The 57,671-nt window shown below is 43.0% G+C and carries 54 protein-coding genes and 2 tRNA genes (2 of these 56 cut by a window edge); 26 read left to right on the forward strand and 30 right to left on the reverse strand.

From position 1 onward, the window contains the following. Together MusilaSJ_RS14520 and MusilaSJ_RS14525 are read right to left on the reverse strand one after the other, a co-directional pair. Window positions 1-504 carry the start of a hypothetical protein gene (locus MusilaSJ_RS14520; RefSeq protein WP_274985680.1) on the reverse strand. It extends 1,338 nt beyond the left edge of the window, so the window shows 504 of its 1,842 coding nt (coding positions 1-504); it begins with the start codon at window positions 502-504; its stop codon lies off the left edge, out of view. A gap of 285 nt (window positions 505-789) precedes the next feature. Continuing rightward, window positions 790-1,731 (reverse strand): hypothetical protein, encoded by a 942-nt coding sequence (locus MusilaSJ_RS14525; protein WP_274985681.1) that lies wholly within the window; start codon window positions 1,729-1,731, stop codon window positions 790-792. A 354-nt stretch (window positions 1,732-2,085) separates the two neighbouring features. Between MusilaSJ_RS14525 and MusilaSJ_RS14530 the strand changes: the two genes are divergently transcribed. Genes MusilaSJ_RS14530 through MusilaSJ_RS14545 form a run of 4 tightly spaced genes read left to right on the forward strand, consistent with a single transcriptional unit; the run spans window position 2,086 to window position 4,771 of the window. Then, window positions 2,086-2,574 carry a hypothetical protein gene (locus MusilaSJ_RS14530; protein WP_274985682.1) on the forward strand — a complete coding sequence of 163 codons (489 nt, stop codon included), beginning with the start codon at window positions 2,086-2,088 and terminating at the stop codon, window positions 2,572-2,574. A gap of 19 nt (window positions 2,575-2,593) precedes the next feature. After that, complete coding sequence (locus MusilaSJ_RS14535; protein ID WP_274985683.1) at window positions 2,594-3,241, forward strand: hypothetical protein; 648 nt, start codon at window positions 2,594-2,596, stop codon at window positions 3,239-3,241. A gap of 15 nt (window positions 3,242-3,256) precedes the next feature. Next, window positions 3,257-4,063, forward strand: coding sequence for a sensor histidine kinase (locus tag MusilaSJ_RS14540; RefSeq protein WP_274985684.1), 807 nt, complete (start codon window positions 3,257-3,259; stop codon window positions 4,061-4,063). A gap of 51 nt (window positions 4,064-4,114) precedes the next feature. After that, the gene (locus MusilaSJ_RS14545; RefSeq protein ID WP_090533679.1) at window positions 4,115-4,771 is read left to right on the forward strand and encodes a response regulator transcription factor; all 657 of its coding nucleotides are present in this window, start codon (window positions 4,115-4,117) and stop codon (window positions 4,769-4,771) included. A 98-nt stretch (window positions 4,772-4,869) separates the two neighbouring features. Here MusilaSJ_RS14545 and MusilaSJ_RS14550 read toward each other — a convergent pair whose 3' ends face one another. After that, a complete protein-coding gene (locus tag MusilaSJ_RS14550; protein ID WP_274985685.1) occupies window positions 4,870-5,763 on the reverse strand; it encodes an AraC family transcriptional regulator in 894 nt (297 codons plus the stop codon). A gap of 124 nt (window positions 5,764-5,887) precedes the next feature. On the opposite strand from MusilaSJ_RS14550, the gene MusilaSJ_RS14555 reads away from it, so the two are divergent. Then, complete coding sequence (locus tag MusilaSJ_RS14555; RefSeq protein ID WP_274985686.1) at window positions 5,888-6,709, forward strand: phytanoyl-CoA dioxygenase family protein; 822 nt, start codon at window positions 5,888-5,890, stop codon at window positions 6,707-6,709. A gap of 92 nt (window positions 6,710-6,801) precedes the next feature. On the opposite strand, the gene MusilaSJ_RS14560 is transcribed toward MusilaSJ_RS14555, so the two are convergent. The 6 genes from MusilaSJ_RS14560 to MusilaSJ_RS14585 are packed head-to-tail and all read right to left on the reverse strand — an operon-like array spanning window position 6,802 to window position 13,183. After that, on the reverse strand, window positions 6,802-7,791 hold the full coding sequence (locus MusilaSJ_RS14560; protein ID WP_274985687.1) for an L-histidine N(alpha)-methyltransferase: 990 nt from the start codon (window positions 7,789-7,791) through the stop codon (window positions 6,802-6,804). Between the two features lie 25 nt (window positions 7,792-7,816). Then, the gene (gene egtB, locus MusilaSJ_RS14565; RefSeq protein ID WP_274985688.1) at window positions 7,817-8,968 is read right to left on the reverse strand and encodes an ergothioneine biosynthesis protein EgtB; all 1,152 of its coding nucleotides are present in this window, start codon (window positions 8,966-8,968) and stop codon (window positions 7,817-7,819) included. Between the two features lie 5 nt (window positions 8,969-8,973). Continuing rightward, window positions 8,974-10,545, reverse strand: a complete 1,572-nt coding sequence (locus MusilaSJ_RS14570; RefSeq protein ID WP_274985689.1) for an ABC transporter permease/substrate-binding protein — start codon at window positions 10,543-10,545, stop codon at window positions 8,974-8,976. Then, the gene (locus MusilaSJ_RS14575) at window positions 10,538-11,500 is read right to left on the reverse strand and encodes an ABC transporter ATP-binding protein (protein ID WP_274985690.1); all 963 of its coding nucleotides are present in this window, start codon (window positions 11,498-11,500) and stop codon (window positions 10,538-10,540) included. Before MusilaSJ_RS14575 ends, MusilaSJ_RS14570 begins: the two co-directional genes overlap by 8 nt. 11 nt (window positions 11,501-11,511) lie before the next feature. Next, entirely contained in the window at window positions 11,512-12,897 is a 1,386-nt protein-coding gene (locus MusilaSJ_RS14580) for a mercuric reductase (protein ID WP_274985691.1), read from the reverse strand. A gap of 4 nt (window positions 12,898-12,901) precedes the next feature. Beyond that, entirely contained in the window at window positions 12,902-13,183 is a 282-nt protein-coding gene (locus MusilaSJ_RS14585) for a DUF427 domain-containing protein (RefSeq protein WP_274985692.1), read from the reverse strand. 195 nt (window positions 13,184-13,378) lie between these two features. Here MusilaSJ_RS14585 and MusilaSJ_RS14590 point away from each other — a divergent pair. The 4 genes from MusilaSJ_RS14590 (at window position 13,379) to MusilaSJ_RS14605 (ending at window position 16,767) form a co-directional block, all read left to right on the forward strand. Beyond that, window positions 13,379-13,453 (forward strand) — tRNA-Glu (locus MusilaSJ_RS14590). A 106-nt stretch (window positions 13,454-13,559) separates the two neighbouring features. Then, window positions 13,560-13,631: transfer RNA gene (locus MusilaSJ_RS14595), tRNA-Glu, on the forward strand. Between the two features lie 634 nt (window positions 13,632-14,265). After that, window positions 14,266-14,805, forward strand: a complete 540-nt coding sequence (locus MusilaSJ_RS14600) for a Panacea domain-containing protein (RefSeq protein WP_274985693.1) — start codon at window positions 14,266-14,268, stop codon at window positions 14,803-14,805. Between the two features lie 9 nt (window positions 14,806-14,814). Further along, window positions 14,815-16,767: a hypothetical protein gene (locus MusilaSJ_RS14605; protein ID WP_274985694.1), complete on the forward strand. Its 1,953-nt coding sequence runs from the start codon at window positions 14,815-14,817 to the stop codon at window positions 16,765-16,767. Window positions 16,768-17,168: 401 nt separating this feature from the next. Here the strand turns inward: MusilaSJ_RS14605 and MusilaSJ_RS14610 are convergent, their stop codons facing one another. From MusilaSJ_RS14610 to MusilaSJ_RS14625, 4 genes are all read right to left on the reverse strand, one after another. Further along, on the reverse strand, window positions 17,169-17,603 hold the full coding sequence (locus MusilaSJ_RS14610) for a VOC family protein (RefSeq protein ID WP_274985695.1): 435 nt from the start codon (window positions 17,601-17,603) through the stop codon (window positions 17,169-17,171). A gap of 65 nt (window positions 17,604-17,668) precedes the next feature. Then, window positions 17,669-18,169 carry an SRPBCC family protein gene (locus MusilaSJ_RS14615; protein ID WP_274985696.1) on the reverse strand — a complete coding sequence of 167 codons (501 nt, stop codon included), beginning with the start codon at window positions 18,167-18,169 and terminating at the stop codon, window positions 17,669-17,671. After that, complete coding sequence (locus MusilaSJ_RS14620; RefSeq protein WP_274985697.1) at window positions 18,166-18,486, reverse strand: ArsR/SmtB family transcription factor; 321 nt, start codon at window positions 18,484-18,486, stop codon at window positions 18,166-18,168. Before MusilaSJ_RS14620 ends, MusilaSJ_RS14615 begins: the two co-directional genes overlap by 4 nt. 351 nt (window positions 18,487-18,837) lie before the next feature. After that, on the reverse strand, window positions 18,838-19,086 hold the full coding sequence (locus MusilaSJ_RS14625; protein ID WP_274985698.1) for a hypothetical protein: 249 nt from the start codon (window positions 19,084-19,086) through the stop codon (window positions 18,838-18,840). Window positions 19,087-19,482: 396 nt separating this feature from the next. Between MusilaSJ_RS14625 and MusilaSJ_RS14630 the strand changes: the two genes are divergently transcribed. The 5 genes from MusilaSJ_RS14630 to MusilaSJ_RS14650 all read left to right on the forward strand — a co-directional run bounded on the left by MusilaSJ_RS14630 (window position 19,483) and on the right by MusilaSJ_RS14650 (window position 26,343). Continuing rightward, window positions 19,483-20,358 (forward strand): alpha/beta fold hydrolase, encoded by an 876-nt coding sequence (locus MusilaSJ_RS14630; protein WP_274985699.1) that lies wholly within the window; start codon window positions 19,483-19,485, stop codon window positions 20,356-20,358. A gap of 78 nt (window positions 20,359-20,436) precedes the next feature. Beyond that, complete coding sequence (locus MusilaSJ_RS14635) at window positions 20,437-21,006, forward strand: dihydrofolate reductase family protein (protein WP_274985700.1); 570 nt, start codon at window positions 20,437-20,439, stop codon at window positions 21,004-21,006. Window positions 21,007-21,179: 173 nt separating this feature from the next. Further along, on the forward strand, window positions 21,180-21,944 hold the full coding sequence (gene map, locus MusilaSJ_RS14640) for a type I methionyl aminopeptidase (RefSeq protein ID WP_274985701.1): 765 nt from the start codon (window positions 21,180-21,182) through the stop codon (window positions 21,942-21,944). A 288-nt stretch (window positions 21,945-22,232) separates the two neighbouring features. Next, window positions 22,233-25,904, forward strand: a complete 3,672-nt coding sequence (locus MusilaSJ_RS14645) for an FtsX-like permease family protein (RefSeq protein ID WP_274985702.1) — start codon at window positions 22,233-22,235, stop codon at window positions 25,902-25,904. Window positions 25,905-25,944: 40 nt separating this feature from the next. After that, the gene (locus tag MusilaSJ_RS14650; RefSeq protein ID WP_274985703.1) at window positions 25,945-26,343 is read left to right on the forward strand and encodes a (R)-mandelonitrile lyase; all 399 of its coding nucleotides are present in this window, start codon (window positions 25,945-25,947) and stop codon (window positions 26,341-26,343) included. A 15-nt stretch (window positions 26,344-26,358) separates the two neighbouring features. Here MusilaSJ_RS14650 and MusilaSJ_RS14655 read toward each other — a convergent pair whose 3' ends face one another. Together MusilaSJ_RS14655 and MusilaSJ_RS14660 are read right to left on the reverse strand one after the other, a co-directional pair. Next, a complete protein-coding gene (locus MusilaSJ_RS14655; RefSeq protein ID WP_274985704.1) occupies window positions 26,359-27,051 on the reverse strand; it encodes a LytR/AlgR family response regulator transcription factor in 693 nt (230 codons plus the stop codon). Next, window positions 27,048-28,196 carry a sensor histidine kinase gene (locus MusilaSJ_RS14660; protein ID WP_274985705.1) on the reverse strand — a complete coding sequence of 383 codons (1,149 nt, stop codon included), beginning with the start codon at window positions 28,194-28,196 and terminating at the stop codon, window positions 27,048-27,050. The genes MusilaSJ_RS14655 and MusilaSJ_RS14660 overlap by 4 nt, the downstream gene beginning before the upstream one ends. A gap of 232 nt (window positions 28,197-28,428) precedes the next feature. Between MusilaSJ_RS14660 and MusilaSJ_RS14665 the strand changes: the two genes are divergently transcribed. Together MusilaSJ_RS14665 and MusilaSJ_RS14670 are read left to right on the forward strand one after the other, a co-directional pair. Further along, entirely contained in the window at window positions 28,429-29,355 is a 927-nt protein-coding gene (locus MusilaSJ_RS14665) for a GLPGLI family protein (protein WP_274985706.1), read from the forward strand. Further along, window positions 29,352-32,027, forward strand: coding sequence for a TonB-dependent receptor (locus MusilaSJ_RS14670; protein ID WP_274985707.1), 2,676 nt, complete (start codon window positions 29,352-29,354; stop codon window positions 32,025-32,027). The genes MusilaSJ_RS14665 and MusilaSJ_RS14670 overlap by 4 nt, the downstream gene beginning before the upstream one ends. A gap of 25 nt (window positions 32,028-32,052) precedes the next feature. Here MusilaSJ_RS14670 and MusilaSJ_RS14675 read toward each other — a convergent pair whose 3' ends face one another. Next, entirely contained in the window at window positions 32,053-32,754 is a 702-nt protein-coding gene (locus MusilaSJ_RS14675) for a Crp/Fnr family transcriptional regulator (protein WP_274985708.1), read from the reverse strand. Between the two features lie 49 nt (window positions 32,755-32,803). After that, window positions 32,804-33,037, reverse strand: coding sequence for a hypothetical protein (locus MusilaSJ_RS14680; protein WP_274985709.1), 234 nt, complete (start codon window positions 33,035-33,037; stop codon window positions 32,804-32,806). Between the two features lie 169 nt (window positions 33,038-33,206). Between MusilaSJ_RS14680 and MusilaSJ_RS14685 the strand changes: the two genes are divergently transcribed. Together MusilaSJ_RS14685 and MusilaSJ_RS14690 are read left to right on the forward strand one after the other, a co-directional pair. Then, the gene (locus tag MusilaSJ_RS14685) at window positions 33,207-35,063 is read left to right on the forward strand and encodes a chloride channel protein (RefSeq protein WP_274985710.1); all 1,857 of its coding nucleotides are present in this window, start codon (window positions 33,207-33,209) and stop codon (window positions 35,061-35,063) included. Window positions 35,064-35,318: 255 nt separating this feature from the next. Then, window positions 35,319-35,600: a DUF4242 domain-containing protein gene (locus tag MusilaSJ_RS14690; RefSeq protein ID WP_274985711.1), complete on the forward strand. Its 282-nt coding sequence runs from the start codon at window positions 35,319-35,321 to the stop codon at window positions 35,598-35,600. Window positions 35,601-35,673: 73 nt separating this feature from the next. Here the strand turns inward: MusilaSJ_RS14690 and MusilaSJ_RS14695 are convergent, their stop codons facing one another. From MusilaSJ_RS14695 to MusilaSJ_RS14710, 4 genes are all read right to left on the reverse strand, one after another. Further along, on the reverse strand, window positions 35,674-36,768 hold the full coding sequence (locus tag MusilaSJ_RS14695; protein WP_274985712.1) for a phosphatidylinositol-specific phospholipase C1-like protein: 1,095 nt from the start codon (window positions 36,766-36,768) through the stop codon (window positions 35,674-35,676). Window positions 36,769-36,844: 76 nt separating this feature from the next. Continuing rightward, complete coding sequence (locus MusilaSJ_RS14700; protein WP_274985713.1) at window positions 36,845-38,461, reverse strand: RagB/SusD family nutrient uptake outer membrane protein; 1,617 nt, start codon at window positions 38,459-38,461, stop codon at window positions 36,845-36,847. A 21-nt stretch (window positions 38,462-38,482) separates the two neighbouring features. Further along, window positions 38,483-41,476, reverse strand: a complete 2,994-nt coding sequence (locus tag MusilaSJ_RS14705) for a SusC/RagA family TonB-linked outer membrane protein (RefSeq protein ID WP_274985714.1) — start codon at window positions 41,474-41,476, stop codon at window positions 38,483-38,485. Window positions 41,477-41,808: 332 nt separating this feature from the next. Continuing rightward, on the reverse strand, window positions 41,809-42,576 hold the full coding sequence (locus MusilaSJ_RS14710; RefSeq protein WP_274985715.1) for a hypothetical protein: 768 nt from the start codon (window positions 42,574-42,576) through the stop codon (window positions 41,809-41,811). A 56-nt stretch (window positions 42,577-42,632) separates the two neighbouring features. On the opposite strand from MusilaSJ_RS14710, the gene MusilaSJ_RS14715 reads away from it, so the two are divergent. After that, entirely contained in the window at window positions 42,633-43,805 is a 1,173-nt protein-coding gene (locus MusilaSJ_RS14715; RefSeq protein WP_274985716.1) for an MFS transporter, read from the forward strand. 64 nt (window positions 43,806-43,869) lie between these two features. On the opposite strand, the gene MusilaSJ_RS14720 is transcribed toward MusilaSJ_RS14715, so the two are convergent. Beyond that, on the reverse strand, window positions 43,870-44,910 hold the full coding sequence (locus MusilaSJ_RS14720) for a DUF4097 family beta strand repeat-containing protein (RefSeq protein WP_274985717.1): 1,041 nt from the start codon (window positions 44,908-44,910) through the stop codon (window positions 43,870-43,872). A 162-nt stretch (window positions 44,911-45,072) separates the two neighbouring features. Next, on the reverse strand, window positions 45,073-45,558 hold the full coding sequence (locus MusilaSJ_RS14725) for a peptide deformylase (protein ID WP_274985718.1): 486 nt from the start codon (window positions 45,556-45,558) through the stop codon (window positions 45,073-45,075). Window positions 45,559-45,715: 157 nt separating this feature from the next. Here MusilaSJ_RS14725 and MusilaSJ_RS14730 point away from each other — a divergent pair, with 157 nt between their 5' ends. The 7 genes from MusilaSJ_RS14730 to MusilaSJ_RS14760 all read left to right on the forward strand — a co-directional run bounded on the left by MusilaSJ_RS14730 (window position 45,716) and on the right by MusilaSJ_RS14760 (window position 50,309). After that, window positions 45,716-46,288, forward strand: a complete 573-nt coding sequence (locus tag MusilaSJ_RS14730; RefSeq protein WP_274985719.1) for a Crp/Fnr family transcriptional regulator — start codon at window positions 45,716-45,718, stop codon at window positions 46,286-46,288. Window positions 46,289-46,397: 109 nt separating this feature from the next. Next, the gene (locus tag MusilaSJ_RS14735; protein ID WP_274985720.1) at window positions 46,398-46,931 is read left to right on the forward strand and encodes a YceI family protein; all 534 of its coding nucleotides are present in this window, start codon (window positions 46,398-46,400) and stop codon (window positions 46,929-46,931) included. A 26-nt stretch (window positions 46,932-46,957) separates the two neighbouring features. Next, window positions 46,958-47,176, forward strand: a complete 219-nt coding sequence (locus MusilaSJ_RS14740) for a tautomerase family protein (RefSeq protein WP_091173280.1) — start codon at window positions 46,958-46,960, stop codon at window positions 47,174-47,176. Window positions 47,177-47,180: 4 nt separating this feature from the next. Beyond that, complete coding sequence (locus MusilaSJ_RS14745) at window positions 47,181-47,915, forward strand: SDR family NAD(P)-dependent oxidoreductase (RefSeq protein ID WP_274985721.1); 735 nt, start codon at window positions 47,181-47,183, stop codon at window positions 47,913-47,915. Between the two features lie 72 nt (window positions 47,916-47,987). Beyond that, window positions 47,988-48,365: a nuclear transport factor 2 family protein gene (locus MusilaSJ_RS14750; protein ID WP_274985722.1), complete on the forward strand. Its 378-nt coding sequence runs from the start codon at window positions 47,988-47,990 to the stop codon at window positions 48,363-48,365. A gap of 121 nt (window positions 48,366-48,486) precedes the next feature. Continuing rightward, a complete protein-coding gene (locus MusilaSJ_RS14755; RefSeq protein ID WP_274985723.1) occupies window positions 48,487-49,563 on the forward strand; it encodes an NAD(P)H-dependent flavin oxidoreductase in 1,077 nt (358 codons plus the stop codon). Next, on the forward strand, window positions 49,560-50,309 hold the full coding sequence (locus MusilaSJ_RS14760) for an MBL fold metallo-hydrolase (protein WP_274985724.1): 750 nt from the start codon (window positions 49,560-49,562) through the stop codon (window positions 50,307-50,309). The genes MusilaSJ_RS14755 and MusilaSJ_RS14760 overlap by 4 nt, the downstream gene beginning before the upstream one ends. Before the next feature lie 69 nt (window positions 50,310-50,378). On the opposite strand, the gene MusilaSJ_RS14765 is transcribed toward MusilaSJ_RS14760, so the two are convergent. The 7 genes in view from MusilaSJ_RS14765 to MusilaSJ_RS14795 are tightly spaced (at most 24 nt apart) and all read right to left on the reverse strand, a layout consistent with a single transcriptional unit that may run on beyond the window. Beyond that, window positions 50,379-50,960 (reverse strand): HPP family protein, encoded by a 582-nt coding sequence (locus tag MusilaSJ_RS14765; protein WP_274985725.1) that lies wholly within the window; start codon window positions 50,958-50,960, stop codon window positions 50,379-50,381. 4 nt (window positions 50,961-50,964) lie between these two features. Next, the gene (locus tag MusilaSJ_RS14770) at window positions 50,965-52,224 is read right to left on the reverse strand and encodes a cation:proton antiporter (protein ID WP_274985726.1); all 1,260 of its coding nucleotides are present in this window, start codon (window positions 52,222-52,224) and stop codon (window positions 50,965-50,967) included. Between the two features lie 24 nt (window positions 52,225-52,248). Beyond that, on the reverse strand, window positions 52,249-53,550 hold the full coding sequence (locus tag MusilaSJ_RS14775) for a flexirubin biosynthesis putative acyl-CoA ligase FlxY (protein ID WP_274985727.1): 1,302 nt from the start codon (window positions 53,548-53,550) through the stop codon (window positions 52,249-52,251). Beyond that, window positions 53,547-53,924, reverse strand: coding sequence for a holo-ACP synthase (gene acpS / locus MusilaSJ_RS14780; protein ID WP_274985728.1), 378 nt, complete (start codon window positions 53,922-53,924; stop codon window positions 53,547-53,549). Before acpS ends, MusilaSJ_RS14775 begins: the two co-directional genes overlap by 4 nt. Beyond that, window positions 53,921-55,603 (reverse strand): C45 family autoproteolytic acyltransferase/hydrolase, encoded by a 1,683-nt coding sequence (locus MusilaSJ_RS14785; RefSeq protein WP_274985729.1) that lies wholly within the window; start codon window positions 55,601-55,603, stop codon window positions 53,921-53,923. The genes acpS and MusilaSJ_RS14785 overlap by 4 nt, the downstream gene beginning before the upstream one ends. Next, a complete protein-coding gene (locus MusilaSJ_RS14790) occupies window positions 55,596-57,110 on the reverse strand; it encodes a phytoene desaturase family protein (protein WP_274985730.1) in 1,515 nt (504 codons plus the stop codon). The genes MusilaSJ_RS14785 and MusilaSJ_RS14790 overlap by 8 nt, the downstream gene beginning before the upstream one ends. Beyond that, on the reverse strand, window positions 57,111-57,671 hold the final stretch of the coding sequence (locus tag MusilaSJ_RS14795) for a trifunctional MMPL family transporter/lysophospholipid acyltransferase/class I SAM-dependent methyltransferase (protein ID WP_274985731.1). 3,294 nt of this gene lie beyond the right edge of the window; 561 of the gene's 3,855 nt are visible here — the last part of the coding sequence; the start codon falls outside the window, past its right edge; its stop codon occupies window positions 57,111-57,113.

The raw sequence follows: 57,671 nt of genomic DNA on the forward strand, positions 1-57,671 counted from the left end.
TTGAGTTTCACAATCGTTTACATAACCGCAAACTACCCAAATGTCCAACAAGGTAAGGATGCGGCAAAACCATTTGGAATCTATTTTATAATCAAATCTTGCGTATTGGACATTTTCCGGGCTCCTTTTATACAGGGGTTGCAGTGTAGTAATGTGGAACTGTAATAACGGTTCATTTTTAGGCAGCGGGATTTTGAATGGTACATTGCCGCAATACCAGTCCACATCAATGCTCCCGCCTTCATAGCCGGATTTAGCGCCGTCAATTTCGATGGTAAAATCACCATTTTCCTGCACATCGGCCTGGGTGATGAACAGCCGTTCCTTGGCTTTCAGCTCTTCGCCGGTTACCTGGTGAAAGGTTTGTTTGGGATCGGCTACAGCAAGCCGGGTTTCGTTTTGCAGATCGGACGGGCGATAAACTTTTACCGATGTACCCGCAACGGGCAGTTCGCAGTCTGAACATAATAAACCGCGAAGGTTCCCTTTAATAATGTAGTTCATAAGTTTTTGATTAGTATTTGTACCGGCTTACTCTTTAAACTGGATTTTCAGCATACTCCACCGCAAGCAGGCTGATATCCAGCTCATTTGCTGTGTCAAAGTTTGAGTAAAACGGCTGCGCAATCAACGTTGCCAGTACGCTATTATAGCCTGTGCTTGTACGTGATATAAAAGCGTATCATCAACATGAACCAAACGTAGAATTACGCTTAAAGGGAAATTCTGTTTAAAAAAGAAAGCGCCTTTCCGGGCGGGAAAGACGCATTGCAATCACATTTTAGGTTGTTATTGATACAGATACGTTTCAGTAAGGTGCTGCATGGCTTCCTGAAACACGAGGAATGCAGTTTCCTCATCATTTTGGTTTATTGCGTTAAGCGAAGTAGCAATATATTTATCGTACAGGCCTTTAAATATCGCCTCTTGGTTTGGTGTCTTGTCAATAGCTTCCAGCAGCGATGCAGAAATGGTGTAATATTTCTCAACTTCCACACCACTCAACTTATCGGTTAGTATTTTATCGCGGAACGCGCGCAGTGTATTTAACTGACCTTCGGCTTCTGTGCCTAACATGGTAGTTGTAATACGGGTAAGTGCGCATGGATCATTTGAAGTCGTAACAGCGGGACAACCAGCAGTGCCCGGGCAGGGCATAGCTTGCTCCACATACATTCTCATACCATCTGATGGCTGAATAATAAGCTTATAAGGTAGATTTTCTTCCATCAGGTGCCCAAAATGATAAATAAAATCATCACAAGCAGTATTCTTTAAAAATTCGGACAATCGTACCCTACCCATGAATGATCCGCGGTTAATTTGGGTATAACCCATAACCGGATCCAGCTTTTTAAAATTAAGCACATGATTAAACAACACCTGCCAAGTTCTTTCGAGCGAAATAGTTTCGCCAGTATTGGTCATAAAACCATGCTGGTTGATAATAGAGTTGGGCAAACTGGCAGTTACGGTGTAATTACAAGGGATCAGTACCAACATTCTTGATGACGGATCATTGGCATCTTCAAGGCCGTTCATAAACTTGATACCGGATATGTTTTCACCATTCAATACAGTTTCAACAGCTGTGCGGCTAAGCATTACCGATTTAACTTCTGTAGGGAATTTTTGCTGAAAATTTTCGGTTAACTCTTGATAAAAGCTTTCGCTGATGAACTCGCCTACCTGATCAGGGCTGATCTGTGTAATTAGCATTTCTTGTTTCATAAAATTTGGTTTTAGGTTTTTGTAATATTATTATCAAAAGCAATTTAATAAACAATATCCGTATTTAGATATTATATTAAAAACTTTTTTTCATCCTGAAAAACAGGATTATTTAAGCACAAAAGACCTATATAACCAGCAATTTCATGCCACGTAAGATTACAGTTTCTGATACGTAAAAATACGTATAATACGCGGGTAATAAAACGCATCTAATTTGTAATTAACTAACAACCAACAATATAAAACCAAATCAAAAACCTATCATAACCTATATGGCCGGGGCATCTCATTGAAAGAGATACTTATTAGTATTAGTTTTATACAAAAAAATCCCTACACGCTATTATTTTTATGGAAACACAAGAAAAAAGACCATCATCACCCATTACAGGAAGAGAAGGCGCACCGATTGATATCAATCTGGCCGCCGAATGGACAAAGAATCACAGGCACCGTAATCCAAAAGATATCATATCACAATTTTTCGGACAGGAAATATTAAACACCATATTAAAGCAGGATGGCTGTATGGGCATCCGTATTTATTATGCCAACGATCAAAAGCTTAATAACTGGCAAAAGTTTTGGGTTTCTGTAAGCAATTTCCTTTTATCTGTTATCGCCAATGTTAGCGGGCAGCAGCATTTTATAATCACTGGGGTAACGGCTGATGGAGAGGATCAACTTCCAGGCAATAAATCAGCAGCGGCTAAAGAGTCTGCCAAAGGTGTTCAAACCTTCGCACTTATGACAGCCGAAAATGACAATATTGTTGGTGAACAGGCCGTGCCATGTCCTGGTACTGCTGGCTGTCCGCAAAATATTTTGACTAAAGACTAATATTAATTATTCTAATCACATGCTTGTAAGCGTTTTATTAATGAATATATCGGTCATGTCCGGTCTATTCCCGTTGCTGGCAGCGGCGCATAACTACAAGCATCTTGACAGCTTAATGAAATTGTTAGCTTTGTTTTTATTGATATCAGCCTTATTTGACTGGTCGATGTGGTTGTCATATCAATTCAAGCCACATACCGGACATCCCTTAAACACTAATCCATTACTCCACGTATATGTTATCCTAACAATAGGATTCTTTGGCTTGATGTATTATAAACTGCTTTCAAAGTCTTTTCTAAAGAAGATAGTTGTATTACTCGCAGCTATAACAGTGGCAGTAGTATTATATAACGCCAAAAATTTGTTTGATTATCCATCGGTTTCAAATACAGCATCAAGTCTTTTACTAATAGTATTATCGCTTATATACTTCTATCAACTTTTAAATCCACAAACCTTTATTCATATTGAAAAACAAGGTTTATTTTGGTTTAATTCAGGCGTGCTATTTTACTCAGCAGTAAATATCTTTTTATTTATGCTTTTTAGCAAGATACCTGATAAGGATAAAGCAGATTATTATGTTATCTTTAGCATAACTAATATTATTACGAATCTAATATACTCCGTTGCATTACTTTGCAAGCCACAAAAAAAGGCATAAGCAGGTTTGCACATTATGATCATGTATAACAGCCCTATTTTAGAGATAACCCAAAATGGCCTAATCCCGGTACTCATCATCGGGACACTCGTGGTTGTTATATTGATCGGCTTTTTATTTTTCTTCGTGATTATTTACCAGCGGAGGATGCTAAAAAACCAGGCAGAGCTACGCGCCATGCATGATGCAAGGCAAACCGACCTCATGAACGCCGTTTTTGAAACTCAGGAAAGTGAACGCAGGCGCCTGGCCGAAGACCTGCATGATAGTGTTGGCCAGGTGCTTTCGGCAATCAAGCTTAACCTACACCGGCTTGATAAGAACTGCGTGAGCGAGGTAAGCCAACCCCTGCTGATAGATACCCGCAAACTGGCCGATGAGTGCATCCAGGAGATCCGGAACATTATACAAAATGTGCTGCCCCCTATACTTACCGACTATGGACTGCTGATTGCTGTTGAGGCGCTGTGCACCAAGGTGGAAAACAATACCCATATCAAAGTTAATTTCACTAAAAATTTTGCCGATAAGCGCTTCTCTAATGAAATTGAACTGGCACTGTACCGCATAGCCCAGGAGTTGTTTGGTAATGCTATCAAACACTCGGAAGCTACGGTGATAAACCTTAATATGGCCTTACAAGCCGGTTACCTCATTATGGAGTTTAAGGATAACGGCAAAGGCTTTAATATGGGCGATGTTAAGCAGGGTTTCGGTCTTAAAAATTTACAAAGCCGCGTGCAACTCATTAATGGCGAAATAAATACGTACAGCAAACCGCTTAGCGGGGCAATCAGTATCATTAAATTAAAAGTAGCATAGTTAAAATCAATAGTTTATATTTATTGATAATTTCAATCTTGTTAACAACCTATGGGGCCAATTAAATTAGGTATAGTAGACGACCATAAAATTTTCAGAAATGGTTTAAAAGCTACCCTTGAAGATTGCGGAGGTTTTGAGCTGGTACTCGAAGCTTCGAACGGCAAAGAGCTGATAGGCTTATTGACCGACAAAACCCCCGATGTTATATTGATGGATATTAAAATGCCCGAGATGGACGGCATTCAAACCGCTACCTATGTTCATCAGCACTTTAAGGACATTAAGATCCTGGCATTATCTATGTTTAATGAAGATAAATACATTGTGGATATGATGAAGGCCGGCGCATCGGGCTACCTGCTTAAAAACGCCGAACCGGAAGAGATCATCGAGGCTGTATCAACCGTTTATAACAAAGGTTTTTATTTTAATGAACATCTTTCTATAACGCTCATCAAACAGCTGGTAGGCAACGACCACGCCGATAATATCCCCAATAACAAAACCGACCTTAACGAGCGCGAAATTGAAGTGCTTAAATTGGTTTGCCAGGAATGCTCCAACCAGGAGATAGCGGATAAAATTTTCCTGAGTGTGCGCACTGTTGAAGGTTACCGCGCAAGGCTGTTTGAAAAAACCGGATCGAAAAATTTAGTAGGATTGGTTATTTACGCTATTAAGCGTGGTATTATTAGTGTAAATTAGTCGTCAGTCCTAAGTTGTAAGTCTTAAGTCATTAATTATAAGTAAGAAGTATAAGGCCTGACCGACTTCTGACTAAAGACTTCCGACTTAATACTTAATTACGCTGATAGCTTTTTATCGCCGGCCAGGTTGCGCATAAACCTTTTGCGGTAATTAAGCGGGCTCAGGTTCATTTTGGCTTTAAACATTTTATAAAAATGCGATACGTCGCCAAAGCCACTCTCATAGGAGATCTCTGAAATAGGCTTATCTGTTTGCACCAGTTGTTGTATGGCATAATTAAGGCGATACTCAATTATAGTTTCCATGAATGTTTTGCGGGTAACTTTTTTAAAGTATTTGCAAAAAGCATTCGGGGTCATATTGGCAATACCGGCCGCTTTATCTAATGATACGTGTTTTCTGAAATTTTCAACCAGGTAAGCAAATACCGGGTTAATGCGCTCACGTTCGGTATTTGAGCGCTCGCCTATGATCCGGTGCTGATCGAGCAGCACGTACTCTTCTGATGAAGCCATACGGTGCAGGATCTCAAGCAAACCTATCAGCATCCTGAAATTGCTTTTCTCTTCAACCAGGCTAAGCAGCAGTTTGTTAACCTCGGTACGCGTTTCGCCATAAAATGACACCCCGCACCCGCTTTGCTGAAAAAGTTTTTTGATGAGCTGAAGCTCAAATTTGTTAAAAAATTCCTCGCCCAAAAAAGCATCATTAAACTGGATCACCACGGCGCTTGCCTCGCGAAGCACTGTTTCATTTGGCTCAAGTTTCCAGCAATGCGGCAGGTTGGAACCAAGCAATACCAGATCGCCGGACGCAAAATCTTCCATGTGGCTGCCAACATAGCGTTTGCCGGTGCCGCTGATAATACATGTCAATTCATATTCCTCGTGAAAATGATAGGGGGCATCAAATGCCAGCTTATCAAATTTCCGTACAAGAAATGATTGTGTATTTGTAGGCTGAAGAACTTCGTACGACGCTTTTATCATTGCATATTTTAACGTAAATAAAATTCTAATTCAAATTACGGATAAAATCATCCATAAATGTACCATTCATTTCATTTTTTTTCAACTAAAGATAAGTTTACTTTGAAATATAAACCTAAAAACTATGGATACCCAGATCGCTCATTTACCGTCACTTGATAATTTTATAAAACTATCCAATCACAATATTAAGGAATTTCGTGAAAAAGGCCATACCCTTGTACACGAAGTGCTTACAAAAGATGAAATTGCAGCCTATCGCCCAGTAATTGTTGGCGCGGCCGACAGGTACAACACCGAAAAGCGCAAACTGGACGAACGGGACACTTACGGAAAAGCCTTTTTACAGATCATGAACCTTTGGCGGGTTGATGAGGATGTTAAAACGTTTGTAATGGCCAAACGCCTGGCCAAAATTGCCGCCGACCTGATGGGGGTTGAAAACGTACGCATTTATCATGACCAGGCCTTATTTAAAGAACCCGGCGGTGGCCCTACCCCATGGCACCAGGACCAGTACTACTGGCCTATCGATACCAACAACACGGTAACCCTTTGGATGCCGCTGGTTGATATTGACGTAAACATGGGCATGCTAACCTTCGCCTCGGGCTCATACGTTAACGGCGCTGTATTTAACCATGAAATTTCTGACGAATCGGAATCGGCGTTTGATGAGTATGTGAAAGAGAAAGGATTTGAGATAACCCGCGCCCAAACTATGAAGGCCGGCGACGCAACCTGGCACCGGGGCTTCACCATCCACAATGCCCCCGGCAACAACTCAAACAAAATGCGCGAGATCATGACCATCATTTATGTAGCCGATGGTGCCCGCGTTACCCCTTACAAAAACGAATGGCAAAAAAATGATCACCATAAATGGCTGATGGGTAAACCAATCGGGGATCTGATTGACTCGGAGTTGAACCCGAAGCTGCTATGAACCGCTGATGATTTTTGATTGCACTGATTACGTTGATCTCCTGAACATATTAAAGCATCAGCGAAATCAACGTAATTATTATCAATCAACGGTCACGCCGCTACCCAAACCGCGTCAATAAACCATTTTTTGGTATCAAAAAACTGGCCTACCGGCTGAAAGCCTGTGTTTATGGCTATCTGATCGGTTTGCATAAGGGTAAACTTTTGGGAGATCTCCATGTAGATGTATTCATCCTTCCTGAAATCTATTTTTTCGTTCCCGATGCTCACCTGCTGATCCTCTAAACTAATGAGGTAACTTTTGCACGCCCCGGTTTCAGGATCGTAGGTTGGATAGTGTTCAAACTTGCTTATATCAAAATTAGCATGCAGCTCGCGGTTAATGCGACGAAGCAGGTTGAGATTAAACTCGCGGGTAATACCATCTTTGTCATTATAAGCTGCAAGGATAACTCGCGGATCTTTTTTCAGGTCCATGCCAATCAGTACCATGTCTCCTTCTGACAGGTTATTTCTTAATTCGCGGCAAAAGTCAATCGCTCCGTTAAGTGGCATATTGCCAATGTTTGAACCTAAAAACAGCACCACTTTACGCCTTGGTGAAATAGCGGCGGCCTTTTTCAGCATCTCAAAATATTCGCCATTTAGTCCGGTGATCTTTAAGCCGGGCAAAGTTACGGGCAGGGTTATATTGAGATATGATATTACATTATCTGAGATATCAATAGGCAAATAAGTAAAATCAGCTTTTTTATTCAGCAGATATTTAAGCAGGTAAGAGGATTTTGTGGCATCGCCGGCACCAAGCTCTATCAGGTCAAAAGCATCGCCACCGGCAATCAACGCATCGCAGATTTCGGCAGTTTTTTCTGAAAAGATCTCCAGCTCGCAATTGGTTGGATAATATTCAGGGCAGTTCATGAGCTCCTGAAACAGCTTATCGCCATTGGCATCATAAAAATACTTTGAATTGAGGTGCTTTGGCTCCGCCTGCAACCCCGCCACAACGTCGGCATAAAACTGCCTGTTTTCGGCGCTTATGTCACAATTTACGGCTGTTGGTGTAAAGGCTTGGTTCATAGATGTGGTGGTTTTTTGTGTCAATTTACCTCGCAAGTCTTATGCCAGTAAATTGCCATCGTAAATTTGTCTGAAAAAAATTGCGATAAGTTGCACGACTATGACCCGGAGGCGTAACTTCTGACGCGCCGCGCAGCACTTTCTGATTAACCATAAACTTGCCATTGTATTCGCCTATGGCACCCGGCGCTTTGGCAAAACCCGGGTAAGGAAGGTAGGAACTTTCAGTCCATTCCCAGCGGCGCCCCCAGTTAAATTTCGAGGATGCCGCTTCCCATTCAAACTCCGTTGGCAATCTCAAGCCCTTCCACGAAGCGTAAGCATAGGCTTCAAAATAGCTGATATGTGTAACGGGATCTTTTAAATGCAGCGGCTCTAAGCCGTGATAGGTATAGTTATGCCATTCATTATCTACCAAGTGCCAATACAACGGAGCTTCAACCTTATTGGTTTTTACCCAATCCCAGCCTTCGGCATGCCAGTGCCGGAAATCATGATAACCGCCGCTGTTAATAAACTCCTGGTATTCGGCATTGGTTACCAGTTTGGGACTTATTTCATAGGCATTGAGGTATACTTTATGCCGGTTGAGTTCATTATCAAAACAAAATCCATCGCCGTTAAAGCCTATTTCATAAATGCCTTCATCCATGCTGATAAAAGCATCATCCTCCCCTTCATCAATACGAGGCGCTGTATAATTTTTATTATAGGCAGGAAACAACGGATTATGGCCCAGTATGAATTTAATATCGGTCATTAAAAGCTCCTGGTGCTGCTCTTCGTGGTTAAAACCGAGAATAAGGAGTTCTTTAACATCGTCGCTTACTTCGCCGCATAAAAAGCCCTCCATGGCCTCGTCAACATATTTACGGTAACTGTAAATTTCAATAACCGTTGGGCGGCTCAGGTTGCCGCGGTCGGTACGGATCACGCGTGTGCCTACAGTTTCGTAGTAGCTATTAAAAACGAAGTTATAATCAGGATTATATTCCTTGTAACCCATGAAGTAGGGCTTAAGGATAAACGTTTCAAAAAACCAGGTAACGTGCCCGATATGCCATTTAGGCGGACTAACGTCCACCACAGGCTGTACCACATAGTCTTCGGTTTGCAAATACGAGCAAATTTTTTCTGTACGTTGGCGTACCTCTTTGTACCGGGCTATTAAATCCATCGATGTTATTTCTTATCCAAAAACTGTTTTAAGTTTGAAATTGTTTTAATACCCAATTGCCTGGCCTGCTGCTGCCGCATCATTAAAGCGTAAGCGTTGTTAAAACCAATGGGTTTAAGCCATTTAATTTGATACCTGCTTTCAAACTGGTGTTGTACATAATTGTATGTGCTATCCCTGTTTACTGTTACCTCATTAACCGTTTTTGGCGATGCCTGTAAAATAGCCAGCAAACCCGTCCCCGTGTATTCGGGGTAAAAATCTATCTGGTTATTGGTTAGCGCGTCAAAACAAATTTTGGTGCCGCCAAGGCCTGTTTTGGTTGATACATCATGATCTGTATAACCCTTTATCAGCATGCTGTACATATTGGCCAGGATGTATTGTTCACCAAATATCTTTGAACCTATCCGCACTATGCCATCGCTCCCGCCCCGCTCGGGTCGCCATAATTTATTGGCAACCAAAAAATCCTTAGCAACACGCTCGGGGCTTTGGTGAAGATAGTCGGTACGGTAATTTAAAACCGTCATGACTGAATCATTTATTTTGCCCGAAAGCAGATTTAATGTCGGCTCAAGGTCAGGAAATTTTTTCAGGACATCATCGCGCACAATTGGCGCCGCATAGTATGGCGGAAAAATGTGCTTATCATCATCCAGTACAACCAAATCGTAAGCTTTTAGCCTGCCATCGGTTGAATAGCCACTAATTACATCCAGGTGCTTTTCAAATGCAGCCTTATACATTACAGCATCACTGATTACGATAGTATGGATCTTTAAGCCGTATTTGCTCCTAAGGCCGAGGTCGCCATCCTGGCGGCCCATAAACTCGGGCGTAAAGCCCGCGGTAAGCTTTCCTTTTGATTTGGCCGGGATGATATAGAACAGGCAGAATACTACCAGCAATACCGGAAATACATATACCACCCGTTTAAGCTTTTTAAAGCTGACCTTCTGCACCATCGACAGTAATAAATCAAAAATAACAGCAAGCAAGGCCGATGGGATTGCTCCCGCCAGGATCATATTGGTATTATTAAGTGAGATCCCACCGAAAATAAACTCGCCCAAACCACCGGCTGCAATGAGCGAAGCCAGCGTTGCCACACCTACGTTGATCACCGTAGCGGTACGGATGCCCGCAAATATTACCGGCATAGCCAGGGGCAATTCTACCTTAAACAGTATTTGCCATTTGCTCATCCCCATAGCAACAGCAGCTTCTTTAACCGACGCATCAACCCCTAAAATGCCCGTGTAGGTGTTGCGGATAATGGGTAAAAGTGCATATAGCAATAATGCAACAATGGCTGGCTTAGGGCCGATCCCCAAAAGCGGGATCATGAAACCAAGCAGGGCTATACTGGGGATAGTTTGTAATACCCCTGCAATCCCTAAAACTATGCCTGATAATTGTTTTTTACGAACGATAAGAATGCCCAGCGGCAAGCCAACCAATACAGCTATGCACAACGAAATAAAAGTAAGCCCGATATGCTGCAGTGTTTGCTCCTGCAACTTGCCGGCCTGCTGCTGCATAAACTGCCATAAAGTTTGCTGTTGCTCATTCATGGGCCTGATGGTTTTTATATTGATAAAAGGCCGTCATCAGTTGTTCAAAGCTTACAGTTTTAATCTGGTTTTGATCTTTGCTGATATTAATGGTTTCGCCGTTATTAAATTTAAAACTCTCCAGGGCTTCCCACAGGTTAATACCAGCTTCAAATGACGAAGCTTTTGCTTCTTTGTTCAACTCTGGTAACAACTCCCAAAGGTCAATCAGTTTAATCGCCTTAAATTCCAGCTGCAACCGCTGATGTTTCAGAAAATCCTTTACAAAATCATTGACAGGATTAAAAAGCAATTGAGCAGGTGTGCCCGACTGTACAATTTTTCCTTTATCCATCAGGCAGATCCTGTCACCCAGTTCAAAAGCTTCCTGCACGTCATGCGTTACCATGATGATGGTTTTGCGCTTCAGCTCATCGAGGGCTTTAAATTCGGCATGAATTTTTGAGCGGGTTACATTATCCAGCGCGCCAAAAGGCTCATCCATCAGCAACACCGGCGGATCCGACACCAATGCTCTTGCCAAACCAATGCGCTGCTGCTGGCCACCGCTCAATTCGTTAGGGTAAATGTTCAGATACGAAGCATCGAGGTGGAGTTTTTCCATTAGCTCGGCCGTGCGCTTTTCAGTTTTCTGCTTATCCCATTTTAACAGGTTAGGAACAACCGCTATATTTTGAGCAACCGTATAATGAGGAAACAAGCCGTTATTTTGCAATACGTAGCCAATTCCGCGGCGCAGGTTTTCAGGCTGCTGCTCCATGATGTTTTTATCATTCATGTAGATTATGCCGCTTGTTGGCTCAATAAGCCGGTTGATCATTTTTAGCGTGGTGGTTTTACCGCAGCCGCTGGTGCCCAACAAAATGAGGTTCTCCTGCTCCCCTACCTCGAAAGATACCCCATCAACTGCTTTAACCCCACCAAAATATTTGCTTACCTTATCAACCTTGATCATGCGCGCCGGTTTTAATCCCCAAGAGTCATGAAAAGGTTATTCAGCGATTCGGAATACAGTGGATGGGCAAAAACACAATAGCGGATCCTGTCGTAAGTAATACCGCCTTCCATGGCCATTTGCAGCACAGTCATGATTTCTCCGCCTTCGGGGCCAAGTACCGTAGCACCTAAGATCTTTTTTGTATCCGGATCAACAATGGCTTTCATAAAACCACGCGTATCGCCGGTTTCAATAGCACGCGCCACATGGGCCATGGGCAGCTTTGCTACTTTATATTTGATCCCCAGCTTTTTTGCCCCGGTTTCATCCAAACCGATCCTGCCCAGTTGCGGATCGGTAAACATACAATAAGGCACCGGACGGTCCTGGATGTTATAATCCGTTTTTTCAAAAAGGTTACGGTAAACAATGGTATAATCGTTATAGGAAATGTGTGTAAACGCCGGGCCACCCTTTGCGTCACCAAGTGCATAAACACCAGCGGCTGAGGTTTCCAGCTTGTCGTTCACCTTGATATTACCATGCTCATCCGTTTCAATCCCTGCGATGGGCAAATTCAAAGCCTCCGTTTGCGGTTTGCGGCCGATGGCCACCAATAAATGGGTGCATTTAATTTTTCGCTCCTCTCCTTTTTGAGCTATCGTCGCTGTTATTTTGCCGCCGGCTTTTTGTTTAAACTTAACAGCCTGAGCATTATTGAGGATCTCGATTTTCTCCAGTTCGAGGATCTTTTGCATCTCTTCAGAAATATCCTCATCCTCATGCGAAACTATCCGCTCTGATTTTTCTAAAATAGTAACCTTGCTGCCAAACCGCCGAAACATCTGCCCAAACTCCAGTCCGATGTAATTTCCGCCAAGCACAAGCAGATGCTCCGGTACTTCTGCCAAATCAAGTATGGTGGTTGAGTTGAGATATTTTATCTCATTCAAGCCCTCAATTTCGGGAATCAAAGGCAACGCACCCGGGTTTAAAAAGATAAGATCCGCAGTAATCGTTTGCTTTTTACCGCTGTTAAGCTTAATCTCAACCGTTTTTTCGCCGGTAAAAGTCGCCTCGCCCAACACCACATCGAGGTTCTGTGTTTTTTCGGCAGATTTTAGTCCGCCATTACGCGAGCGTAATACAATATCATCCTTACGTTTTTTTATGGCGGCAAGATCAACCGAAAACTTTTTTACCGGCACACCCAATTCATGACTTTTACCGGCCATGTAAGCCGCCTTTGCCGAAGCAACCATGGTTTTAGTAGGCGTACAGCCATCGTTAACGCAAGTACCGCCATAAAATCGTTTCTCAATTATAACGGTCTTTTTCCCGGCATTAGCCAATTTTTTGGCTAATGGAGCCCCGGCCTGACCGGCGCCTATAACAATGGCATCGTAAGTTTTCATAGTTTTATTCGGTAATTTTCACACCCTTCCAAAACGCCACATAGTTGGTAATGTTTTTTGCAGCATCTTTTGGTTCGGGATAAAACCAGGCGGCATCCTGGTTTTCTTTGCCGTCAACATCGAGGGAATAATATGATGCCAACCCCTTCCACGGGCAGGTTGTATGCACGTCGGACGGTTTAAGGTACTCGGCCTTAACACTTTCTTTAGGGAAATAATGATTATTTTCAACAACAATAGTGTCATTGCTTTCGGCAATGACCTGGTTATTCCAGATAGCTTTCATAAAAAGATGATTGATTTATGGAATAAAGATAGCTTTAACCCGGCAAAGTTTGCAAGCCCCATCTTAATTTTTTATTTTATTTAATTGATATACAATAACTTTCATCAACAATTTGGATTTTTTTTATTGTTTATTTTAATTTTATTATTTAAACTCTATCTTTGCAATCCCAAATCAAGGGAAACAATAAAAAAAGGCCCGTTCGTCTAGGGGTTAGGACAGGAGATTTTCATTCTTCAAACAGGGGTTCGATTCCCCTACGGGCTACCACAAGACACGAAACCTCAAATCGAAAGATCTGGGGTTTTTTAATACGTTATCAATCCAGCGTTTTCCGGGATTGTGTAATGCAAGTTACAGGAAACAAAATAAAAAAGGCCCGTTCGTCTAGGGGTTAGGACAGGAGATTTTCATTCTTCAAACAGGGGTTCGATTCCCCTACGGGCTACTAAAGGAAACGAACCGATTTGTTCGTTTCCTTTTTTTATGGCAGTAAAATCTGTGACCTAACTTGTTACAGCCGGATCAAATGCTGTTCGACAATTGCATAGACATTTCTATCAGCTCTTAGGCAATAAAGTCTACAACAAAGCTCTATAAGGTGTTCAGGTCGATTTCACTACATTCAACATTCACTCCAGGTTACCGTCATTTTGCTTTACTCAGTCTCAGGATGCTTTTTTGCCATCAGGTAAAGAAAATCCAAGATAATGTCAATTTCCTGGCGGTCAACTAAATACCGAATTTGGTAAAAATTGAAACAGCTAGTATGGTCGAGATTTTTCTTTCTATAAAACTCACTCATTAAATGGTTATTTTACCAACAAGTATTTTAGATAATGCTCCGGTCACCCCCAATGAGCTTCTTATGGCATTACTGAAAAAGCATGAGTTGCGGTTTTTTAAATATTCAATTAGGCAATCTACTTCACATATATTGGGATACACATGCATCTGCAATTACTCTTAAATAATTACCCAAGGCTCGTTATCCACATAAAAAACAGTTGTGTTAATAAATTTTCTCAACATATTTAGTAGTTTTTAACTTACTTTACTCAAGCACACTAAAACCATTACTCATGAACCCGACTAAACTAGCTGCATTCGATTATGCCGTTTATCAGCTTACTCGTTGGTATTCTGAACAAGTTAGGGAATGGAGACAAGGTAATGACCTTTCACGATTAAAACTTACAAAACTGCTTTTTTTTACTGTTGCTGTTACCTCATCCCCTAATGATGCTGGGTTATTAACTGTATTTGATGACTTTGCAGCTCTTCCTTACGGGCATGTAGAAAGTGATATTCAAAATCACATGAATGAATCGCAATGTTATACCATCACCAGAGATCAATTAAGTTTTAAAGAAGGGTTTAATAATTATCATGGTTCTATACAATTGGATGAAAATATTATCCATATGATCGACGATGGAATCAATCGCTTAAAAAATGAAAATCCGGACCTAATCAACTATAGCGCATTTCAACTCGTTGATTTAAGTCATAAATGGCAATCTTGGAAAACTGTATTTTCACTAGCAAAGAAAAATGGCAAATTTTCTATGAGTATTCCAGCAACTATGATAATGAACGAAACCAAGATTTTTAAATTATAAACCCCACAAATGAGCCACATTGACGCAGCGCTCACGCATATTCGTACTCAATTGCCTTCGACTTGGACTTCACAGTTTTCAAATCTCATCACCCGAGACGATGTAAACGATAAGGCATATGTGTTATCAATTGAAGTAGCAGTGGCTTCAATTTTAGACCGAGTAGCTACTCCATTTTTTGAACATCTCAACCTTTCAGTCATTTCCGGTGAGTATGTTACAGACCTAATTTGGCATAAAAACAAGTTAATCGAATTAGAGAACTATGTAAAAAATGACGTTGCAGATATAGATATTTCAGCCTACCCTGAAATGGAGGCAGTAGCGCAGGAAGAATTTAAAGCTAACTTTCTTTTTCCGGTAAACCAGACCTTAAAAAAATACAGATCTTTAATAGAATTTGTTGATCGACACCTTATCTATCAATCTAATACAAGCACACTATTCTCTGTTATTAAAAATGATTCAGAAAAGGTGAAAGACGGCAACTCTGCGGCACGTGAAAATGCAAAGGTATTCCAATTGAATGTTAGGTTATCTCAAATAGATCATAGCTTGTCGTTTCAGGAAAGTGATTTTAGAGACTTACTGTTGATAGATGATCATCTAAAAAATACAACATCGATATCCTATGTAGACATCTTGCAAAAAAAATGCGGTTTTCTTTTATACAAACTTTCTTTTAGACTGCAGGAATCGCACCAAAATTATCTTTACGCAATTAATTTCAACTACTCCACTGTACAGTTAAGCAAGGTCGCTGATTTTAACGAATTCAACGATGTAATAGAAGGGCATTACGATGATGGTCTTCCTCCTCCAAATTATATCGTAAAGCGTGATGCGGCACTCCATAAATTTGAAACTGCGGGTATATTAACCTTAAATGATTATCACATTTTGATTAAATACTTCAAAGATAACAAGCGTGATCTTGGGTCACTGGAGAATTTAAGAACCAAATACGAACAATATTATACTGGAAGAAATGGCTTTAGCTTATTTGATCAAAAAGCGTCTGATGTTACTTTCTGTTACTTAGACAATAATATATTATCTCTGGAACTTGATCAAGGCAAGTTAGAACTGGACAACTGGGAGGAAAAGCTAAAAAAGTATACAGACAGAGCGGAGCAGAGAAAAAACAAGAACTTCTTTCCTTACTACAAAATCATTAATAAATATCTCAAATCAGAGATCGAGCGCCAATTTGAATCCAACGAATCAAAATTGACAGAGATCCATAATCTTATTGCCAAGTTTGAAGAAAACTTAAAAAGGTTGATTGAAAATCTTGGTATTTGCGAGGAAACCGATTATCTGGCCTTCCAAAATAACTATGAAGGATGCAAAGTGATGATTAATAATTCCATTGCTTGCTTTGTGGCCTCATCTTTTGTTTTGCCCTTAAACTATAAAAAGCTAAGTGAAGAAATAGAGGAATATAGAATGGACCGGCTAAAATTCAACTCTATGTATGAAATAGAGAAAATGATTGATGCAGATCGTAAAGTTGTAAAGGGAGTAAAAGAAGAAATTGAACGTACAGATAAAAGAAACATCGAAATCCTTTCCATATTCTCGGCGATAGTAATGTTTGTTTCTAATGAGATACAAATCTTTTCAAAGGTTGCAAATGTTAAAGACGCTGTTGCCTTCACATTGTTTTTTGCTTTTGGACTTGGTCTATTCGTGCTGATGATATGGTTCGTTACTAGACCAGAAGGTGTTAAATTAAAGAACTTCAACTTTATTCATTGGTTTATGATCACTTTGTTCTCATTGGGTTTAAGTTCCGGTATTGGTTATTTGTATTTTTCAAAGCCTGTCATTAATAATGCTAATGAACTTCAGAAGTTACAATTTAAAATTGATTCTGTTAAAAAGGTAAAAGTGTTAGATAGTTTGTTAAAGCCGCGCCAATTGGAAACCAATTTAAGGCAAAAGAAGCACCCTCATTAGAGGCAATGACTATACTGATAATTTTTAGATGTTGCTATTAATGAGAATACTGTCTATTCTGAAAGTAATATCTTTTCAAAAATACTTGTGCGTTTTGTATAGCTCGCAAATCACCTAAAAAGTTTGACTTTTCGCCGCTCCAATAAAAAGAGGCTGTATTATAAATCGATTTCGACATTCGATGCCGAAATTAAATTTTGTAAAGACTTAAATCAGCCTCAAAATGGCATCAAAAAGGGCAATTTTCTAATCGGAGATTGCCCGTTTTGATGAGTAACTGATCGGTGCCGAAATTTATTTAGCAGCCATCTGCCAAAATTGATTTATGATACAGCCTCTTTTAACTCTTAGATTATGCAACATGCCTACCCTTGCACAGCTACATTGTCTCTCCCTTAAACCTACCCTTTATAGCTGGGATCAAACTCCACAATCCATTCAATACCATATTTATCCCTGAACATACCGGCGTATGTACCCCAGGGACTATCACCAATCGGCCCTTCAACTTCGCCGCCTGCTGACAATCCGTTAAATATTTTGTCGGCTTCTTCACGGCTTTCGGCGCCCGCGTATATTTTAGACCTGTTTTCGTTTTCACTTACCTTCCCTATAAAATCGGGAACATCATTAGCTATCAATACATTGTTTTTGCCGAGGGGTAAACCAATGTACATTATTTTGTTTTCTTCACTTTCCGCCACCTGGAATTCAGGGCCAGCTAAGTCTTTGAAGCGAATGATCCTGGTGAACTCTCCGCCAAAAACTGATTTGTAAAAATTGAATGCTTCCTGGGCGTTACCATTGAAGTTGATCCAGGGATTAATTGCTCTCATAATTTTTAGTTTTTAAATTGTTATGTTTTTTGTTTATCTCTTCGGTTATTAATATTCATTTTACCTTATGATTTTTGCGATAAGGTTGCAAACAGATCGTCCAGGTTTTTCAACATCAGCATCATTCCTTTGGTGAAACCATCGGTTAAGCGTTCCATTCGTTCCAGCGATTCATTATAAATGGAAATATTCACCGTTGTTATGCCATCTTGTTCGCTGAAATTGTAATCCCATTCTGAGCCCGGCAATTCCGGGTTTTCGTCTTTGTCGGCAAAAGAGTTATATAGTTTAAAATTGGTCTTGGGCGTAATAGAAGTATATTTCTGCAACAGCCAGCGTTCTTGCCCGTCGGGGTTTACCATGGCGTAAAATCGCCGTCCCCCAACTTCAAAATTCATGTATTTGGTTTTGGAGCGCATAGGTGCAGGCGCTGCCCACTGGTCAAGTATCTCCTGTTTGGTAAAAGCATCCCATACCAGGTCAAGCCCGGCATCAAGCTCGCGGGTTATAAATACCCTCTGCGCTGCTTTATCAACGGTAAAATCAAATAGCAAATCGTTGTTCATATTGTCTGGTTTTTAATTGTTGATAATACTTTGTCGAGCTGATTAAACTGTGTTTCCCAGCTTTGCCTGAATTGGGCCAACCAATTATCAAACTCCTGCATTTTCTTTGCATTAAAGTGATAATAAATCTCCCTGCCCGAGTGCTCTGGTTTAATGAGTTCGCATTCATGCAGTACTTTAATATGTTTGGATACTGCCTGCCGGGTCATATCAAATTTTTCGGCCATTGCATTAGGCGTTAACGCCTTAATAGCAATTAAAGTTAAAATCGCCCTGCGTGTCGGATCGGCTATGGCCTGGAATAGATCTTGTTTCATGTTAAAACGCGCAACTTAAAAGTTGCGTAAATATATATGCAACTTTTGAGTTGCGCAAATTTATTTGCGATTATCTTTTGGGTGGGAACGAAAGCTTAAAGGTTTGGATATTAGTTAAGGCAAGTAGGTTTCATCATTGAAACAAGGGGATTGATTTTACCGGGGATCGCCGAATATTGAACAACAGTTTAATATTCAAGATATTATAAACAGCTTAAAGCTCCTTCTCCTCGCTGGCAAGAGGATGCGACACAAAAGTCCGGGTGTGGGCGTACCCGTGACTTATCAAAACTAAGAAGCCACGGGCACTCTACGCTGCACCCCAGCGCTGCTACTCAAGCCAAATAGGATCTATTTCAAGCCCCTCTCGGTTACCAATCTCTCTATTTCCTTATTCCGGGCCCTATTCCTCGCCGCTATCGGAATATAAACCAATGGAAGAAAGGTCAACAATCCAAACCCATTTCTGGCAACGCTATAAACGGACACTCCGATTAAAAAACCAAAGATCACGGCATCCATAAGCTTACCAGACTTGATCTTTCTTGCTTCCTGTAATAATTCGTCGTTTGTTAATTCGGCTAATTCTTTTTGTTTCATTGATGTGATATCTGTTAACGGTTAAATTTTAGTAGTTGAAATTGCAGGCTACTATTTCGATTACAAGTTACTAAATAAAGGAAACTACCTGAGAAGTCACGAGTATTTTACTCCGCATCCCTGCGCCGCATACTCACTGCCGCACAATAAGTTCGGGATAATTCCCCTACAACCAACGAAGAGACTTTACGAAAGTGAAAAGTATAACGGTTTTAACTGGATCTTTTAGTACAGTAGCATTTGGTTGATATCGGCTTAAATATAAAGAAAACTCACCGGCGATATCTTTGTGTCGCGATCCACCCCGCAATTTGTCGTTTTCACACAGTACACAAGCCTAAAATACCTGCCATCTTTGTATTGTCAATCAAATCGAAACAATTAAACTAACATTCCATGAAAAGAGTATTCAAAGGATCTAACGTTGTCCAACCGGTATTAATAATAGCTATGCTTCTTTTTACAATATTTCAATGTAAAGGGCAACAGCTTAAGCCTGCCGCCAGTGGCTATGCACCGGTTAATGGTATCAAAGTTTATTACGAAGTTTATGGCGACGGTAAGCCTATCGTTTTGCTGCATGGCGCTTTTTATACCATTGAGTTAAACTGGGCGCAGTTAATCCCCGAACTGTCAAAAACAAGAAAGGTAATTGCCCTTGAAATGCAGGGGCACGGACATACACCATATTCGGACAGAAAATTAGACATTGCTACTCTGGCAAGTGATGTGGAAGGAGTAATGAATTACCTAAAAATTGATAGTGCTGATGTTGCAGGGTATAGCATGGGAGGCTCCATAGCTTACCAGTTAGCAGTAAAAAGCCCTAAACGGGTAAAAAAATTAGTGATCATTTCTTCTACCTACAAAACTAATGGCTGGCTGCCCGTAGTAAATGGTGGGTTTAAAGGCTTTAAGCCTGAATTTTTTGACAATACTCCTTTAAAAACTGCATATGATGCAGTAGCACCCGACAAAACAAAATGGAGAAAGTTTATAGAACAAATGATTGTTTTTGCCGGGGTACCCTTTGACGTTGGCGATGCCAATATCGCTAAAATTACTTCGCCGGTATTGCTCATCTCGGGCGATAATGATGGCCTGGACAAAGTGGAATTGATGAAAACATATCAATTACTGGGAGGTGGTATATCTGCTGATTTGGCGCCGATGCCAAAATCACATTTGGCCATTGTTCCTGCACAGGGACATGTAAGCTTAATGCAGCAGACAAAAACGATATCAGATCTTTTGAATGGCTTTTTACAATAACAAAGCCGCAATAATACAATCTAAAAACATGACCGCAGGAAAAGGAATTTTATTTACCTATAAACTACTTATAAACAAATGAGAAAGATCAGAATTTTTGAACATATCTCGCTGGATGGCGTGATAGAACATGACGGCGATTATACCTATGGCGCATGGACAACACCGTATCGCAGTCCTGCCGGAGCGGCAACCCTGCTGGAGGCATACGGGCCTAACTTCGACCTGCTGCTTGCCCGCCGCACTTACGATATATTTAGCGGCTTTTGGCCTACTGCCGGGGATTTCCCAATGGCAAATGCTATAAATGCCGCAACAAAATACATAGTAACCCACAGGCCCGACAGCCTGGAATGGGGACCGGTAAAGGGTTTGGGCGAGGATATTATAGCGTCTATTCGCGATCTCAAATCAACCGATGGCCCCGACCTGATCGTCGTTGGAAGTTCAACGCTAACTTCTGTGTTGCTTGACCAGGGACTGGCTGACGAGGTTGTGCTCATCACCTACCCGGTGTTGCTTGGCCGGGGTAAACGCTTATTGTCTGACACTATTGACGCCCGTGAACTTGCTTTTGTCGACTCGAAGAGTACGCCCACAGGTTTGCTCATCAACACTTACCGGCACGTCGGCCCGTTGAAAAAATAACTTTTCGCCCTGAAGGGAAGAATTTCCCAAACACACTACAAAGCCACTTTACAAAAGTAGAGCGGCTTTTTTAATTACTACCGGGAACACAGCACCTACCCTTACAAACTGACATTTGGTAAACCCTGCCAACCGTATTAATTGTTAATTTTGCAACAAATAAAAGTTTAAGAATGTCGATAACTACCGAAGACGAAAAAATTGGGATGCAGCAGGCCAGCGATGCTGTAGCGATTACGCTCAGGAGGATGCGGGAGTACGCAAAACCGGGTATCTCTACAAAAGAACTTGACGAATACGGCGGCGAATTGCTGGCACAGATGGGAGCAAGATCTGCGCCTTTGTTAACCTACAATTTCCCGGGACATACTTGTATAAGCGTGAATGAGGAAGCAGCGCACGGTATACCTTCGGCCGATAAGATCCTTAAAGAAGGTGACCTGGTAAATATTGATGTATCGGCAGAGCTAAATGGTTACTGGGCCGATAACGGCGGCTCCTTCGTTTTAGGGCAGGATATCCATGGCTATGGCAAACTCGTGGATACCTCGAAAGAGATCTTAAAAAAAGCGATCAAAAACATTAAAGGCGGTGTCAGGATTTCGGAGATCGGCAGGTTAATTGAAACTGAAGCCAAAAAAGCCGGCTACACGGTAATAAAAAACCTGACCGGGCACGGTGTTGGCCGCAGCTTGCACGAAGAACCGCATGAAGTTGCCAACTTCTGCGACAGGTATAACACTGCGCGCTTTAAAAAGAATTCGGTGGTAGCGATAGAGACATTCATTTCAACACGGTCGACAATTGCCGATACTCAAGCCGACGGCTGGACATTAATTGGTAATAAAGGCGGTTTTGTTGCACAGCACGAGCACACCATTATGGTAACCGGCGGTGAGGCCGTGATATTCACAGCGCAGAACGGTATTTGGGATTAATTCTTTTTGGGAATAGATCAGGCTATACCCTGAAGTATTTGTATTAGATAACTACTAAGCCGCTTTACCAAACCGAGCGGCTTTTTATTTATGCAATAACAATCTGCGGATAAATACCCCAACTATAAATTTTCGTAACACAGAGCATAGCATTTATTCAGGCCAAATGCTCTTCCAACCGGATACTACTTCGTTCCATCGATATACCATCTGCTTTAATTTATCCGTTAATCTATTATCCATTAGTATTTTATTAATTTGGAGTAGTTATTAACCTCTTTCATTTAGTTGAAGCCGTATACATTCCATATTACCCTTTATGACGCTGCGTTTTTTGGGATGCTGTTTATCGGCCTCACTTTTATCCTGCTTTTATGGTTCGCCAGAAAAACAAACCAGTCGGCAAACCGGTTTTTGGCGATGGCATTGGCAATTGCCGCTTTGTGGATAGTCCGGATCCTGGGCATCGATATCGGGCTGTCAACCTATATTCATAACTGGGGCCGGCTGCCGCTGCAGTTTTCGCTGGCATTTGGCCCGCTCATTTTCTTTTATGTCCTTAAAATAACCCGGCCGGAGTATAAATTCACCCGCAGGGACCTGCTGCATTTCAGCCCCTTGTTAGTCGAACAAAGCGCCTGGGCTTTAGAAGTGCTGGAAAGTATAAAAACAGGCCGGGCAACTTATGATACGCTGATATTTCAACGAATAAACCCTGTATTACTACTATTAGCATTTATCTCGGTCATTATTTATCTATACCGGTGCCGCAAGCTGATCGAAAACTTTTACCAGGAGCTAAAATTTAACGGAGGCGACCGGTACCGGCACGAGTTAAAATGGATAAATAACCTACTGACAGGCTTCGGATTGTTATGGCTGTTGTGGATCCCTTTTATAGCTGCCGACTATTTTTATTATGATTACCAATTGGGCATACAGGCCTATTACCCTTTGTATCTCCTGCTAATGTCCATGCTTATCTGGATGGCGGCAAGAGCATTTTTAAGACCGGAAGTTACTGCACAGGCGGATAACATGCCGGTTTTAAAACCATTACTACCAGCGGAACTGAAGCAAAAAGGCGCCTGGTTAAAGCGGGTTGTTAAAGAAAATAATTACTACCAGGATCCTGAATTGAGTTTAAGCTCCCTCGCCGAAAAGCTCGGTATGCATACCCATGAGTTATCACGGATCATCAATACTGTGCTCAAAAAAAGCTTCAATGATTTTATTAACGAATACCGGGTACAGGCAGCTGCGCGGAAAATGCAGGATCCTGCTAATGATCATATCACCCTCTTAGGGATCGCGTTTGAATCGGGATTTAATTCCCAAAGTACCTTTAGTCGTATTTTCAAGCAGGTGACCGGGAAAAGCCCGCAGGATTATAAAAATAACTTAAAAAAAGAGTACCCAACTTATAAGTTGAGAAGTGATACCCAATTTGCGCCGGTAGTTTTGAATCATGAAACCGCTCCTAAATGGTCTCGTGATAAAACAAACCGCAACTTTATGTTTAAAAATTATTTCAAAATCGCCTGGCGTAATTTAACGCGCAATAAAAGCTATGCCGCTATTAACATTACCGGCCTGGCCGTAGGTATTGCTGTTTGTATGATGATCTTTATCATTATACAGTTTCAAACAAGCTTTGATAGGTTTCACCCTAAGAAAGACCGTGCCTATCGTGTGCTAACCGAATACCATCACGCAGAAACCGGTGATATTACCTATGGTAAAGACATCCCCTTTCCGTTGCCTTTAGGATTAAAAACCGCTTTCCCCCAAATAGAACAGGTTGCCCCCATTTTTGCAAGCCAGAATGACCAGCTAATTATTCCCGACGAAAACGGGGCGACGATAAAAATGTTTAAGGAACAAAGAGGCCTGTTTTATACCAACCCTTCATTTTTTAAAATTTTTAACTTCCCGCTGCTTGCCGGTTCGTATACTTCATTAAAAGACCCAGACAATGTATTGCTTACCAAAGAGGTTGCTGAAAAGTATTTTGGCGACTGGAAATCGGCAATGGGTAAAACCATTAAATTGCAAATGGGCGGCTTTATGTTTGAGCATGGTACGGACGTATTAAAAGTGTCGGGGATCCTGGCAACCATTCCTGCAAATTCCGACTTTCAGCTCAAACTTGTTGTTAGCTTTGGGACAGGGTTTACCGGGGACTATTTAGCAAAATCTACAGATTGGAACAGAACCGTAACTGATTTTGGCTGCTATATTTTGTTACCTCAGAGCCTTTCTGCCAACAATTTTAATCAGCAACTGAGGGCTTATTCACAAAAGGTACAATCCTCTGATAACAAGGACAGCCATATTATACAATCATTAAATGCTGTTCATTATGATTCACAAACAGGCAACTACAGCAACCAAACAGCCAGTCATCAGTTGCTCAATGTATTGTGGCTAATTGCCGCGTTCATCCTGCTCATTGCCTGTGTAAACTTTATCAACCTCTCTACCGCGCAGGCTGTTAACCGGGCAAAAGAGGTTGGTGTCAGAAAGGTTTTGGGGAGCAATAAATCGCAATTGCAACTCCAGTTCATTGTCGAAACATTTTTAATCGTGGCAAGCGCTGTATTACTTGCAGTTGCTATTACCATACTTGCATTACCTTATATAAGCCGGTTGTTAGAATTGTCGCTTTCATTCAACATATTCAGCAATCCTTCAATTATTTTATTCCTTCTGACTGTGGCAGTTGTTGTAACCGCCTTGGCGGGTTTTTATCCTTCTATTGTTTTATCGCGTTTCAATCCTGTTAATGCTTTAAAAAGTAAACTTACTACAGATCCGGCAAAGGGAATTTCATTAAGAAGGGGCCTGGTGGTGTTTCAATTCATCATTGCGCAGGCATTGATCATCGGAACGCTCGTTATTGTAAAGCAAATGAACTATTTTATGGATCAGCCTTTAGGCTTCGATAAAGAAACAATTGTTAATATTCCGTTCCGGGTAGATAGTCTTCGAATGAGCAGGCTGAGTTATTTGAGAGACCAATTATTATCCATAAACGGCGTTCAGGCAGTATGTTATAGTTCGAATACCCCGATTGAAAACGGTAATGATACGTGGAGCGCAGTTAGGTTTGACCATGCAACAAAAGAAACAGGTTTCAAGGCGATTACCAAATTTGCCGACGAAGGCTATGTACCGGCCTACAAGTTAAAGTTGATAGCCGGACGAAACCTTCAGCCATCCCCCCTTACCAGGGAGTTTTTGGTAAACGAATCGCTTGTAAAAAGTTTAGGGCTTAAAAAACCAGAGGATATATTGAACAAGGAAATCAGCATATGGGATGGTGTAATAAAATGCCCGGTTGTTGGCGTGTTAAAAGATTTTAATGACAGGTCTTTCCGGCACGGCCTTGCACCATTGCTTATCGCCACAAACATCACCATGTATAACCAGGCCGGTATAAAGCTTAAAACCACGAATGTTTTTTTGACGATGCAATCTGTTAAACAAGTATTTGAAAAGACATTTCCCAATTTTGTTTATGAATACCGGTTTTTGGATGATAAAATTGCAAGTTTTTACAAACAGGAAAATCAGTTAGCCCAGTTATATAAAATTTTTGCCGCCATCGCGATACTTCTAAGCTGTTTGGGTTTGTATGGCTTAGCCTCGTTCATGGCCGTACAACGGATAAAGGAAGTTGGTATCCGTAAAGTACTTGGGGCTACTTCAGGCAGCATCGTTTATTTGTTTTCGAAAGAGTTTATCATACTCATTGCTATCGCCTTTGCCATCGCTACCCCCATTGCATGGTATTATATGCACCAGTGGCTACAAGCTTATGTTTATCGCATCAATATCAGTTGGTGGCTATTTGCGGCGGGCGGAATGGCAGCAATTGTTATTGCACTTGCAACCATAAGTTTCCAGGCAATAAAAGCGGCAAAAGCTAATCCGGTAAAGAGTTTGAGAAGTGAATAGAAATTAACCGATCTTTACAACCCAGGAAAAATAAAAAAGAATGGAAATTACAAGATTAGGTACTAAACCTTCGAGCAAAGGCCCGGCCGACTGGTTCACCGGCGCGGTACGAATTGACCCGCTATTTGATGCCAATGAGGCGCGCCGGGGCGTATCTGCTACCGTAACCTTTGAGCCGGGCGCAAGAACAGCCTGGCATACGCATCCACTGGGACAAACACTTATTATTACTTCAGGTATTGGCTGGGTACAGCGTGAAGGCGGCCTTGTTCAGGAAGTACGCCCGGGAGATGTGGTTTGGTTTGAACCTAACGAAAAACATTGGCATGGCGCCTCGGCTGTCAATGGCATGAGCCACATAGCTATACAGGAAAATCTTAATGGCAAAGTAGTTGATTGGCTGGAGCATGTAACTGATGAACAATACAACCAGGCTTAATAACGCCAATTAATATTATTTAAGTCCCAGCCTGCTCCGCAAAAGATCCCGGTAAGTGCTGCCTATCGGGATTTTTTCGCCGTTAATAATAAGTTGATGTACTTCGATCATGGTAATATGTTTGATAGCCACCACGTATGATTTATGCACCCGTAAAAAATCCGCTGCGGGCACGAGGTCAAAAATATCTCCCATGTTTTCGCGCACCAGGATCTTTCTGTCTTTCAGGTGAATGGTAATATAATTGCCGTCTTTTTCCAAGTACAGGATCTCATCTACCTTAACCTGGTAAGTTTGCGGACCGCTTTTGATAAAAACGGTGGACTCATCCTCTTTGCTTACCCCATTTCTTGAAGATAGCGCTGCCGTGGCTTTATTTATGGCTGCAAGAAAGCGCTCAAAAGTGATCGGTTTCAACAGGTAATCGAGGGCATTCAGGTCGTAGCTCTCTACTGCATAGTGACTGTAAGCGGTAGTAAAAATGACCATCGGCTTGGGCGACAAAGTTTGCACCAACTGCATTCCGCTTATATCAGGCATATTAATATCCAGAAAAATAAGGTCTACCTTTTCGCGGTTCAGGAATTCGATGGCCTTCACCGGTTCGCGAAAGGTGGCTTTCAAATCGACCAGGCTGGTTTTAAGGCAATAGCGCTCTATCACTTCAAGCGCCTTCGGCTCATCATCAATGGCAATGCAGGTTATCATTCCAGGTCAATTTCGAGTTTAACAATATATATTCCCTGTTCTTCATTGATCTGCAGGTCATGTTTGCCAGGATACAACAAATCGAGCCGCCGCTTTACATTTTCGAGCCCGATGCCGCTTTTCTCTTCCTCCATTTTTTTGATGGCGCTATATTTGGTATTGATACAGGTAAAGATCAGCTTATGATCTGAAAGAACAATGGCAATATCTATCCCGGATGTTTGCCCGATAGAAACGCCGTGCTTAAAGGCATTTTCAACAAAAGGGATAAATAGCATCGGAGCGACGACGACCGTTCCCGTCTGCGCAGGGTGATCAAATATCACTTTTACCTCATCATCCGCATAACGCAGTTTATTCAGGGTGATGCAGTCTTCCAGGTATGCTATTTCCTTGTTCAGCGGCACCCCGCCGGCATTGCTGTCATAGATCATATAACGCATCATGCCCGAAAGTTTGGAAATCCCGTCGGCAAGCTCATCATTCCCCTTTTCCTGGGCCATCGAAAACAGGTTATTGAGTGTATTAAACAGGAAATGCGGATTGATCTGCGATTTAAGGAATTTGATCTCAGTACTCAGTTGATAAGCCTCCAGCTGATTGCGTACAAGTTCAGTTCGGGCCCATTCTTTCAAAAAGAAATAGGCTATTGAAAGCCCGGCCGCGGTTAAAAAAATAAGCAGCATGGTGAGCTGCATGTGCACCCAGTTTCCTATTGCAAAAAAGGCGTTATGATTTGGTATCAGGTGATTAAGGCCATCCTTGCCTGCTGCAAAACCAGGGGGCGGAGGCCCCATGGGCAGGCTATTGTTCAATTTAGAACCAACCAAAATATAATTGGCAAGAAAGACAAGTATAAACCAGCCGGCGGCTATGCCGATGCCTGCAAATAAGCTTTTATAGCGAAGAGCCTTTTTAAAGATCCAAAATATATTGCCGTAAAACAGCAGGGCCAGAAAAGCGAGTGTAAAGCGGGAATACGGGAAAATGGTGTCTATCTCACTCCTTTCCATGATTTTTCCGTTGTGGTTTACCCTGATCTTGACCGTTGAGCTGGTTAGCGAATTCAAGGTATAGTACACCCCTATCCAGAACGCCAGGTGGATCAGTATCTCGATGATATGTTTGGCCTTGATACGGTGCATTCTTCAAAAGTATATTAAGCCCGGCTTATTGATAAATTATTGATGTTAATATAGCGATTTGCCGGCTAAACGGGCAATTTTTGAAATCCGGGCTTAAGGCCGCCGGCAATTTGTTTTCGGCAGAAGCTCAAATAACAAATATCCATTCTATGCAGAAATGAAGACGCTGTTCATACCAAAGTTTTTGGTGGCTTTAAAGGGTAAGGTACTATTGTTTAAAAATATCCAAATTATGAAAAAGCGATTTCTATTGTGCACAGTCTTTTTATCATGCACCATTATGGCCCGGGCACAAAAACCGGATACCGCACAAGTGCTGGTACACTACAAGTTTTCCCACATCAGGGATACCACCAACCAGGAGCACCCCTACACCGAGAACATGGTTTTGATTGTAGGAAAAAATGCCGGGGTTTACAAAAGTTATGACAAGCAGCTGCAGGATGCGCTATTCAAAAAAAAGGTGCAGGAACAGGTAGCCAACTCACCCGACGGACATGTAAATATCCAACGGAGATCATCGGGCTCGGGTACAGACTATTACCAGTTTCCGAATGGTAAAAAACTGGCAAGGAAAGAACCGCTGCTGTTCAATAGCTATCTCATAACAGATGCCCTGCCCGCTATAGAATGGAAAATAAACGGAGATACAGCAACGTTTGGAGGCTTGCATTGCCAAAAAGCAACAGGCCATTTCAAGGGAAGGGATTATACAGCCTGGTTCAGTCCTGATCTGCCGCTGCATATAGGTCCCTGGAAACTCAATGGGCTGCCGGGAGTAATTATGGAAGCTTATGATACCAAAAAAGAAGTCTGCTTTAAATTTGACGGGGTTGAAAAAGCGGTCATCTCTACCCAAATGGGTGATCAGCCAGCCGGCCCCGCTCCGGATAACCAGGGACGAATGGCCGTGATGATAGGCATGGACGACCAGGTTGGCGATCCCAATATCATCCAGCTCCCCACCAATGCCATTAAAACTACCGAAAAGGAGTTTTCCAAATTGCAGGAGGCCATGCGAAAAGACCCGAATGCCTTTGCTCAGTCAATGGTGGCTGCTCAGGCGGCAAGTCAGGGCAGGCCTGCCCCAAAAATCGATATCAGGATCGGACCGCAGCCGGTGATCAATAACCCGATAGAATTGCCTGAAAAGAAATGAGCCGGATTATAAAATCAGTATGGCTGCTGGTTATAGGGTTACTATTTTCGGCCCCCGGCTTTGGTCAAAGTATTAAAGGGACAGTGAAAGACAGCACCGGGAAACCGGTGCCTTATGCCACCATTAACCTCAAAAACACGGCCACTAATAACATTATAAACTATGCCATTACCGATACCAAAGGTGCCTACGTTTTGCCGCTCCCAGCCAACACATCTGTGAGCGGCCTGCAGATCGAGGTGCGTTGTATAGGCTATAAAAACCAGAGCAAGGGCATTACCGATTTGGAGGCGCCTGTTGATTTTATTCTATCTGTTTCCATCAACCAGTTACAGGCCGTAGTGATCAAAAGCAGCCGGCCGGTGTTGCGAACGAACGGCGATACCCTAAGCTATAAAGTATCTGATTTCAGCAGTGTGCAAGACAGGGTTATTGGCGATGTGATCAAAAAACTGCCGGGTATAACGGTTGCCGCAGATGGCAGGATCAGCTATAACAATAAGCCGATCTCCAACCTGTACATCGGCGGTGATAACCTGCTTGACGATAAATATAATATTGCTACCACCACCATACCGCAGGGTGCGGTAGACCAGGTTCAGGTGATCCAAAACCACCAGCCCGTTAAAGTGCTCCAAAATAAAGTAATGAGCGATGATGTGGCGCTCAACCTCAGCTTCAAAAAAGGTGCTAAATTACAGATGGTGGGACAAGAGAGCATCGGCGCGGGTTTACCGGGCAATTATGACGTGGATTTGAACGCCATGATGTTTAAGGATAAGTACAAAGCCATTAATTACCTTAAAGGCAATAACACAGGTAACGACCTGCAGCAGGACCTGGTATCGCACAATTTCGCTGATAATATGCAGCGGATCGATAACGATGTGCCGGCCACCATGTTATCGCTTGGTTCGGTGAATGACCCGGCTTTATCGCGTAACCGGTATCTGTTCAATCGCTCGGGAATCGTCAATCTCAATAATCTGGTCAATTTTAAAAAGAATGTGCAGATGAAGATCAATGCTTACTATTTGCGCGATACCCGGCGGCAGGATTACAGCCAGCACACTACCATCTTCTTACCCGGCGATACAGTGCGCTACAATGAAACGCAACGTAACCGCTTCCGCCCTGACATATTGCATACTCAGTTTACACTGAACATTAACCAGGATAAATATTACCTGAACAATGTGTTGCTGATGGATTACAACCGATCGACCAATTGCTCAGACCTGAATACAAACGGCAGCATGGTAAACCAGGTATTTAAGGATAACCCGCTGAGTCTTTCCAATGAATTTAACCTGATCAAATCCTTAAGATCAAACAACATTATCCAGGCTTACTCCTATATCAGTCATTCGACCGAGCCCGAGAGCAGGACAATTGGGCCGGACTATAACAATCCAATATTTAACAATAATGTCCCTTATGCTCAGCTGGTACAAAATGTAAATGTACCTGCGTGGTATACCAATAACTATATTTCTTTCAAAATACCGTCGAACCTCATTACCCAAAGTTTCAGAACAGGGTTCAGCGTTCAATCACAAAAGTTAAATTCAGATCTAAACGTTGTACAGACTAATAACACCATCAACCTGCAATCGGACAGCTCCATCAACCATTTAAACTGGACAAGGAAAAAACTATACGCCGAAGCAGCCTACGATCTGCCAGGTAGTATCCTCAAAGTGAACCTCACCTTACCCGTAAGCCTCCAACAGATCAATTATTCGGACAGCCTGTATGCACTACGCAAAGGTTTAACCAGGCTATATTTCAATCCGCAGCTAAAGGTAAAATATCAAACCGGAATGGAGAACTACCTGAATTTGCTTTACAGCTACCGCAACGAGGCGGGTACCATAGAAGATATGTACCAGGGCTATATCCTGAAGGATTACCGGACACTTTATGCCAATAACGCCGGCCTTACCGAACGGCAGAACCAGTTGGCCGCCCTTGGGTTTAACTACCGCAAAGCGCTAACCCTTTTGTTCGCCAGCCTGAACATTGTTTATAACCATATCGCTTCCAATAATATTGCTTCGGAAGTAATTACCAACACCCTGCGGCAGCGCGTAGTGCTGCCATATTCCAACAATACGGATTCATGGACAGTAAACGGCACCGTCAGCAAATATTCCTTTGCTTTAAAAACCACTTTTAGCGGCGGCATGCAATGGCAAAGTAATAAGTCGGTGCAGATCCAGAATAACGCGCTGCTGCCTTTCAATACCATTTCAAGAACTATAAATGCCGGTGCAGATACCAAAGTGAATGAGCAGGTAAACTTTAGCTATAAAGCTGCATTTACCCAAATACAAAGTCATTCAGCAGCGGAGGCATCAGCTTATCATATTGATCAGTTGCTTCAGCAAGCATCGGTAAACTATAACCCTATAACCAATTTGCAGTTCAAATTATCGGGCGAGCATTACTTTACCCGCCAGCAGGGCAATCCTGATCTCAAATACTTTTTTGCAGATGCTTCGGCAAAATTCAGGGTCGAAAAATGGAAGACCGACCTGGAGCTGAGTGCCGTCAACTTCCTGAACGTAAAAACTTATAACACGCTTTATTTATCGGCCAATACATTAACCGCCAGTTCGTACACACTGCCGGGAAGGATTGTACTGCTCAAGGTAATGTTTCATATTTGAGTGGCATCAGGTTTTTTCAGGCAGCCTATCCCGCCTGCTGCTCCTCTTCCGTCAGTTTCAGCAATGTGGCTTCATTTTTTATGCGGATGCTTTTGCCCGATATTTCGATGATCTCCTCATCGATAAAATCATTAATGGTGCGAAACAGTGATTCATAGGCCGCGCCTGTAAATGAGGCCAGGTCCTGCCGGGTAAGTTCAATATTGATAAAGCCCTGTTCATTTAGCCCGAATTTATTTTTAAGCGAAATAAAAGCCTGGGCTACACGGCCCTTAACGGGCATATGCGCCAGATTACGCATCCGTTTTTCGGATTCCTGCAATTCGTTGGCAAAGAAGCGCATCAGCTTTATAACAAAGTTATTGTTAACCTGCAGTGTACTTTCAAAAAAGGGCATATCGATATAGCAAACTATGCCCGCTTCAATGGCCGTGGCCGAAACCGGGTAAAACTCAGTACTGCCTAAACCAAGATGCCCAACAATATCGCCTTCGCGGGCAAAACGGAGAATAAGCTCTTTTTCCTTATCCCACTTTTTATGGACTTTTACCGTGCCCGAATAAACAAAGTAAATGCCGGTAACGGGGTCGCCTTCTTTGAAGATCTGCTGCCCTTTTTTAATAACGATATTTTGCCTGGCGGCGCTAATGGCGGGTATCCAGTCGGGCAGGCAATGTGTACATAAAAAGCAAGTCCCCAAATCGCATTTATCTTTGTTTTTCGCCATTTATTGATTTGTATTTAAGCCGGTGCTGTTATAAAAACATGCTAATTTATTAAAAGCGGCGGCCTTTTGGCTGCTCCCAGGTAGCCATATTAAAAATAACTCCCAAACTTAACAATACCGCGCCGCCAAAAACAGGCCATGGGAATGAGCGGATGCCATTAATGTAAATGGCCCAGGGATGGGAATCGAAAGGGTTAACGGTATTCAGGTTCCTGAATAATAATAATCCGGCAATGATGCATACAGCACCTAACACAGAAAGAATGAGACTGGCAATTTTCATAATTATTATTTGTGCAATAGATTTTTTAAAAAATTAAGCAAATGTTAGATAATTATATTGCATGTGCAATACAAAATCGAAAATAAAGTTTACTTATACCCCCTTTAAGTATTACCTTTGCAATAAAATAAAGCAGTCCCTTAAAAAATGAAGCGGGACTAATTAAAACATGGAAACAAAACAGAATGCTATCCCGGTTTCACCTTCACTAAATGATCTTTATAATTTTAAATCCGGCTTAAAAGGCACCAGGCAAATGAAAACAAGGCTGATCTTTATATCGGCACTTTGTATTCTTATTGCCGGTCTCATCAGCGTAATAGCCAAAGGCCTTATCTATCTTATTAATATCGTTACCAATATTTCATTTTACGGAACGCTGGATGCCGGCTTTCACAGCCCGGCCAATAACCATTTAGGCTTATGGGTAATTGTTATACCGGCTATAGGCGGCATTATAGTAGGTTTTATGGCCCTGTATGGCTCAAAGGCTATCAGGGGGCATGGCATACCTGAGGCAATGGAGCAGATCCTGGTAAATAAAAGCAAGATAAAACCTGTTATAACCTTTCTGAAACCTGTATCATCGGCCATAGCTATAGGTACCGGTGGGCCATTTGGCGCCGAGGGGCCTATTATTGCAACCGGCGGGGCACTTGGTTCAACCTTTGGCCAGTTATTCAAAATATCGCCCAACGAGCGTAAAATTATTTTGGCAGCAGGAGCAACAGCGGGTATGTCGGCCATATTTGGCACACCCATAGCAGCGGTGTTTTTAGCTATTGAGCTGTTGCTGTTCGAGTTTTCGCCCAGGGCCATATTACCGGTGGCATTAGCTTGTATCACCGGAGCAGCCGGACACCATCTATTGTTTGAAGCCGGACCTGTATTCCCGATGCCTGATGTAGATACACCTTCAAATACCGCCCTGGCTATTTATAGCATCATTGGCCTGGTCATTGGCTTTATATCATTAGGGCTTACCAAAATAGTTTATTTTATTGAAGATAGCTTTGAAAAACTGCCCATCCACTGGATGTGGTGGCCTGCAATTGGTGGCCTGGCAGTAGGACTGATAGGCTATTTTGCGCCGCACACCCTTGGTGTAGGATATGATAATATCATCACTATTCTTTCGGGCACATTATCATTGATGTTAATTGTGCGTTTGTGTTTATTCAAATTCCTTTCATGGGCAATAGCCCTGGGCAGCGGTACTTCGGGCGGTACGCTGGCTCCATTGTTAACTATTGGCGGCGCGGCTGGTGCAGCTTTTGGTGCACTGGTGCACCTGGTATTTCCTGATTCGGGTATAAGTATTCCAATAGCCGCGCTTATTGGCATGGCCGCTATGTTTGCAGGTGCTTCAAGGGCCTATTTAACCAGTATCACCTTCGCGCTGGAAGCCACTATGCAATCGCATGCATTGCTGCCGCTGCTCGGCGCTTGTACAGCATCATACCTGGTTTCGTTCTTCCTGATGGAGAATACCATCATGACCGAAAAAATCGCCCGTCGCGGTGTATACACACCTGACTCGTACGAGCCCGATTTGTTACAGGTATTGACTGTTGCCGACGTTAACAATGACGTTGGTGAAACCTTAAAAAGCAATAGTACCATAGCCGAAACCAGGGCCCGGCTTACCGGAAATAATATTGCCCAGAGTTTTTTTATAGTGACTAATAATGATGGCAGCTATGCAGGTATGGTTAGCCTGGCCGACATTTATAACCACAGTATTTCTGCTGAACTCACCATAAGTAATATAACCCGGGCAAGTAAACAGGCCGTGAAGAGCAATGATCCGCTGAAACGCGTTGTGGAGATTATGGCTGAAGAATCGGTAGAGGTGCTTCCCGTTATTGCCGCCGGAAATACCATAACCGGGCAAATCTCCTATAAAGAGATCTTAAACACCTACTATCAGTATGTTGCCGAAAACAGGAAGCAAAATACGCAGATCTCCCTTAAACGGCGTAGGCTTAAAATTGCTGCCCGTGGCCGCAGCAGGGCTAAATCTTAAAAATAAAAGGCGTTTGAATTAAAAAAGAAACCCCGCGTGATGTAAGATCAGGCGGGGTTTCTTTTTTTCTGAACGTTCCTGTCTTGTAAAAAATTAAATACGCCGAAACTGGGTTATTGCTTATTTATTCTATAGCTTTGATTTATAAAACGTTGCTACTTGTTTAGCAGCATTTTATCTTCCATTTCCGCCAATTACACCTGTTTGATTTAACGTTGCTGTTGAAAGTAATATTTAACCATTAAATCATGTTTTATGAAAAAATTTGTAATTGAAAGGGAGCTGCCCGGCGCCGGCAACCTGTCGCCCGAGGAGTTACAGGCTATTTCACAGGCATCGTGTTCGGTTGTAAATGAATTGGGAAAGCCATACCATTGGATCCAGTCGTTTGTTACGGCTGATAAGATCTATTGCATTCACATTGCCGAAAGTGAAGATGTTGTTCGCGAGCATGCCATGAAAGGAGGCTTTCCGATAACCAGCATTGCCGAAGTTAAAGCCATCATTGATCCAACAACAAGCACCGCCACAGTTTAATATCAATGCCGGCTGGTAACAAAACAGGCCCGTATTAAAACTACGGGCCTCTATTATTTTATAGTGATGCGTTTTAGTTACCCGCCGAAACCGAAGCGGTTGTTTTAAACAGCGGATCGGGTTTAAAATAATTGCCGCCTGCAAAACTGATCACATAATCAGATTTAAAATGGGTACTTTTTTTATAATAATCGGTACTGATGATCTGTGCACCTGATTTTTGCGCTGCTATAAATGAGCTCATATCATTTGCGCGGGCTTCTTCTGTATCCGAGTCGGCACGGGTACGGATAATGTACCCTTTCTTAACCAGTTTTTGAATAGCTGCCAGGTCCTTTTTAGCATCATTCATAATGTGAATGGCGGCTTCAGGTGTGCCCGGCAATGCGTCGGCAAACAATACACGGCCTTTTAACGACGGGTGACCGGCGATATAGGCGGCTCTTTTTTCGCCTTTTTCATCAAGAATAAAAATGAATTTCCCTTTGGCCGCTTTAAGCGTTGGCCAATTGTTATGCAGGACAGCAGTTTCAAGGGTTTTGTACGAGCCGCGCACATCATCCGGGGTAATTAAATATTGTTTGCCCAGATAATCTAAAATTTCTTTGTCCAGGTCGGCAAAAGTTTTTGCTGTAAATTTTTCAGGAACGGTAAAGCCTGGTTTTTTTGACGGCTCGTCTTTAGCATTCATGGTAATGTAAATGGGATTATGATCAGGATGTTCATCACTCCACTTTTTTAGCTCCTGCAGGCATAGCTTAAAAGTAGCACAGTTGCTGCGGTAGTCGATATCTTCAATATGAAAAACCTTAAAACCAGGTTCTTTCATTACGCCCCGGGTATCAAACGCCGGCTGTCCCGGCACCCAGTCCAACCCTTTGGGATGCGCGTACTTACCTCCCTTAGTATCGGCATAAACATCTATTTCCAACGCGTTTAGGCCTAAATTGAGCTGATCGGTAAGACTGATATGTTCATAATCGATCTTGCTCATACCAACTGAATCGCGCTTTTGCAGAAAACGGAATAGTTTGGGATCAATTGCCTGCTTATAGCTGTTGTGCGATCCTATTACCTGGAAATGGTTGATGGTTTGATTGTCCGGATCGCTCTTAATTACAGCTGCAGCAAGAATAATACCGGCAAATAACCCGCCTATAAGTTTCATAGTTCAATTGGTTTTAGTGTTTAATAAGTACAAAGCGCAAAGAAAAATCCTTTGCGCTTTGTAAAAAATGGTTTTATTAATAACCCGGGTTTTGTTTCAGGTTAGGGTTTGTTTTTAATTCGGTTGATGGAATTGGGTATAACCTGCGGGTTGGATCGGTGTTCATTTTCAGGTCGTCCGTTTTGCCGCCCATAACCGGTAGCGGATATTCTTTCTCAAACAAACCATAACGGATCAGGTCATTACGGCGCCATGCTTCCCATGAAAGCTCGCGTGCCCGCTCATCCAATAAGGCATCCAAATCAATTGATGTGGCAAGCTCCGCGTGGGCACGGGTACGCAGTTTGTTTACTAATGTAAGTGGCGATTGGAAGTCGCCGTTTACTGTTGTTGGAGTAGCGCCGCGTAAAATAGCTTCAGCTTTCATCAGGTAAATATCCGCCAAACGGAATACCGGTACGTCATTGCTGTTTAAACGGGTAGCCTGGATAATGTTAACATCGGGATAGTATTTAATTGAACGTACACCTTCCGATTGCGAAGTTGTCACATCATTACCCAAATCCATTGGCTTTAAACCGGTAAGTGTTAGTGTTGGAATAATGTTAATTTGCTTGGTAGCATTTGGGGCCGGGTAATAAACCGGTTGGTTGGTGAAGCCGCCATTGCCATCAGGATAATATTGCGGACCAGCCAGCCAGGTTTTGGTACGGTCATCGCCGGGAATGTTAAAGCGGTTATAGAACTCGGGCGTGGTGCTCATGGCGATACTTAAGCCAACGTTAAATCCGTATGCTTGTACCAGGTAATAAAAGAAGCCAAAACGGGTAAACTGGTTGCCGGGTATTTGCTGGTCATAAGGTACCGCAAATATGGTTTCGTTAACCCCGGGACCATTGGTTGGCAAAAATATATCCCTGTATTTAGCATCAAGGAAATAGTTGGTATTGTTTTGAACACTATCGCACATCGCTACTGTTTCCTGGTAGCGGTTTGAGTTAATATATACACCTGAGTTCAGGTACATTTTTGCAAGCAGGGCAAACACCATGCCTTTTGTCGGGCGGCCGTACTGGCCTACGTTTGTTGCTGCATTGCTGGTTTTGGCCGGCAATAAAGGCAAAACGCTTTTAAGCTCGCTTTCAATAAACTCATACACTTTAGCACGCGGCTGATTGGCCGGTTGTGTAGTTACCGGGAAATCAGTAATGATAGGTACGTTTCCATACAGATCCATCATGAAATAAAGGTATAGCGCGCGCATGGCTTTAACTTCGGCAACAGACGATGCTTTTTTTGCCGCCGTTGATGATGAGGCATTGATTACGCTGATAATACGGTTACAGGTATTGATACCGCCAAAGCCCCATTGCCAAACGCTGATAACGTTAGGGTGATCAAAAGTCCAGGTATGGTAGTGTAACTGACGATACTGGCCGCCATCGTCAAAGTTGCCATCGCGAGCGGGCAGGATAGCCTCATCGGTAGACAGGTCCTGCATGCGCCAGTATGGTACAGCATAACTTGACGACAGGTTTGAATAAATGGTACCCAGTAATGCAGTATAATCGGCATCGGTAACCGGGAAGTTTGATTTTACGTATTGTGATTCAACAGGTACATCTAATTTTGTACATGAATATGTGCTCATGATCACAGCAATAGCAGCACATATAAAAAATATCTTTTTCATCTTTTGTCTTTCTGAGGTTTTTTAGAATGATGCGGTTATACCTAAGCTGAACGTGCGTGTTTTAGGATAGAAGTCGCGGTTATCGATACCTGGGGTTAAGCCACCGATATTAACTTCGGGATCAACACCGCGGTATTTGGTGATGATAAAAATGTTGTTGCCCGATGCATAAAAACGCAGGCTTTTTATTGCCTGGATGTGTGGCTTAATGGTATAACCTAAAGTAGCGTTATCCAAACGCAGGTACGAGCCGCTTTCCAGGAAACGATCAGAGATCAGGTAGGCATTGATATCCTTAAATGATTCGCCTAAAGTAAACCTTGGGATGTTCTGCAGTTTTGAATCGGCCGGGTTGTTTAGTGCTGCCAAAGTTGCGTTCAGTATTTTGTTGCCATAAACACCACGTACCAGGAAGTTTAAGTCGAAGCCTTTATAGAAGAAACTGTTGCTCCAGCCATAAACCAATTTCGGCTGCGCATCATATTTAATAAACTGATCGGTAGTAAGCGGTTGAGTAGCCGTTGTTGATCCATCGGCTTTTTGATAGGTACTTACGCCGTTGGCGTTTTTACCTAAATAATGCCACAGGTCAAACGTACCGATAGCATAACCGGGCTGTATGATCTGACTATAATTGCCCGACTGGCCTTTACCGCCCAACTGGGCAGTTTGAATAAAGTTAAGACCGAACTGGCTGTTTGATAAGCTTTGTACAACGTTTTTGTTATGTGAAACGTTGAATGAAGTACGCCATGTAAAGGCCTGTGATTTTACAGGTACCGCGTTTATAACAACCTCGATACCGCTGTTTTTTATTTTACCTACGTTAGCAGTGTAAAACGGATAAAAATACAGTGTGGTTGATACCGGGTAAGTATAAATCAGGTCGGATGTTTTCTTGATATAGTAATCCACCGAACCGGTTAAACGATTGTTAAAAAAGCCAAAATCCAGACCGATGTTGGTGGTAGCAGTACTTTCCCATTTCAGGTCCGGGTTATCGTTACGTACCGGGCCAATAGGGTTAACAATATTCCCATTGCTCAGGAATTTACCGCCACCGGGAGGCACACCATAAATTAACCTCGCAGTAAAGGCATCAAAACCTAAGCTGTTACCAGATACACCATAACCAGCTCTTAACTTTAGGTCGCTGATAACGGGAACTGATTTCATGAACTCTTCGTTGATGATCTTCCATCCTCCGGAAATAGCCGGGAAATAACCATGGCGCTGGTTAACACCAAATGCCGATGAACCGTCTTCCCTTAGAGAAGCCTGGAATAGGTATTTATTTGAAAACTCATACTGGCCACGTGCGTAAAATGAAACGAATCTTAACGTGGAAATATAGTTAGGATTGAACACAATTTGTGAGAGCTGGGTAGGGTTTGACAGCGCCAGGTAATTATAAGTTAAAGCGTCATTCGAAAAGCCCTGTGTTTGTACGCCAAACCCATCATTGTTACGGTCTTGCTGATAAGAATAACCACCTAATAATTTCAGCGAGTGTTTCCCAAAAACACGATCATAGTTAAAATAAGCTTCAACCACGTTGCTGGTGTTGGTATAAGCACTACGTACTGCAACACCACCAGCGTTAACATATATGCCCGACTGACTGGTAGAGTAGGTGTTAACATTGTTCTGCTCCTTTTGAGTTGACCCGGATACGGTAAATTTCAAACCGTTCAGGATGTCAACAGAGGCAAAACCATTAATCAGTGTTTTGTTGTTCTCTGTTCTGGTAAAGTTGTTATTTATTAATGATAACGGGTTTAAAGGACCGCTGCCTGTACGGGTATAGTTTTCTTTATAGGTACCATCCGGGTTAAAAGGACTAACCGTTGGCAGGTAGAATAAAATACCCGATAACACCTGGCTTTGGAAGATATCGTTGTTTTTGGTAGCGCTGTTGGTAAGCGTGATACCCAATTTTAAACGATCATTAAAAAAACGTTGGTTAATGTAACCTTTATAAATGGTACGCTCCAGGCTGGTGTTTCTCAATATACCATTGTTTTTCATGTAGTTTACACTTGCACCATACTCCGAGTTGGTGCCGGCTCCGCCGTATGAAAGATTATGGTTTTGTGAATAACCGGTCCTTTCGGCCAGTTTTTGCCAATTGGTATTTGAACCATCATCATCAGCAGTGCTTAATTTAGGCACGCCATTATCGGTTAAATATTTACGCAGCTCGTCGCCGGTAAGTACATCAATGTTTTTTGACACGTTCTCAACGGCGCCATAAGCACTGTAAGTTAACCTTGTTTGACCGGCTTTGGCCCTGCGGGTAGTAACAATGATTACACCGTTGGCAGCACGTGAACCGTAAATAGCAGTCGACGATGCATCTTTCAACACATCGATACTCTCGATATCGGCAGGGGCCAAAAGATCTATAGATGCACCCGGGACACCGTCAATTACATAAAAAGGCTGCTGTGCAGCACCTTCACGCAAAGTTGAGGGCCCCCTTAAAATAGTGGCCGGCTGTTTGTTAGGGTCGCCGCTTTTGGTAATATTTAAACCGGCTACCTTACCCTGCAATAGTTCGGCAGGAGTGGTTAATACACCAGCATTAAAATCTTCGGCTTTAACCGAAGTGATAGCGCCTGTTACATCCTTGCGGCTTGCGGTACCATAACCGATAACTACAACATCTTTAAGTTGTTTGGTATCGGTAACCATAGTAACATTCACCGTGTTCTTTTCGCCAACAGTAACTTCCTTTGGTACCGAACCTAAAAAGGTAAATTTAAGTACATCGCCGGCACCGCTTGTTTTTACGGTATAGGCACCGTTAGCATTGGTTGAGGTTGATCTTCCCGAACTTTTTACGGTTACCACTACGCCGGGTAAAGGAAGATTACTTTCATCGGTAACGGTACCTTTTATGGTGCCGTCCTGCGCAAAAACCACTGACGAGGCTATAAACATCAGCAGGAAAAGACAAATCGTTTTACTTTTTTCAAAAAAGAGCCTTAAAATAAATCTGTAGTTTTTTTTCATAGTTTTAATTAATGACAAACCCTGTTTTAATAGTTGCCCCGAGTTGAGATAGGAGGGCGATAATTGGTGCAAAGCAACGGTTGTTTTATTATCAGGAAATAAATATAGGGTTAACTTATCTATTAATTAAAATCAATATTGTTTTTCTTATTTGTGCTGCTTTTGGCTGGTTTTCAGCTTTTTGCTATCGATAAACAAGCAGACTTTGTTAACCGGGGATTAACAGGATTTAAACTTTGGCGTTTTGTAAAAAGGGTGTTATGAAGCAATCCCTAAAAATTTGACCTTTTTTCAATCGATGGAAAACATCTGTTTAGAAGCTGCAACGCAATTTACCGGTAGGCCAGCGATATCATCGCATAATGTTCATTTGCCTGAACGGTGAACATGAATTTGTCATTTTCGAAGATCTTTTTACCTGCTTTCGATGTATCCCCGGGTTTATCATCTATTATTTTATCAAAATCATGGTTTTCAAGATATTCGGAAAACGAGAAATTATACGCAACTGGCCCCATTAAGCGAAGTTCATTCATCCTGATAGCGATAGCCATATTCCTTTGTTTGTTTACCCATCTGTTTTTCTCCGGATTATACGACCAGCCAGGGTTGACCTTATTAAGTTCGGCAGTGTAGGTGACAGGTTCGGCATCTATTAACCGCATCATATCGGCGGCGGTTATCTCTCTTTCTGTGGTTTTTAGTTTATTGGTGCTTTGGAAGTGAAAAACAAGTAGTAATGCAAGGGCCGCAATAATTATAAAACCAACCCACAGGTAATACCGCCGTTTATTGGAATAGGCATTCAGCGCATATTCATATAAAGACAACTCCTTTTTAATTGCAGCAAGTGCCTGCCTTGCTTCGGCCCGGGCAACACCTTCGGCCATCAGTAAAGCCTCAATTTGATAATCGGTATTGCCATCGGCTATCATCCATTTTATTTGATCAGTAATCTGTTGCTTATCCATTGGTAATGGTGATGAGACCAGGTTTAGTTTAAAACTGAAGATACATATTTTTACAAAGGCAACACAGCAGGAGATAAAAATGCAGATAACGTTTCTTGAATGGATTTCGCCCGGCAAAAAAGCACTCATTTTTTTAAAGCACAGTTTATAATTATTATTGCACCGCTTTAGCTCTTCAAAACCAAATGAAACGCATTCTTCCGGTAATTGTACTCTCGCAGTTTTTTTGTACTTCATTGTGGTTTGCGGGTAACGCCGTTATGGGCGATATTGCTAAACAGCTGCGGCTTGAACCATCGTACCTCGCCTACTTAACAAGCGCTGTTCAACTGGGCTTTATCACAGGCACCCTTGTTTTTGCCATCCTTGGTATTGCCGACAGGGTTTCGCCGGTGCGGGTGTTTTTTACCTGCGCGCTTGTTGCCGCAGTTGTCAACGCCCTGGCATGTTTACCAGGAACGAATGCCGGGATGATATTAGTGCTAAGGTATGCTACAGGTTTTTTCCTGGCAGGGATCTACCCGGTGGGCATGAAGATAGCCTCAGACCATTATCCGCAGGGATTGGGAAAAGCTCTCGGTTTTTTGGTTGGGGCATTGGTTTTAGGCACAGCGTTGCCGCACCTGCTTAAAAACCTGATGGCCACGTTGCCATGGCGCTACGTTATCTTGTCGACATCGATATTAGCCGCTTTGGGCGGATGTACGATGGTATTATTGGTGCCTGACGGCCGGGAAAGGAAGCCGGGAGTAGCGCTTAATCCGGCTGCGTTTTTACAAAGTTTTCGAAACAGGCAATTCAGGGCAGCAGCCTTTGGTTATTTTGGCCACATGTGGGAGCTTTATGCTTTTTGGGCTTTTGTCCCCATGATGCTAACCGCCTACAATAATCGGTTTTCAAATGCAGTTTTGAATGTCCCCTTATTGTCTTTTCTCATTATTGGGATGGGCGCTTTGGCCTGTGCAGCCAGCGGTATCATATCAAAATATCTGGGAGTGAAAAAAGTAGCTACCATCGCGTTGGCAATTTCTTGCACCTGTTGCCTGGTATCGCCGCTATTTTTATTTACCGGCTCGACATGGATATTGATTTCATTTTTATTGATATGGGCTATTGCAGTCATTGCCGATTCGCCGTTGTTTTCAACATTGGTTGCGCAAAATGCCGAGCAGCAATTAAGAGGTACCGCGCTAACCATTGTTAATTGCATAGGCTTTGCCATTACTATTATAAGTATTCAACTGATCGCGGCTTTACGAACGGCCGAAAACGCGCGATATATTTATATGCTAATGGCCATAGGGCCGGTTTGGGGATTAATGGCATTGATAAACGGGCGGAACACCAACAAGGGATAGAAAAAAGAAAAGCTCCGGATCATAAACCCGGAGCTTTTCTTTTTATTGCTTAATTATTAAATGCTTACCTAAATTTAATATTAACACTCCCTCCTGATGCCTCTGCTTTAACCGGAATGCCGCCGCCATTGTATTTGCCGCTAACCCGTTCTTTTTCCCATTGCCCGTTAAATTTGGCAACCGATGATGGAGAAACACCTTCACCTCGCAGGTCGAGGTCATAGCCCTGGTTTTGCGGAAGTTCGATATCAACATTGCCGGCGCTTGATTCCAGTTTAAGATATTTGCCAACTTTTAGCATTTGGGCGTACAGACCGCCGCCGCTGGTTTGTGCGCTAATACTCCCTGCCATGCGTTTAAGATCAATGCTCCCGCCGGAAGTACTGGTGATAAGCTCGCCGCTGATGTTATTACCGTTAACGCCGCCACCGCTGGTCTCGGCGTTAATGGTGCCCTTTAGGTTTTCTAAAGTTATACCACCGCCACTGGTTTCAAGCCTGATCCTGCCGTTACAGTTTTTAGCCTCAATACCGCCGCCGCTGGTTTCAAGCGAAATATCATCGCCCGAATTGGAAACATGGATGCCGCCGCCTGAGGTGTTACCGCGGATGGTACCGTAAAGCCTGTCGATAGTTAAACCGCCGCCGCTGGTGCTAAATTTTTCGTTGCCTTTTAAGTTATCAAGACCAATACCGCCGCCGCTGGTTTCCAGGTCGGTTGCGCATTGCTGCGGTACATAAATACGAAACGAGATGCTCAATGAACTTCTCCAGTTAAAAAAGTTTTGACGCTTGCTTTTGGCGATGGCCCTAACTTCATGCCCGCTAACCGATATATCGAGCGTATAATCTTTATCAAGGCGTTTTTTGATCTCTTCTTTTGAAAGCTCGCTGCCGTTGTTGCCTTTAATGTAAACTTCCACCCGCGGAGCTTGTCCGGCTTGCCCGCTAACTACAATACCACCGGCCGATGTACGTACCACGGCGCTGGTAATAGCATCGTTAGCTAATGATTTGGTAAGATATAACGAACGGCTGTCGCCATCTTGCGCTGCCGCCACCGCGGTTTGCCCGGCGAGCAGAAGAAGTAAAATATAATTTTTCATAAATGGGGTTTTAATCGTGATACAACTATGACCACACTTTACCCCTATACGTTACAGGTGTTTAAATTTTTATTATTTAAGCCGAAAGCTAAATGCGTAAAGCCAAAGGCCGAAAAATGGTTTCCAAGTATAGAGTGGCTTTAATTGGCCATACATAGTTACTTACGGCCGCCATTTAAACGACATGCTGTCGATAGCCCGCATCGTACATAAAATCCCGTTCAAATGATCATGCTCATGCTGCATCAGTTCAGATAGGGCATCCGTCATTACCCACTGCTGTTGCTGCCAGTTTTCGTCAAGGTAATTTACGGTGATGGTTTTATGCCTTTTAACTTTTACCAGCAGGTTAGGAAAGCTCATGCAATCGTCCCAAAGTTCAAAAAGTTCATCGCTGGCATCCTGTATTTCGGGGTTAATGAAAACTACAGGCTTGTCAATATTCATGTAAACGAGGCGTTTCATGATGCCCAGTTGCGGAGCTGCGATAGCCCGGCCAAAGTTGTACTTCTGCCTGATCTCCTGCATTACATGGTGCATGTCTTCAACCCAACCGCTTACCAGCGACAATTCGTTTCGTAATACCGGCGGGCAAACCTGGTAAAGGCGCTCATCGCCAAGCAGCAAAATATCGTTCAATTTTTTCATTCCATAGTAAAACGTAAATTTATTACTTCCGGAATCATGTTAATCCCTCATGAATTGCTTTAACTTTATATCAAGACCCAAATAAGCGGAAATGCGGGAAAGCCAAACATTGACTTTCTTATCCAAATAAAGTTTTTTTGTAGTTAATTTAGATCCCATGCAGCCAAAAGAAATTTTAAAAGAGCACGTAGGCAAAACCGCCTCGCTGAGTGATGAGCAGTTCGATTATTTCTTTTCGCATTTTACCTACAGAACATTTAAAAAAGGGCAAACTATAATCGGGGAAGGTGATAAAGTAGACAGTGAGTATTTTGTACTTTCGGGCTATCTGAAGTCGTTTTTTATTAACGACGATATGAAAATGTTTATCCTGCAGTTTGCCATGCCTACCTGGTGGGCTTCAGATTATAACGCGCTTTACAGCGGTGAACGTGCTACAATTAGCCTGGATTGTATTACAGATGCCGAAGTACTTTGCCTCGCCGGCCAGGACCGCGAAAAACTTTGTAATGAAATTCACGCAAGCGAGCACTTTTTTCGCTGGCGTACCAATAGGGGCTATGTAGCTGCTCAAAAAAGGCTGCTATCATTTATGAATAACAACGCCAGGCATCGTTATGAAGAGCTCCTGGCGCAGTACCCTACTTTATACAATGTGGTTCCTAAACAATTAATAGCCTCATATTTAGGCGTTTCAAGGGAAACACTGAGCCGTTTATACCATTCTTAAAATGTGACGTACATCACATAAATAAAGCGGTATTTCAATTGTGATGTAGGTCACACAGTTTCCAGGCCATTAGTCCCCAACTTTGTATTGTCATTAAAGACATAACAAAATGGAAACTCAAAAATTTGAAATCATCAGCGCAAAAAGTAACATCGACTGGGTTGGTCGTAAAGTTACAGGCGCACACAATGGTACCATCGCTATAAAACAGGGTTCTTTAACTTTTGCAGATGGACAATTAACAGGCGGTAAATTCGATATCGACACCACCTCTATTAAAATTATTGACATAACTGACCCGGCTACCAACGCCCAGTTTGCAGGCCACCTTGCTTCCGACGACTTCTTTAATTCAGAAAATTATCCCGAAGCTCAATTTGTGGTTACTGCGATCAACAAAGGCAGTAACGACGCTTATCGGATCACCGGCGACCTGACCATAAAAGGCATTACCCACGCTGTAGGTTTTGATGCACAAGTTAGCCGCGCTGCCGATACGGTAAGCGCAACCGGTAAAGTTGTGGTGGACCGTACCAAATATGGTATGAGGTTTCGTTCCGGAAACTTTTTTAAAGACCTGGGCGATACACTTATCTACAACGATTTTGACCTAAATGTAAACATAACCGCAAAAGCTGTTTAAAACAGCTTTGCTTAAAAAATAAAGCCATGCCATACGTAAAAATTGAACTGACCCGCGAAGGTGTTACCCGCGAGCAGAAACAAATCTTGATAAAGGGTGTAACCGATTTGATTACCGATACCCTTAATAAAGACCCGCATTTAACCCATGTAGTGATCAGCGAAATTGAGCTGGATGATTGGGGATATGCCGGCGAACAGACATCAGTATTAAGAGAAAGAGGCATCACTGCCAACAAGAAATAAAAAAATGAAAAAGCAAACAATAATCGTTACCGGAGCATCATCCGGTATCGGTAAAGAAATAGCCCGTTATTTTTTAGAAAAGGGCGATAACGTAGTCATCAACTCAACAACTGCCGATAAACTGGAAGCTGTTTACCACGAGCTTGGCGCAGGCGATAACCTGGCCATGGTTGCCGGAAACGTAAGTGATAAAGCAACAGGTAAAAAGCTGGCCCAAACAGCCCTTGATAAATTTGGAAGCGTAGATGTGCTGATCAACAACGCCGGTATTTTTGAAACCAGGCCGTTTCTTGAAGTTGATGAAGCCTACCTCGACCGTTTTTTAAACACCAACCTTAAAGGTACTTACTTCACCACCCAGGCCGCTATTCCGCAAATGCTTAAACAGCATGATGGTGTTGTGATCAATATAGGTACACCATTGGTTAACCATGCCCTTGGCGGGGTTCCTATTACAGCACAAATGGCATCAAAGGGCGCGATACATGCGCTTACGATACAACTGGCCGGCGAGTTTGGTAAAGATAATATCCGGGTAAATACTATTGCGCCCGGTACCATCCGTACCCCAATGCACGGTGATGCTGCTGACCAAAGCGCAGGATTACACCTGCTGAACCGCGTGGGCGAAGTTGAAGATATAGCCCAAATGGTATACGCCGTTGCCAAAAACAATTTCATCAGCGGGGCCATTATCAATGTTGATGGTGGCATGGCAGCAGGCCATAATTTAAATTGAGTGTAAAATTCTTTTAGCAACTGCATTATGCCTTGCTTAGCGGCAGGCATAATGTTTAATTTATCAATAAAAATGGAAACTAACGATCAAAACAAAGCTGCTATTGAACAGGCGCTTGAAAATTACTATTTCAAAGGGATTTATGAAGGTAATTTGGATTTGTTAAACCAGGTAATGAATGCCGGCACCCTGCTTTTTGGCGATGTAAAAGGACAGCCTTACGCCAAAACATTGGATGTTTATTTGGATGGGGTAAAAAACAGGGTAAGCCCTAAGGATTCGGACAAACCATTTAACGGAAAAATCATTTCTGTTAAAGCGGTAAATTCAATTGCCATTGCCGAAGTACAGGTAAAAATGTACGATTTTAATTATCATGAGTTTTTGTCATTCCATAAACTCGGCGGCAAGTGGCTCATTGTAAATAAAATGATCAGCGATACGAATTAATTTCGTTTCAGTGATAAATTGACCTATAGTCTTTAGTCTAAAGTCATAAGTTCTAAGTGTAGAAAAGAGAAAATCAGACTTGCGACTTCAGACTTAGTACTATCGACTTAATACTAAAATCATGTGGTATAACACAAAAGCATCGGAAATATTGGGTATTGATTACCCGATTTTACAAGGGCCTTTTGGCGGTAATTTATCGTCGGTTGAATTGGTAGCCGCGGTATCAAACGCAGGCGGACTGGGCGGTTATGGGGCTTATACCCTAAGTGCCTCCGAAATTGCAGCGATAGATAAACAGATCAAAGCGACAACCAATAAACCGTATAACATTAATATATGGGTTTCGGAAACCGATGCACCGGGTGGAACAGCTACCGACGCGCAGTATGAACACGCAACACAATTGTTTAAACCTTATTTTGATGAAGCCGGGATCCCTTTGCCGCCCAAGCCCGATCCTTTTAAATTACGGTTCGAAAACCAGTTGCAGGTGATCCTTGACCTGCGCCCAAAAGTATTCAGTTTTATGTTTGGCACATTGCCCGCCGATGTGATGGAGAAATGCCGCAGCTTAGGCATTGTTACCGTAGGCGCGGCTACCACGCTGGATGAGGCTATAGCATTGGAGGCAAGCGGGATAGACCTGATCATAGCCTCGGGCTTTGAAGCGGGCGGTCACAGGCCATCATTCCTTGCCCCTGCCGAATCATCAACCACCGGTACTTTTGTATTACTTCAATTAATTAAGGAGAAAGTAAAAGTGCCCGTTATTGCCGCCGGGGGCATTGCTAATGGCCGGGGGGTGGCCGGAGCCTTAACATTGGGTGCCGATGCCGTGCAGATAGGTACGGCGTTTTTGGCATGTGAGGAATCGGGCGCGCTTCCTATCCACAGGCAAATGCTTTTTTCGGATGCGGCAAAATATACTACCTTGTCCCGTGCATTTACAGGTAGGCTTGGCCGGGGTATTACCAGCAGGATTGCTAAAGACCTGGCCGGAAAGGAAACCGGATTTTTACCCTTTCCCCTGCAAACAACTTTTATGTCGCCATTAAGAAAAGCCGCGCTTGAGCAGCAAAAATGGGATATGATTTTGTTTTGGGGAGGGCAGATTGCGCCAATATTAAAACACACCAAAGCCGCCGCGCTGATGCAATCAATAATTGAAGACACTACTAAAATTATGAATCCATGAAAAGCGAAGTTAATGTAACCTACCTGGGCGGACCAACCGTTATTTTAGAGATCGGCGGCTTAAGGCTCATGACCGACCCTACACTTGACCCTGCCGGCGAGCAGTTCATGATCAATGATAAGCCTGCCTACCATAAAACCGAGGGCCCGGCTACTACCGATATTGGTAAGATAGATGTGGTTTTGCTGAGCCACGACCAGCACGGCGATAATCTTGACCACGCCGGCCGGGAGTTGCTTAAACAGGTTGATAAAACATTAACCACCAAAATAGGAGCCGAAAGATTAGGCGGTAATGCCCTTGGCCTGGCACCATGGGAAAGTATCGCGCTTAACGATGAAGTGGTCATAACCGGTACACCTGCAAGGCATGGCCCCGCTGGCAGCGAAAAACTTACCGGCGATGTAACGGGGTTTATTGTAACTATCGCCGGGCTCCAGATTTATATCACCGGGGATACCGTGTTTTACGATGGCGTGAAAGAGGTTGCAGAAAAATTTAAACCTCAATATGTATTCATATTTGCCGGGGCAGCCAAGCCCCGCGGTCCGTTCAATGTAACTATGGGCACCAATGATGCTATTGATACCGCCTTTGCCTTTCCCGATGCTATAATTATTCCGGTGCATTTTGAGGGCTGGTCGCATTATACCGAAACAGGCGAGATGCTGCGGCAATCGTTTAACGCGCTGGGTATTGGCGGGCAACTCAGGATTTTAGAGCCGGGCGTAAAAACGAGTTTATAAGCAATTACTGTTGGGCGTTTCTGGACTGCCCGTCATAGCTTCCTTATCCGGCAAACAGCGGATCAAAAACTATCGCCTATACCTTCGCCAAACGTGCAGCCATTTCTTATTGTTAGGATAGCGCCGGTGATTGGTCATGTTGTTAAACAAAACAGCTATCAGCAGCAGGATCACCGCTCCCGATAATACGGGGCTAAATACGTACAGGTAGCCAAGCGCCTTAATTTTTTCTGAACCGATATTGGCTATCAATGCAGTTGCTCCGCCCGGCGGGTGCAGAGTTTTGGTTATTTGCATCAATACTATAGATATAGACACCGACAAAGCCGCCGCCAGCCATATTTCATGAGGGATTAGCTTGTGCATGGTAACGCCAACCAGCGCGCAAATCACATGCCCGCCAATCAAGTTGCGGGGTTGTGCCAGCGGACTGTTAATAATACCATATATCAAAACTGATGACGCTCCGAACGAGCCTATCAGGAACAAGTTATCAGTGGCGCTAAAGTATCTGTTGTTTAATAAGCCAATTAGCGCTATGCCCGCGAACGAGCTGATAAACGTCCAGAAATGCTCCCTGAAATCAATGAGGGTTTCTTTGTAAACGATGTATTTTGCTGTACGGATGTGTTTATGGATCCTTCTTCTCATATCATTACCGTTCGTGTCCGGTAGTTTGGGGTTTTGTTAAAATTTCGGGCTCTTCAATTGGCTCTACCACCTTTTTCGCAGCACGCTCTGTAGCAAATGAAGCCACCACGCAGGTAACCAGTATCAGGATAATGGTACCATTCAAAATATTATCGTCAATAATCTGCGCCTTGTATCCCACTAAAATAATGGCGAGGGTAGCCGCGGCATGTGCACTGCTTAAACCGAAAATGAGGTTACGCTGTATGCCCGAATATTTGAATATTTTTTGGGTAGATAATGCCGCCAGCCATTTACCCAACAAGGCGCCAAGCGTTAAGCTTACTGCCACAATGGTAGCCTGCGGCCCGCGGCCCAGCACACGCAGATCAACCAGCATACCTACACTGATCAGGAAAAATGGGATAAATATGGCGTTCCCCACAAAATCGATCCTGCTCATTAAGGTTGAAGACTGCTGTACTGCTTTATTTAAGGCAAGCCCTGCCACAAAGGCCCCAATAATGGACTCAACCCCTGCCAGTTGGGATAAAAAGGCCGACACAAACACAATAAAAAGCACAAACACATATGGTAGAGTTTTACTATCACGATAGCGGTTAAAAAACCAGTTTGCCAGCGGCGGGATCAGCACAAACATGATAAACGCGAATATCGAAAGCGAGATCATCAGCTGCAGCCAAAAGCCGAAACCCAGCCCGCCTTCCTTAGCGCCCATAATTACGGGCAGCAAAATCAACACGGCGGTATCGGTCAATATGGTGCCGCCTACACTGATGGCGACGGCCTCATTTTTTGCGATCCCGTACTTACTTACTATGGGATAGGCCACCAGTGTATGCGTGGCAAACATACTGGCCGTTAAGGCCGATGTTATTAACGAATAACCCAGCACATAATAACAAACAGGAAAACCGATGAGTATGGGAATGCAGAAGGTAAAGAAGCCAAATACAAAGCTTTTGTGCTTCTTCCGCTTAAACTCGTTCAGATCAAGCTCGATGCCGGCAATGAACATAATATAGAGCAGCCCGATGGTAGAGAACAGCTCAACCGCCGAGTTTTTGGTGAGCAGGTTTAACCCATGCGGACCGATCCCTATCCCAGCCATAATAAAACCAACGATACCCGGAATTTTGAACTTGCCCATGATGATGGGTGCAAGTAAAATGATCAACAATATCAGCGAAAAAACAAGCACCGGGTTACTAAACGGCAAATTAAACTGCTGTGTTAACCGGCCCAGGATATCGGCATTATGCATGCCGCAAATTTAACACATAATCGCTTATTTTCTTCGGTCGATAAATTTAACCGGTTTGCGTACCGCTTCAGGGAATTGTAATTTCTGCATTTCGTCTGCTTTAAGATAGGTAATGTGGGGGCTTACCCTCAAGCGGGCCTGCAGGTTAGCACGGATCTTGCGGTCGCATTCATCGGTATAATTAATGGGCAGCAGGTGCAGCAACACTTCATCCATGCCTATCTCATTGGGATACACTTCGGCTACAAATTCGCGGATTTCTTCCATTCCGTTCAGCAGGTCGAACAGTGCCGGCGGGTAAAGCGTGGTGCCTTTGAATTTGATCATCTGCTTTTTGCGACCAACAATAGATGACAGCCTGATACTGGTACGGCCGCAGGCACACGGCTCATCAAAGTAATGGCAGATATCGCCGGTCTTGTAACGAAGAAGCGGCATCCCCTCCACACCAAGCGTAGTAATGGTCACCTCACCCGATTCGCCGGGAGCAACCGGGTTATTATGCTCATCCAATACCTCAACGATTAACAGTTCGGGTTGATGGTGACCTCCCCGGCCCTCGCCACATTCCGTAAAGGCGGTTTGCATTTCGGTTGAGGCGTATGTTGAATAAAGTTTAATATCCCATGCTTCAGTTATTTTTTGTCCAAGGATATTCAAGCTAAAATCAGTATTGCGGATATTCTCACCAATACAAACCGCCTTTTTAACCGACGATGCATTGATATCGATGTGATGCTCCTGTGCAAACTGGATCAGCTTTAAAATAAAAGAAGGTACCGCTACAATAGCCGTAGGTTTTAACCTCAAAATAGTTTCCCATTGTAATGACGGCACACCAGGTCCAAGCCTGATAATCCCCGCCCCTATTTTGCGGATGCCCGAATAATAGGCCATTCCGGCCATAAACTGCCTGTCGAGCGTGAGCATCAGTTGGTACAGATCGGCTGACGAGCCATCGGCACAGATAAAGGAATTATACTCGTTATAAGCAAGCCGTTCCAAATCATTTTCAGTAAGGGCAATAGTTACCGGGCTGCCTAAAGTGCCGGAGGTGGAACTGTACTCTATGATTGTCCCCTTATCCACACATAAAAAATCGTCGTTGCGTTTTTGCAGGTCTTCTTTAGTGGTGGTCGGGATCAAGCGCAGGTCATCAAGCGTTTTGACCTGGTTGATATCGATCTGATGTGCTGCGAAAAGGTCTTTATAAAAAGGCGAGTTTTGGCTGAGGTAAGCGAGCAACTCCTGCAGCTTTCGCTCCTGGTATTTTACAACCTCGTGTTGGGGTTGGTGTGCTAATGGTTCAGGGTGTTGTGTTATCACTGTTCAATAATTACCACGGCCGATGCCATTGTTTTTAAATGGGTTAATGATACGGAAATTTTTAACGGCCCGTTACGGTTAATCACTCCCGCGCTTTCGCAGATAGGTTCTAAAATGGGCTTGCCGTTTTCATCATTGCTGATCTCAATTTCGTTAAAGGCGGTACCTTTTAGCCAGCCCGTACCTAATGCTTTAAAAAAAGCCTCTTTGGCGGCAAAGCGGGCGGCATAATGCTGATACTTATTGGTCTTGCTCTCACAATAGGCTATCTCCTTTGCCGAAAAAACCAATTCACGGAAGCCCTGCTCTTTGGCGATGCTGCTTTGCACGCGCTCCACCTCTATCATATCAATACCTACACCTAAAACTGTCATGAGCTTACCTTTTTAGTACATTTTTCTACCTGCTTTTTGATATAGTTTTCCTCGTTTACGGTGGCAATTACTTTGGTTAAAGCCGTTTTGTAATACCCGAGGGCTTTTTTATAATCGTTATGTTTAAACGAATAATCGCCGGCAATCACATACGCGTGGTAAAATTGCGGATTGCTGGCCACCACGCTATCGGGGTTAATCTCTTCACCGTCAAAAGCTTTTTGTTTCAGCGTACGATAGGTTATAAAATTACGATAAGCCCGGGTGTTCAAAAACGTATCGGGCTTAATGGTAAGCGCGGTATCCATAATTTCATGATCGGCTTGCATGCCTTTCATGGCTAATATCTTTTTCAAATCGTAAGCCACAAACTCCCCCAGTTGCCATGGCGAGGTGGAAACCCAAACCAGCAGCTTCTGCGGCTCAAACACTACCGAGTGGTGTGCTATCAACTGGTTCAGCGCTTTCTCGTTGCCCATACCAATATCTTCTCCGTGCAGGCCCTGGCGGTTTCGTAATATATCAACCGTTTTTTGCACGGTGTTCTTGCCTTCGGCATTCAGCAGTTCCATTAAACGCTGGTAACGATATGGCGAGGCACTATTGCTTAGCTGCACCAGGTTTTCTTTTGAATGTACCAGTCCCTTGCTTTGAAAATGGTTAGCGCAAACAATAAAATTTTGATGCGGGTCGTATACATCCAGCGTATCCGGCGTTTTCTCGATCACTACAGCTTTGTTATCCTCGGCCGAGGCAACCAAAAATGACTCCGACACAAACATTTTACGCTTTTTGGCTATTGCGATGGCTTCATTGATGTTTTGGGCGTATTGTAAAATCTCGCGTGCAACTAAAGATACCGGCGTGGCCGAGCCTGATGGGATATTGGTTTTATCGGCATTGATGGTAACGCTCAGGCCTTTTTCATTCATGCCGGATACCGCACCCACAAATCCACCCCAGGTTATGGTCATGAATTTATGCCCTTCGGATGGGTTGAAGAACGCCACTATTTTATCGTGCGCAAAATTATCGCCAACATAAAAATCAAAATTACGTCCCACGATCATCGTACCATCGGCAGATCTGTCGTTCCAGGTGCCGAACGAGGTACAACCAACCAAGGCCATACTTTGTAAAGCGTGACCAATATCATGCGCGGCATGGTAGTTCAATATGCGCTGGTAATTGGATCCGATAAACTGGTATTTATCCGATGCCGATTTAGAAATGCCGTAGATTTCCTCCTTATATTCTTCGCTTACGTTCTTAGCCAAATCGCGGTTAAACCAGGCTATAAAATATTTCAGGAAGGACAGGTATGATTTTGAGGGGATGATCTTGTTGATCTGATCGGTAAAATAAACCTCCTGGTTTACCACCAGCTCTTTGCTCAGTTTGCCATTAATTACCCCGCGCTCAAAAGGCTTACCCTCTACATACATCTCAAACAAGCCACTCTTACTTTTCCGGAACCAGTTGTTATTGATGGTATAAAACCCCGGCGATGGCTGCTTGCGTTGTAATTTCAGGCTGCTTAGGTCGGCAGGTTTGGGAGGATAATCAATAGCTACACAATACAGGTAAATAAAGCCGATAAATAACAAGCCCACAAACACAAGGCCTGTGTACAGTAGCCTTTTTCTAAACTTTTTCCAGCTAAACTTCCTGTTACGCATTTCTTATTTTATCTATCAGATCATCATTGCCCAACAAAGCGCAACAGGTTACTATCCCGCTCATGGCTGCCCCTAAAATGCCATGTAAATTAAGGTTTTGCCCCGTGAAGTACAAATTAGGCAGTTTGGTACGCGGCGAAATAAACGTTTTCAACGGGTGTTTATAATCCTTGGCTATGCCATAAAGTGAGCCATCATCATTGCCAATATAATCGCGGTATGAGAGCGGCGTGGCGGTATAGTATGAATAGATTTGATCCCTTAAACCCGGAAATTTCAGTTCAACATCATCCAGTAAAACTTCGGCTTTTCGCTTTTTAAATTGCTCGTAAGTTTCGCCCCGGTAAGCCTCGTCAGATACCGTATTGAAAGTATTTTCCCATGGCTTCACTTCCTCATATCGCATATAAGCCAGGATGGTCATGCCATCGGCGTATTCTTTATTTTTTGATGATGGCGTCATGAACACGGCATAACCCAGCGGCCAGTTTTGCTCCGTATAATCGGCCATGTGCCATACCTGCCCATCCTTAAAGCTGTAAACATTATGGCTAAAATATTTGAATGAATCTTTTTTAAATACGATGTTGATGGTGAACGACGATACCGAATTTTCGAGGCTTTTGAGCCTGTTGCGGTACACGTTTTTAATCACGGACGAATCCGTCATCTCCAATGTTTTTACCGGGTGGATGTTGGAAATAAAGTGATCAGCATACAGCTTTTCCCCATGCTGTAGCTCAACATAAACTATCTTACCCTCCTGCTCCACCAGTTTTCTCACCGCTTTGTTACGGATGATAACGCCGCCCCTGTCGCGGATATTGCGGGCAATGAGTTTAGCAATCTGCGAACCGCCGTCAACACATTTCCAGGAGCTTTCAATATAACTGTTAAGGATTAACGCATGAACGTACAGCGGCGTTTTATCAGCCTGCCCGGCGTACAAGGAGTTATTCCCGGCCAGTACCTGCTGCAGTTTTTTATTATTGGTGATAGATGCCAGGAAAGCTTCAGTATCTACTTCCAACACATCGGCCTTTTCATAAAAATCATCCGATGAGCGCAGGTTATACAACGGGAATTTATCACAAACCTCTTTCAGTTTATCGCAATAGGCTCGTAAAGCAGGTTCCTCATCCGGGAAATAAACCAGCAATTGTTTAATGAAATTATCATAGCCCTGCGCCTGCGGATATTCAACCGGATCGTTATCAATCATGATCTTATCAAAAGCATCCAGGTTTTGCTTTTCCAGTTTCAGGCTATCGATAATATCTATATACTTAAAGATCTGATATAGATTTTGGCCCTTATCGAGCCCGCCGAGGTAATGCACCCCGGAATCAAAGATAACCTTGTCGCGTACGTAGGTTTGCAGCGAGCCGCCAAGCTGCTTGTTTTTTTCAACAACACAAACCCGGTAACCTTCACGACCGAGCATATCGGCGCAAACCAAACCGCCCATACCGCTGCCAATGATCAGTACATCAAACTTATCGTTCATTTAAACCGGCTGCCCTTCTTTTTTAAGCACAAAAATAATATTTGAAGTGTATTTCGTGTTGTCAATCTCGGCGACTGAAAGATCATTCACTGCCGCTATATCCCGCAGCATTTTCCCCGAAAGGAACGAAAGACCATTTGCTCCTGTTTTATTAAAACCAAGCAACTTGGTCGAAAAAGTTTCGGTGAGCTCCGTTCCCTTATGCCTTTCCTCCATATCCTTATTGCCATCCCTGATGATGAGCTTGCCGCTGGGATTTAAATTGGCAATACATTTTTCAATCAATTGCTTTTGCTCCCCGGGCGGCAAATAGTGCAGCATATCGGCCATGATAATGGCATCATACCGCTGCATTTCAAATTGCAGGGCATCGGCATAAACAAAATTGATATTCTCCGTTTTTCCAAAGCAATTGGCTGCCACCTCTATCTTTTCCTCATCATAATCAACCCCGGTAAACTTGCGCCCCGGCGCTGCAAAATGCAGCATGTAAGGCATAAAGCCATAACCGCAACCCAAGTCAAGCATTTTTCCCTGGTTAGGCAGCAGCTCATGAAATAC

This window comes from Mucilaginibacter sp. SJ, assembly GCF_028993635.1.
Lineage (GTDB): Bacteria > Bacteroidota > Bacteroidia > Sphingobacteriales > Sphingobacteriaceae > Mucilaginibacter.

Excerpts from the sequence above, each read along its gene's own strand:
- MusilaSJ_RS14525 (WP_274985681.1), bottom strand. The coding sequence starts at position 1,731 with ATGAAACAAGAAATGCTAATTACACAGATCAGCCCTGATCAGGTAGGC.
- MusilaSJ_RS14530 (WP_274985682.1), top strand. The coding sequence starts at position 2,086 with ATGGAAACACAAGAAAAAAGACCATCATCACCCATTACAGGAAGAGAA.
- MusilaSJ_RS14535 (WP_274985683.1), top strand. The coding sequence starts at position 2,594 with ATGCTTGTAAGCGTTTTATTAATGAATATATCGGTCATGTCCGGTCTA.
- MusilaSJ_RS14540 (WP_274985684.1), top strand. The coding sequence starts at position 3,257 with ATGATCATGTATAACAGCCCTATTTTAGAGATAACCCAAAATGGCCTA.
- MusilaSJ_RS14545 (WP_090533679.1), top strand. The coding sequence starts at position 4,115 with ATGGGGCCAATTAAATTAGGTATAGTAGACGACCATAAAATTTTCAGA.
- MusilaSJ_RS14550 (WP_274985685.1), bottom strand. The coding sequence starts at position 5,763 with ATGATAAAAGCGTCGTACGAAGTTCTTCAGCCTACAAATACACAATCA.
- MusilaSJ_RS14555 (WP_274985686.1), top strand. The coding sequence starts at position 5,888 with ATGGATACCCAGATCGCTCATTTACCGTCACTTGATAATTTTATAAAA.
- MusilaSJ_RS14560 (WP_274985687.1), bottom strand. The coding sequence starts at position 7,791 with ATGAACCAAGCCTTTACACCAACAGCCGTAAATTGTGACATAAGCGCC.
- egtB (WP_274985688.1), bottom strand. The coding sequence starts at position 8,968 with ATGGATTTAATAGCCCGGTACAAAGAGGTACGCCAACGTACAGAAAAA.
- MusilaSJ_RS14570 (WP_274985689.1), bottom strand. The coding sequence starts at position 10,545 with ATGAATGAGCAACAGCAAACTTTATGGCAGTTTATGCAGCAGCAGGCC.
- MusilaSJ_RS14575 (WP_274985690.1), bottom strand. The coding sequence starts at position 11,500 with ATGATCAAGGTTGATAAGGTAAGCAAATATTTTGGTGGGGTTAAAGCA.
- MusilaSJ_RS14580 (WP_274985691.1), bottom strand. The coding sequence starts at position 12,897 with ATGAAAACTTACGATGCCATTGTTATAGGCGCCGGTCAGGCCGGGGCT.
- MusilaSJ_RS14585 (WP_274985692.1), bottom strand. The coding sequence starts at position 13,183 with ATGAAAGCTATCTGGAATAACCAGGTCATTGCCGAAAGCAATGACACT.
- MusilaSJ_RS14600 (WP_274985693.1), top strand. The coding sequence starts at position 14,266 with ATGAACCCGACTAAACTAGCTGCATTCGATTATGCCGTTTATCAGCTT.
- MusilaSJ_RS14605 (WP_274985694.1), top strand. The coding sequence starts at position 14,815 with ATGAGCCACATTGACGCAGCGCTCACGCATATTCGTACTCAATTGCCT.
- MusilaSJ_RS14610 (WP_274985695.1), bottom strand. The coding sequence starts at position 17,603 with ATGAGAGCAATTAATCCCTGGATCAACTTCAATGGTAACGCCCAGGAA.
- MusilaSJ_RS14615 (WP_274985696.1), bottom strand. The coding sequence starts at position 18,169 with ATGAACAACGATTTGCTATTTGATTTTACCGTTGATAAAGCAGCGCAG.
- MusilaSJ_RS14620 (WP_274985697.1), bottom strand. The coding sequence starts at position 18,486 with ATGAAACAAGATCTATTCCAGGCCATAGCCGATCCGACACGCAGGGCG.
- MusilaSJ_RS14625 (WP_274985698.1), bottom strand. The coding sequence starts at position 19,086 with ATGAAACAAAAAGAATTAGCCGAATTAACAAACGACGAATTATTACAG.
- MusilaSJ_RS14630 (WP_274985699.1), top strand. The coding sequence starts at position 19,483 with ATGAAAAGAGTATTCAAAGGATCTAACGTTGTCCAACCGGTATTAATA.
- MusilaSJ_RS14635 (WP_274985700.1), top strand. The coding sequence starts at position 20,437 with ATGAGAAAGATCAGAATTTTTGAACATATCTCGCTGGATGGCGTGATA.
- map (WP_274985701.1), top strand. The coding sequence starts at position 21,180 with ATGTCGATAACTACCGAAGACGAAAAAATTGGGATGCAGCAGGCCAGC.
- MusilaSJ_RS14650 (WP_274985703.1), top strand. The coding sequence starts at position 25,945 with ATGGAAATTACAAGATTAGGTACTAAACCTTCGAGCAAAGGCCCGGCC.
- MusilaSJ_RS14655 (WP_274985704.1), bottom strand. The coding sequence starts at position 27,051 with ATGATAACCTGCATTGCCATTGATGATGAGCCGAAGGCGCTTGAAGTG.
- MusilaSJ_RS14660 (WP_274985705.1), bottom strand. The coding sequence starts at position 28,196 with ATGCACCGTATCAAGGCCAAACATATCATCGAGATACTGATCCACCTG.
- MusilaSJ_RS14665 (WP_274985706.1), top strand. The coding sequence starts at position 28,429 with ATGAAAAAGCGATTTCTATTGTGCACAGTCTTTTTATCATGCACCATT.
- MusilaSJ_RS14670 (WP_274985707.1), top strand. The coding sequence starts at position 29,352 with ATGAGCCGGATTATAAAATCAGTATGGCTGCTGGTTATAGGGTTACTA.
- MusilaSJ_RS14675 (WP_274985708.1), bottom strand. The coding sequence starts at position 32,754 with ATGGCGAAAAACAAAGATAAATGCGATTTGGGGACTTGCTTTTTATGT.
- MusilaSJ_RS14680 (WP_274985709.1), bottom strand. The coding sequence starts at position 33,037 with ATGAAAATTGCCAGTCTCATTCTTTCTGTGTTAGGTGCTGTATGCATC.
- MusilaSJ_RS14685 (WP_274985710.1), top strand. The coding sequence starts at position 33,207 with ATGGAAACAAAACAGAATGCTATCCCGGTTTCACCTTCACTAAATGAT.
- MusilaSJ_RS14690 (WP_274985711.1), top strand. The coding sequence starts at position 35,319 with ATGAAAAAATTTGTAATTGAAAGGGAGCTGCCCGGCGCCGGCAACCTG.
- MusilaSJ_RS14695 (WP_274985712.1), bottom strand. The coding sequence starts at position 36,768 with ATGAAACTTATAGGCGGGTTATTTGCCGGTATTATTCTTGCTGCAGCT.
- MusilaSJ_RS14700 (WP_274985713.1), bottom strand. The coding sequence starts at position 38,461 with ATGAAAAAGATATTTTTTATATGTGCTGCTATTGCTGTGATCATGAGC.
- MusilaSJ_RS14705 (WP_274985714.1), bottom strand. The coding sequence starts at position 41,476 with ATGAAAAAAAACTACAGATTTATTTTAAGGCTCTTTTTTGAAAAAAGT.
- MusilaSJ_RS14710 (WP_274985715.1), bottom strand. The coding sequence starts at position 42,576 with ATGAGTGCTTTTTTGCCGGGCGAAATCCATTCAAGAAACGTTATCTGC.
- MusilaSJ_RS14715 (WP_274985716.1), top strand. The coding sequence starts at position 42,633 with ATGAAACGCATTCTTCCGGTAATTGTACTCTCGCAGTTTTTTTGTACT.
- MusilaSJ_RS14720 (WP_274985717.1), bottom strand. The coding sequence starts at position 44,910 with ATGAAAAATTATATTTTACTTCTTCTGCTCGCCGGGCAAACCGCGGTG.
- MusilaSJ_RS14725 (WP_274985718.1), bottom strand. The coding sequence starts at position 45,558 with ATGAAAAAATTGAACGATATTTTGCTGCTTGGCGATGAGCGCCTTTAC.
- MusilaSJ_RS14730 (WP_274985719.1), top strand. The coding sequence starts at position 45,716 with ATGCAGCCAAAAGAAATTTTAAAAGAGCACGTAGGCAAAACCGCCTCG.
- MusilaSJ_RS14735 (WP_274985720.1), top strand. The coding sequence starts at position 46,398 with ATGGAAACTCAAAAATTTGAAATCATCAGCGCAAAAAGTAACATCGAC.
- MusilaSJ_RS14740 (WP_091173280.1), top strand. The coding sequence starts at position 46,958 with ATGCCATACGTAAAAATTGAACTGACCCGCGAAGGTGTTACCCGCGAG.
- MusilaSJ_RS14745 (WP_274985721.1), top strand. The coding sequence starts at position 47,181 with ATGAAAAAGCAAACAATAATCGTTACCGGAGCATCATCCGGTATCGGT.
- MusilaSJ_RS14750 (WP_274985722.1), top strand. The coding sequence starts at position 47,988 with ATGGAAACTAACGATCAAAACAAAGCTGCTATTGAACAGGCGCTTGAA.
- MusilaSJ_RS14755 (WP_274985723.1), top strand. The coding sequence starts at position 48,487 with ATGTGGTATAACACAAAAGCATCGGAAATATTGGGTATTGATTACCCG.
- MusilaSJ_RS14760 (WP_274985724.1), top strand. The coding sequence starts at position 49,560 with ATGAAAAGCGAAGTTAATGTAACCTACCTGGGCGGACCAACCGTTATT.
- MusilaSJ_RS14765 (WP_274985725.1), bottom strand. The coding sequence starts at position 50,960 with ATGAGAAGAAGGATCCATAAACACATCCGTACAGCAAAATACATCGTT.
- MusilaSJ_RS14770 (WP_274985726.1), bottom strand. The coding sequence starts at position 52,224 with ATGCATAATGCCGATATCCTGGGCCGGTTAACACAGCAGTTTAATTTG.
- acpS (WP_274985728.1), bottom strand. The coding sequence starts at position 53,924 with ATGACAGTTTTAGGTGTAGGTATTGATATGATAGAGGTGGAGCGCGTG.
- MusilaSJ_RS14785 (WP_274985729.1), bottom strand. The coding sequence starts at position 55,603 with ATGCGTAACAGGAAGTTTAGCTGGAAAAAGTTTAGAAAAAGGCTACTG.
- MusilaSJ_RS14790 (WP_274985730.1), bottom strand. The coding sequence starts at position 57,110 with ATGAACGATAAGTTTGATGTACTGATCATTGGCAGCGGTATGGGCGGT.